We start from the raw sequence: 55,533 nt of genomic DNA on the forward strand, positions 1-55,533 counted from the left end.
GAGCAGGGTAAGGAAGCCCTGAACTTCCAGATCACGTTCAGCATTCTGCTGATGATCTGCGGAGTGCTCGCCTGGATTCTGATCGGCTTCCCACTGATGGCGCTGATCAGCGCGGTGGCGTTGGTGCTGGTGGTGATTGCCGGCATTCGCGCCAACGAGGGCAAGCCTTATCGCTACCCGTTTTGCTGGCGGCTCGTCAGGTAGCGGCAGGCTTCAAGCTTGAGCTTAATAGATACGGGAAGTTGAGAGGCGTCTCGGCGTCAGCTTCCATGCTGACTCGCTTGCAGCTTAGAGGCTCAGCGTCCAGTCGTAGTCCACTACCAGCGGGGCGTGCTGGGAGAAGCGTGGCTGACGGGGCAGGCGGGCGTTGCGCACGAAGCGGCGCATGCCCGAGGTCAGTATCTGGTAATCGAAGCGCCAGCCCAGGTTGAGCATCTGCGCTTGCTCGGTATCCGGCCACCAGCTGTACAGGTCGCCTTCTCGGCTGGCTTCACGCAGCGCATCGACATAGCCCATGTTGCCGAATATCTCGTCGAGCCAGGCACGTTCCGGCGCGAGGAAGCCGGTGGCCTGCTGACAATCGCGCCAGTTCTTCACGTCCAGCTTCTGATGAGCGACATACAACGAGCCACAATAGATGTATTCGCGACGCTTACGACGCTGTTTGTCCAGATAATGGGCGAAGTCGTCCATGAATTTGAATTTCTGGTTCAGGTCTTCGTCACCGCCGCGGCCAGTTGGTAGCAATAGACTTGCAATGCTGACCTTATCGAAGTCGGCCTGTAGATAACGGCCATAGCGGTCAGCGGTTTCGAAGCCGAGTCCCATGATCACGGCCTTCGGCTGCAGTCGGGAATACAGCGCGACGCCGCCCTGTTCTGGAATTTCCGCGTCGACGGTATAGAGAAAGTAACCGTCGAGCTGGTAGGCCGGATCGTCAAGTTCTACTACGGAGGCGCGGGTATCCTGCAGGCAGATGACATCGGCATTCTGCGCTTGCAGCCAGCTGAGAAGTCCCCGCTGTGCCGCCGCTTGAATGCCATTCACGTTGACGCTGATAATCCGCATAAATGGCCCCTAAAAACACGTGCGTGTATGATAACCCAAGCTCTTTGCATTAGCTAAACCAGTGTCTTCCGGGAATATTCTTCATGCAGGCGTACCAGCGCGACTTCATTCGCTTCGCCATCGAACGCGGCGTTCTGCGCTTCGGTGAATTCACTCTGAAATCCGGGCGCACCAGTCCTTATTTCTTCAACGCCGGCTTGTTCAATACCGGATCGGCGCTGGCTCAATTGGGTCGTTTCTACGCGGCTGCGGTCGTCGAAAGCGGCATCGATTTCGACGTCATCTTCGGCCCGGCCTACAAGGGCATCCCGCTGGCGGCAGCGACGGCTATTTCGCTGGCCGAGCATCACCAACGCGACCTGCCCTGGTGCTTCAACCGCAAGGAAGCCAAGGATCACGGCGAAGGCGGCACCCTGGTGGGATCGCCGCTAAACGGCCGGGTGCTGATCGTCGATGATGTGATTACTGCCGGAACGGCCATTCGCGAAGTCATGCAAATCATCCGTGCGCAAGGCGCACAGGCCGCTGGCGTGCTGATCGCGCTCAACCGGCAGGAGCGTGGGCAGGGTGAGTTATCGGCCATTCAGGAAGTGGAGCGCGATTACGATATGCCGGTGGTGAGCATCGTTTCCCTCGCTCAGGTGCTGGACTTCCTGGCTCAGGATGAACAACTCAAGCGGCATTTGCCGGCCGTAGAGGCTTACCGGGATCAGTACGGGATTTGAGTGCGGCTCGTTCGACAATCAGCCAGTTGATCGTCGCGTAGTCCGTTGTTGGACGTGAGGCCTGAGGATGTTCTGTTTTGTGTCAGCAACTGACGAATAACGATCGTTTTGTGTCGCGCTTCAAAAGAAATTTCGCTTAGCGCCGTTGATATGGCACTGCGGGGGTCGCTGCGGTGCTCTTTCTGTACGCCTGGATCCTTGTTGGTGTGCTTATTGCTGTTCAGTCTGGCCGGTTTCTATAAGCTGCGTTGTCCGAATATAGATGGGCGTTTTGAGTGGCTGCGCCGAGCGCGTCAATAAGAAGAGGCGAATGTATGCAGATAGGGTGCAGGTTGTTGTTGCTGTTGGGCTTGCTGGGCGCTGCCGCTGCTCAGGCCGACCTGTATCGCTATGTCGACGACAAGGGAGTGGTGGTGCTCGATCGCCATGGCGTCCCGCCCCAGCATATCGGCAAGGGATATGAGGTCCTCAACGATCAGGGGCGCGTGACTCGGGTGGTGCCACCTGCGCCAACCCCCGAAGAGCGCCAGCGCCTGCTCGAGGCCCAGGCTCGTGCCAGCTCGGATGCTCAACTGCTGCGCCTGTACGCCAGTGTCAGGGATGTCGAGCGAGCACAGGTGCGAAAATTTTCGGAGCTCGACAGCGTCATCGGCATCACGCGCAGCAATCTGCAGTCGCTGCGCACCCAGCAGGCCAACCTGCAAAGTCAGGCGGCAGGGCATGAGCGTGCCGGTCGTGAGGTGCCTAAGCCGCTGCTGAAGCAGATCGACAACCTCAGCAGGGAACAGGCTAGCTTGCGTCGTGATATCGAGCGTTATCAGCGGGCCCGCAAGCACGCGGAAGCCCGCTTCGCTCAGGAGCGCCAACGAGTCGCCGAATTGCTCGGTCAATCCGAATAGCGATGCATAAAAAACCCAGCATTTTCATGAAACGCTGGGTTTTTTGTTGGCGGTCCGGTGTTACTTGCGGTTGGTGATTAGAGTGCCGACACCGATATCGGTGAAGATCTCCAGCAGCACCGCATTGGGTACGCGACCGTCAATAATGTGCGCGCTCTGGACACCATCCTGGACGGCGTCCAGTGCACAGCGGATTTTCGGCAGCATGCCGCCATAAATGGTGCCGTCGGCGATCAGTTCGTCGACCTGCGTAGTGGTCAGTCCAGTGAGGACCTTGCCCTGCTTGTCCATCAGGCCGGCGATATTGGTCAGTAGCATCAACTTCTCGGCTTTGAGCGCTTCGGCCACCTTGCCCGCGACCAGATCGGCATTGATGTTGTACGACTCACCGTCGGGACCGACGCCGATCGGTGCGATGACTGGAATGAAGTCGCCTCGCACCAGCATGTCCAGCACCCCGACATTGACCCCGGTGACTTCGCCAACCTGGCCGATGTCGATGATTTCCGGCTGGCTCATGCCGGGAGTCTGCCGGGTCGCCTTGAGCTTCTTCGCGCTGATCAGGCGTGCATCCTTACCGGTCAGGCCGATGGCGCTGCCGCCATGCTGGTTGATCAGCGTGACGATGCTTTTGTTGACCAGGCCACCAAGCACCATCTCCACCACATCCATGGTCTGGCTGTCGGTGACCCGCATGCCGTCGATGAATTGGCTTTCGATATTCAGACGCTTGAGCAGATCGCCGATCTGCGGGCCGCCGCCGTGGACCACCACCGGGTTGATGCCCACAGCTTTCATCAGCACGATGTCGCGGGCGAAGCCGGTTTTCAGCTCCTCGCTTTCCATCGCGTTGCCGCCGTACTTGATCACCAGCGTCTTGCCGACGAACCGGCGGATGTAGGGCAGCGCTTCGGACAGGACCTGGGCGAATTGGGTGGCAGCTTCACGGCTGAGGGTCATGCAGGGCTCCGCAAATCAGAACGGCAGGGTGAGATCAGGCGCGACAGTATAAAGCTGTGCACGGAAGACTTCCTGTATGCGCTTGAGTTCTTCCTCGGTTTCGGCCTCGAAACGCAGTACCAGCACCGGAGTGGTGTTGGATGCGCGCACCAGACCCCAGCCTTTCGGATAATCGACGCGCACGCCATCGAGCGTGGTGATGTTGGCTTCGCCCCAATGGGCATCGCGGTGCAGCGCTTCGATGATGGTGAACTTGCTTTCCTCGGTGACCTTGATGTTGATCTCGGGCGTGGAAATGTCATTGGGGAAGGCGGCAAAGACCTGCTCGGCAGTGCGCTTGTCTTGGCTGAGAATTTCCAGCAGGCGTACGGCGCTGTAGATGCCGTCGTCGAAGCCGTACCAGCGCTCCTTGAAGAACACATGGCCGCTCATCTCGCCGGCCAGTAGCGCACCGGTTTCCTTCATCTTTTTCTTGATCAGCGAGTGGCCGGTCTTCCACATCACCGGACGACCGCCGTAACCGCTGATCAATGGCGTCAGGCGCCGCGTACATTTGACGTCGAAAATGATGTCAGCGCCGGGATTACGCGAGACCACATCCTTGGCGAACAGCATCAACAGGCGGTCGGGGTACACCACAGTGCCTGCATTGGTCACCACGCCGACGCGGTCGCCGTCGCCATCGAAGGCCAGGCCCAGGTCGGCGTTTTCGGACTTGACCTTGGCGATCAGGTCTTCGAGATTTTCCAGCTTGCCCGGGTCCGGATGGTGGTTGGGGAAGTTGCCGTCGACATCACAGAACAGCGGGATCACCTTGCAGCCCAGTGCTTCGATCAGCTGTGGCGCGATCACGCCGGCGACGCCGTTGCCGCAGTCGACCACTACTCTGAGTGGCTTGGCCAACGCGATGTCGTCGCGGACGCGCTTGAAATAGCTTTCCAGCACGTCGACCTGCTCAACCTGGCCGACGCCTTCTGCGAGATTGCCAGTCTCAATGCGCTGGCGCAGCGCCTGGATCTGCTCATTAGCCAGGGTGTCGCCAGCGATGACGATCTTGAAACCGTTGTAATCCGGCGGGTTGTGACTGCCGGTCAGCATCACTCCGGATTTGCCTGCAAGCACGTTGGCTGCGTAGTAGAGCACCGGAGTCGGCACCATGCCGACGTCGCTGACGCTGCAGCCACTGTCCACCAGGCCCTGAATCAGGTGCTGGACCAGCTCTGGGCCGGACAGGCGGCCATCGCGGCCGACCGATACATTGGGTTCGCCCTGAGCCAGGCTCTCGGAGCCAACCGCGCGACCGACCCAATAGGCGGTTTCGTTGGTCAGGGTGTCGCCGACTACGCCACGGATGTCGTAGGCGCGGAAGATGCTGGTGGGCAGTTGCGGGGCTTTCGGGGCGCTCATTGCGGTTTCTCGCTCCTTGGTGTCGAGGCCAAGCCAGTCCTGGTCCTCGTCGAGAATGTCTATGTCGAGAATATCGGTGTCTTGGAACAACGGATCGACGTGCTCGTTGGATGGGGCTTGCCGGGCCGCCGGCTGTGGTACCGCCGTGGCTTTGGTCGGCGCCGTACCGGCGGTTCGCAGCGGCAGACGGGCCAAACTTTTGGCTAGCGCGTCGAGCACCGGCAGGCTCAAAGTCGGTGTTTTGATGGCCTTGCCAGTCGAGAGTTCCTGGATCACCTGTCCCAAGTGCATGACATCTCCGCGAAGCCGCCGCTGCTGGGTACTCAGTACCAGCTGCAAGCCCAGTAGGAGGCCGCACAGTGCCGTCAGCGCGGCGGCGAGCAACAAGAGAGGAGATGCCGACGCGGTGCTGGACTCGGCGCCGGGCAGGAAGCTGAGCTTCCAGTTGGGATTGGCGGAGGGCAGGGCAATCGCGTCGCTTTCCACGCCGTTACCGCCGCGTTGTGCGAGCAGCTGCGCTGGTGCATTGCTGAATTGCTGGACTAGGCGGAACTGTCCGGCTTCGCCAGGCAGTTTCGGCAGGGTCGACAGGGCGCGTTCCAGAGTGGTTACCAGCAACAAGGTGCCCACCACGGGCTGCTGCGGGTCCGGGCGCAACGCCACGGCGCTGTACAGCAGCCAGCGATTGCCGACCTTGAACGCCTCGGGCATCGGCGGCTGGCCATTCTCGGCGCGTTGCAACAAGTCCAGGGCGGCGAAATTCAGCGGGCCGGGTCGATTGGGATTTTGCCGAGCCTGGCCACGTAGACTGAGGTGCGCATCGACCACCCCGTCGCGGTAGCTCAATTCACGCTCGACGGCGCGCAGCTGGTCGGGCTGTTCGCTGCGCAGGGCGTCGAGCAGCTGGGGATCGCTGGCGGTTGAGCGAACATCGTCGGCCAATTGGCGCAGGGCTTGCTCCACTGCCGAGGCCTGGCTCTGGCCCCAGGCCTGGGCCAGTTCGGATGCGTGCTCTCGCTGATTGGACTGATGGGCGACCCAGAGCAGCGCACCGGCCGCCGCAAGCCCCAGCAAACCCGGCAGCAGACCGGGCATGAGCATCTTCAGTCCAGCGTTACGGCGCGGCTGAGCGGGTACGGTGTCGGCCGGGTTGAGTATGCCGGTGTCCTTGGCTGTGCGCTTGAAGCGTTTCATGGAGCTCCTCTGATCGTCCTGAAAACGGCTGGCTCAATGGCTGCCAGAGTGTCCGAAGCCGCCGGTGCCGCGGTCACTGTCGTCGAATTCGTTCACCAGTTCGAACTGCGCCTGGATGACCGGCACCAGCATCAATTGCGCGATGCGCTCGCCAATCGCGATGCTGAAAGAGGTCTGCCCGCGGTTCCAGCAGGAGACCATCAATTCGCCCTGGTAGTCGGAATCGATCAGCCCGACCAAATTGCCGAGCACGATGCCGTGCTTGTGGCCAAGCCCCGAGCGCGGCAGCACCAGCGCCGCCAGATTCGGATCGGCGATATGAATCGACAAGCCGGTAGGAATCAGCAGGGTCTGACCTGGCTCGAGTGTGGTGTCCACTTGCAGCATGGCACGCAGATCAAGCCCGGCGGAGCCGCTGGTGGCGTATTCGGGGAGGGGAAAGTCCCGGCCGAGGCGGGGGTCGAGAATCTTTGCTTGGAGCTTGTGCATGGTCGGTCAGGCCTTGTGGAAACGGTCGGCGATGAAGGCGATCAGCTGGCGGGCGATAAGCCCTTTGCTGGCCTGGCTGAAACGGGTTTCGTGCTGCTGGCGATCGATGACCGTGACGGCGTTTTCTTCACTGTTGAAGCCGATGCTAGGGTTGGCCACATCGTTGGCGACGATCAGATCGAGATTCTTGTCGCGCAGCTTGCGCGTGGCGTATTCCAGCAGATTCTCCGTTTCGGCGGCGAAGCCGACGCTGAAGGGGCGATCTTCGCGACCGGCCAGCGTGGCGAGGATATCCGGGTTGCGAACCATCTGCAGAAGCAGGCCGTCACCTTTGGTGGGATCCTTCTTCAATTTGTGCGGCGCGACTACTTCTGGACGATAGTCCGCAACGGCTGCGGCGGCGATGAACAGGTCGCAAGGCACCGCCGCTTCGCAGGCGGCGAGCATGTCGCGGGCGCTGACCACGTCGATGCGCTGCACGCGGTCGGGTGTCGGCAGGAAGACTGGGCCGGCGACCAGCGTCACGCGCGCGCCCGCTTCGGCGGCCGCTTCAGCCAGGGCGAAGCCCATCTTGCCGGAGCTGTGATTGGTGATGTAACGCACCGGGTCGATGTTTTCCTGGGTCGGTCCGGCGGTGATCAACAGATGAAGACCGGTCAGCAGGCTGCGCTCGAAACAATCGGCAGCGGCGTGGGCCAGATCATCGGCTTCCATCATCCGGCCCATTCCGACGTCACCACAGGCCTGGCTGCCCGCTGCAGGGCCGAACATGCGAATGCCTCGTTGTTGCAGCAGGGCGTGATTGGCCTGGGTCGCGGGGTCGGCCCACATCGCCTGGTTCATTGCTGGCGCCAGGGCGACCGGCGCATGGGTAGCCAGTACCAATGTGGTCAGCAGGTCGTTGGCGACGCCTTGGGCCAGGCGCGCCATGAGGTCTGCTGTGGCGGGGGCGATCAGCACCAGATCGGCCCAGCGCGCCAGTTCGATATGACCCATGGCGGCTTCGGCCGCCGGATCGAGCAGATCCAGATGAACCGGATGGCCGGAAAGGGCCTGCAGGGTCAATGGCGTGATGAATTCGCGGCCACCGCTGGTCATGACTACGCGGACTTCGGCGCCTTGGTCGCGGAGCCGACGAACCAGCTCGGCACTCTTGTAAGCGGCGATGCCGCCGCCGACGCCCAGGACGATGCGTTTACGATAAAGCCGCTGCATAGGCCTGCCTTGTTACGGGTGAGAACTGGTTCCGGCGGGGAGCCGGTTGCCGTGGCTAAAAGGCCGCTAAGATAGCACAGCGCCCTTACAGCGGTGCGCGCTCGACATGGAGGTGACATGAGCATTCGTGACTGGCCCGCGGCGGAACGCCCGCGGGAGAAACTACTGGAACACGGCGCGGCGGCCCTGTCCGACGCGGAGCTGCTGGCAATCTTTCTGCGTACCGGCGTGGCCGGCAGGAGCGCGGTGGATCTGGCCCGGCATCTGCTCAGCGAGTTCGGCAGCCTTCGCGCGCTGCTGGAAAGCGAGCTGGAGTCATTCAGCGGCCATCTGGGGCTGGGGCCGGCGAAATTTGCCCAGCTGCAGGCCGTGCTGGAAATGTCGCGCCGGCATCTGGCCGAGCGCATGCGGCGCGATTCGGCGCTGGAAAGCCCGCAGGCGGTACGCGATTACCTCAAGGCGCGCCTGCGACATGAGCCGCATGAGCTGTTCGCCTGCCTGTTTCTCGACGCCAAGCATCGCGTGCTGGCATTCGAGGTGCTGTTTCACGGAACCATCGACGGTGCCAGCGTCTACCCGCGGCAGGTGGTCAAGCGCGCGCTGGCGCAGAACGCGGCGGCGGTGATCCTCACTCATAACCATCCCTCCGGCGTCGCCGAGCCGAGTCAGGCCGACCGGCAATTGACCCGCAAACTCAGCGATGCGCTGGCGCTGATCGACGTGCGAGTGCTCGACCATTTCATCGTTGGCGATGGCGAGCCCTTGTCCATGGCCGAATACGGCTGGATGTGAGCCGTCATTCAGGCCAGCAGCGGTACCAGCAGCAGCGGGATGAGCACGCTGAGCACGAAACGCCCATTCCAGCCAACGGCGATGCGCCAGGGCGATAGCTGGGCGTGGCGCGCCAGTAACAATGCAGAGGGCCCGTAAGGCGACAGCAGCATCGCCAGGGAGAAACCGAATAGCAGCGCCACTGCCGGCTGCAACACCGCAAGGCCCTGGCTCGCCAGCTGTGCCAGCAGCGCCGCGCACAGGTTCAGCGAAATGAGCGGGGCGACTCCCAGCAGCGCCAGCGCCATGATCGCCAGGGTGCCCACCGCGCCCACCGCAAACAGAGCGAGCGGGGTATCGCCGAGGTGATCGGCCAGGTGATGCACCGGCAAGATCGCCGCCACCAGCCCGGCGAGCAGTGCAGAGCTGGCGAAAATGAACGTCTCGTTGCGCATGCCGAGCAGGGTATCGTTGACCTCGCGGAACACCTGGCGCGGCGCTGTTCGTTGCCAGAGCAGGATGACGACCACCGAGAGCGGGACCAGCAGCATTGCGGCTTGGGTGGCGGAAAGCCAGGTCAGCGCGGCCAGCACGGCGATCAAGACGATGCCGATCAGGCTACCGATGAACAGGCCGCGCAAGCTGCCGCCAGACTGCGTCGAGGGATTGACCACAGGTTGGTCGGCCAACTGTTGTAGACGGCGGTTTTCGGTCGGCCAGCCGAACAGCAACAGGAGCAGGCCGCCGATGAGCCCGAACGGCAGCAGTGCGCTCCAGCTCAGGCCAGGCAGCTCGCGGGTTAGGATGGCGACGGCGACGCTGGTCGGCGCCAGCAGCGGCACCAACGCGAAGCCGCGCAGCGCGGTGACCATTACTCCGCGCCGGCCCTCGTGGCGCTGGGCGTCGCTGTAGGGACGACGTTCGAGGTGGTTCTCCAGCGAGCCGCAAATCAGATTGAGCATGCCGAAGCTGAGCACCGAGCTGATCGCGAAAGTGCTCATCAGGTAACCGGGATAGAGCCACGCGCGTGGTCCCGCCAGCAACAGGCGATGCAGGTCGCTGAGCTGCCGAAGCCGCTTGACCAGGCAGTGCATCAGACCAAGGGCGCCAATGAAGGCTGCGTAGTAAGCCGCCGATGACAACATGCGCGCAGCCTGTTGCCAGTTCGCCCCGCCCGACAGCAACCAGTAACCGAGTAGAGCCAGGGTGACCATGGCCAGCCGCCGCGGGTAGGGCATCAGCGAACGCCAATGCCAGACGAAGAACACTGCCAGCAAGATGCCGCTGGCGACACTCAGCGGCTGCAGACGGGTGATCAGCGCCAGTAGTTCGAAGAGCAGCGCCAGTGGCAGCAACACGCTCATTAGGCCGGCAGCTCACGACGCAGGGCGCCACGCTTGAAGACTCCTTCGCCGAACGCGATCAACCGATCCTGGTCATCCAGCAGATCGCAGCTGGCCATGAATACCTTGTGCCCGGCCGAGCGGCAGCGGGCAATTGCCCTGACCTGACAGCCCGCAGCGGCGGGCGCGCTGAAATTGATGTTCATGGACAGTGTCAGTGCGACGCGGCGCTCGGCCGGGTCCGGCTCCCAAGTGCCGCACAACCCCATGGCGACATCCATCAGCGTCGCCATGACCCCGCCGTGCATGTTGCTAGCATTGTTCAGGTGGCGCGGCAGCAGATCCAGCGCGAGGACGGCGTGCTCCGGACCGTAAGCCAGCAGTTGGCAGCCGATGTCCTGGAAGAAGCCGGTAACGGAGGCCTGAACCTGCTGCAATTGCGCAGGTGAATATAAAGAAGGGGACATGGCGTTTCGGTCGAGGATGGCTTGCTAAGGAGACTGGCAGTCTTTAGGCTCTGGGTCAATCAAGGCGAAATGTTATTCCGCACTGCGGAATTTTAAAGGTGGATCCGAACAGTCGCAACGCTATCTTCATCGAGGAGGTTCGTATGTTTTCCCGTATCGGCATCATCGGCGCTGGCGCCATGGGGCGCGGCATCGCACAGTTATTCGCCAGCGCTGGTCAGCAGGTCTGGCTGTATGACAGTCGTCCCGAAGCCATTGAGCAGGCGCTGCAATTCAACCGTGAACTGCTCGAGCGCAGCGTAGCCAAGGGCCGCTTGAGTGCCGATCAATTGCCTGCGGTTCTGGAGCGCATGCAGCCGGCCCATCAGCTGACCGAACTGGCCGGCTGCGATTTGCTGATCGAGGCCATCGTCGAGAACCTCGAGGCCAAACAGAGCCTGTTCGTCGAACTGGAGGGCTTGATCGCCGCCGACGCCGTGCTCGCGACCAATACCTCGTCGCTATCGGTGACCCGCATCGCCAGCGCTTGCGCGCGGCCCGAGCGGGTAGCCGGCTACCACTTTTTCAATCCGGTGACCTTGATGAAGCTGGTCGAAGTGGTTCGCGGCGAGCGCACCGACCCTGCGGTTATCGAGCGGCTGGTGCAGCTGGCCGAGCATGCCGGTCACTTTCCAGCAATCACACCCGACACGCCCGGCTTTCTGGTCAATCACGCCGGCCGGGCCTACGGCACCGAGGCACAACGCATCCTCAGCGAGGGCATTGCCACGCCGGAGCAGATCGACCGCATCCTGCGCGACGGTCCCGGTTTCCGCATGGGGCCGTTCGAACTGTTCGATTTGACCGGACTGGACATTTCCCATGCGGTGATGGAGTCGGTGCACGACCAGTTCTATTACGACCCGCGCTATACGCCGTCCTATCTCGCTGCGCAGCGGGTGGCCGCCGGGCTGCTCGGGCGCAAGACCGGGCAGGGGTTCTACCGCTACGAGAATGGTCAGCAGATTCGCTCGCCGGAGCCTCGCTTCGAGCCGGTGACCCTCGATCGACCGTTCTGGCTCGACAGTATCGAGCCCGAACTGCGTAGCCATATTGGCGCGGTCCTGCAACAGGCCGGCGCGGTGCTCGAAGACGGCGTCGATCCGTCGAGCCAGGCGATCTGCCTGATCACGCCGTTGGGCGAGGACGCCAGTAACTATATCGAGCGGCTGGCGCTACCGGCCGTGCGTACCGTTGCCCTTGACCCGTTTAGCGACCTCGATAAGCGCCGCGTGCTGATGCGCCAGCCCGCGCTGGATCCGGCGCTGGAAGCGCAGGCGCGCCAGGCGCTCGGTGCGGACGGCGTGCCGGTGGAGGTGATCAACGACTCACCGGGCTTCGTCAGCCAGCGCATCATTGCCAGCATCGTCAACCTCGGCTGCGAAATTGCCCAGAAGGGCATCGCATCACCGGATACGCTCGATCGCGCCGTGACGGTTGCGCTCGGCTATCCGAAGGGGCCGCTGGAATTCGCCGATCACTACAACCCCGCACGAATCCTCACGATTCTAGAAGGCATGCAGGCCTGCTACGGCCACGAGCCTCGCTATCGTCCGAGCCCATGGCTGCGGCGGCGAGTACAGCTTGGGCTGCCGCTGACCGCGCCGGATGCGCCGCGCTGAACGCATCCGGAGCGTTCGATCGGCCCGCGAGAGAGCTGTTTAAGGTTGGCAGCGTGCTGCCGTTAACCCGGTAGACCCGGATGCCGGGCGGCGTGACGTACAGTCCATGCCGCTTGATAAAGGCCAGTTGCTACCAAGGAGTTATGTTCATTGGTGGCCAAGAGGGGTACAACTCGCTCGTTACCGGATGAAAACAAGAGGCCATCGATGCGCCCTGCCTTCCGCCTACACCCCAATGTCTGCCTGTTGCACGCGGTCTCGCTGCTGGCGCTTTTGTCCTTCCTTGAGTGGATGAAACTGCCGTTCTACCTCACCGCCCTCTCGATATTGCTGCTCAGCCTATGGCCCTGGTTAGGTCCGTGGCGCGTCCAAACGGATCCGCCTAGTCCGGGCGACGCCAATGCTCAGAGCTCTGCTGCGCTGAGCAAAAGCCTTTCGCGACACACTTGCCACAATGCCCTGTCGGCGGCTCAAGTGTCATTCAGTGCCGAGCAACTGGCGGCACGCCTGCAATCGCAGCTGGCGGCGATCAGCGAGATAGCCAATGGCGCCGAGGCGATGACCGCGACCGAGCAGGACAGCGCCAGCCGCGCGGGCCATGCACTTGAGGCCGCCGAAGCGGTGCGGCGCAGCAGCGTCGGCGGTCGAGCCGAACTGCAGCATGCAATCGAACGCATGCAGCGGCTCAGCGCACAGACTGAAGCCAGTCGCGAATTGCTCGACGGGCTCTCTGCGCGCACTGAAGAGATACGTCAGATCACAGATGTGATCCAGTCCATCGCCAGCCAGACCAACCTGCTTGCGCTCAACGCGGCGATCGAGGCCGCGCGTGCCGGGGAGGCCGGCCGCGGCTTCGCGGTGGTCGCCGATGAGGTGCGCAACCTCGCCGGGCGCACCAGCAGCGCCACCGAAGCGGTCGGACGGATGGTGAGTGATATCCGCGAGCAGAGCGGGGCAGTGGTCAGCCATATCCAGAAACAGGCCAGCGAACTCGACGAAGCTGCCGAGCAGATTGCAGGCACCGGCGCCCAGCTCACCGGTATTGCCGATCTGGCTGGCAATGTCGAAACCCAGGTGGCGGAAATTGCCTCCGGTACCGCCAACAATCACGAGCGACTCGCGCAGCTTTTCGTAGCACTGGACCAACTGCGTGGTGACGTGCTGGAGAGTGAGACTCAAACCCGTCAGCTGGAGCAGTCTGCAGAGAAGCTCGTCGGCCAGGCGGAAACCGTCAGCGAGCAGCTCGCCGAAGTGCAGCTTGACGACTATCACCAGGGCATCTTCGATCTGGCACGAGAGGGCGCGGCGGCTATCGGTGCGCGCTTCGAGGCGGATCTGCAAGCCGGTCGGCTGACGGTCGATGATCTTTTCGATCGCAATTACCAAGCGCAGCCGGGGACCAATCCGATCCGCTATAGCACTCGCTTCGATCGTTATGCCGACGAAGTCCTGCCGGCCATTCAGGAGCCGTTGCTTGAGCGTAACGATGCTCTGATCTATGCCATCGCCACTACGCCGGACGGCTACGTGCCGACCCACAACCGCGCCTTCAGCCAGCCTCCGGTCGGCGATCCGGAGGTCGACAAGGTCAAGAGTCGCAGCAAGCGGCTGTTCAATGACCGCACCGGCGGGCGCTGTGGCAGCCACCAGCGCAAGGTGCTATTGCAAACCTATAGCCGCGACACCGGCGAGTTGATGCATGACCTTTCGGTGCCGATCATGGTGGGCGGCCGTCATTGGGGTGGTCTGCGGTTGGGCTATCGCCCCGAGCCTTAGCGGGCAATGGCGCGTTGGCACAAGCGCCTTGACCTTTGGCACTCGTCCACCACGGGTTGGCGCCCCGCATATCGACAAGCTGGCTAAGCTTGCCGGACAGCATCTGGAGCTCGCCCTATGAAAACCCTGACCGACCACTTGGCGCAGTACGCTGCCTATCACCGCGACCCGCGCAACCTGCTCAGCCATTTCATTGGCATTCCGATGATCGTGCTGGCCGTCGCGGTGTTGCTGTCGCGTCCCGGCGTGGAGGTTTCTGGACTTTGGCTGAGCCCGGTTGCGTTGGTCGCATTGGCCTCGGTGCTGTTCTATCTGCGGTTGGACTTGCGCTTCGGCGCACTCATGGGGGTGGTGTTGCTGCTCTGCGTCTGGGTCGGTGCCCAGCTGGCGCAGCAGACGACCGCCATCTGGCTGAGCGCGGGGGTTGGATTGTTCGTGGTGGGCTGGATCATCCAATTCGTCGGGCATTACTACGAAGGACGCAAGCCCGCATTCGTCGACGATCTCACCGGGCTGATCATCGGGCCGCTATTCGTCGCGGCCGAACTGGGGTTCATGCTCGGCTTGCGCGAGCCGTTGCGTCAGGCCATCGAGGCGCGAGTCGGGCCGGTACGGCTGCGTCAGCGCCCGATCGATGCCTGACCTGGCGCACCGTCAGGGAACGAGCGCCATCCACTGATCGCTGAGACTGCGGGCATGGCGGTCCACCATGATCGGCGCGAACGGCCGGCCAGACGCGGTATTGAAGCTGTTGTTGCCGCTGTTCATGTCTTCGAGCGCCACCTTGAGGAAATCCCAGCGGGTCTTCAGCTTGGCGATGGCTGGATTCGATTGGCTGTCCAGGGCGGCGAGTTGCTCATCGATGGAGGGCACCAGGTGCCGCTCGTCCTGCCCAAGGTAGGTGTCCGGTTGTTCGCGAGCCGTTTCGAAGGAGCCCACGTAGGCGCGGCTCAGGTACTGGACGGTCAGGTATTCCACCTTGGCTGGCAGTTCGGCGCGGAAGTCAGCGCCTTGCTGGCTGCGTACCTCGCTGAGGAAGTCGCGTAGCGCCTTGCTCATCTGCAGCGGCCAACCCCAGGGCATGTCGTCTTCTTCGTAACCGAAGCCAGCCCCTTCGCGCAGTGTGGCCTGCAATGTCTGATGCAGCTCGCGCAGCTTGTTACTGGCGGCGGGGAAGCTGTTCAGCGTGTCGGTTAGTGCCTTGAGGTCGCCTTCCATCCTCGCCAGATGGGCTTTCTGAAAACCTTCGCCGCGGTAGAGCAGAAGACTGCTGGCCGCACGGTTGGCATGGATCTGCATGCTTTCCAGAGCGGTGAAGGATTGAGCCTGGGCGGAATTGAGCAGCGCTGGGAACCAGCTCGCCAGCACAATCACCATCAATATCCATTTACGATGATGCATGTCGCGCTCCTTTTTATTTTTATAGAAGCAGTGCCGTATCCGGCATCGGTGCGGCAGCCTAGCTGCCGATGGCACCTTGGTACCATGGCGAGAAGCGAAAGCAAGCGAGGCGGCGGTTTCGCTGGGTAGATTGGCGGAAATACCTTGCAACCTAGATATGTCGCAAAGGTCGCTCAGAGCATCCGTTCCAGCCCGATCCACTGACTGAACCAGGCGTTGAAACGCCGCCAGGCGCCACCGGGCTCATCCAGGAGTACCTTGCGCCGGCCCTCGTCTTCAGCGAACCAGACCAACTGCTTTTCACCGTCGAGCTCGACCAGTCGGACCTCGTAACTTACCGCCGGCGAGGTGCCTTCAAGTGTCAGCCGCTGGACTTCCCCGGCCAGTTCGGTGCTCTCGATCAGGATGCCGACTTCGGTGTTCCAGAGAACCGAACGCGGATCGAAGTTAAACGAGCCGAGAAACACTTCCTGCCGGTCGAATACTGCGCCCTTGCTGTGCAGGCTCGATTCCGACTCACCGCTCAGGTTGTAGGACGCCTCTTGGTCAGGCTGCCGGCGCAGCTCGAACAAACGCACGCCGGCTTCGAGCAGCTCGCGACGATAGGGTGCGTAACCGCCATGCACGATAGGGACATCGGTCGCTTCCAGCGAGTTGGTGAGAATGCGGATGGCCACGCCGTTTTCGGCGTGGTGCGTGAGGTAGTCCACTCCGTCCTGGGTGGGGACGAAGTAGGCGGAAATCAGCGTCATCTCGCGGGTGACGGCGTCCATGCTTGGCTGCAGCTGGGTGGTCAGCAGCAGGTGCTCGTCGGGAATGCCGTCGGCGGTGATCTTGTCCGGGTGGTCCCACATGGCTTCGCCGGGCGCCCAGATCAGCCCCTGCAGCCACTGCGCCAGAGGCGGCCCGTCCAGTTCTGCCATCAGCCTCTGGTAGCGCTGCGGAGTGCGCTGGCGCTCCGCTTGCAGGTACTCCACGATCTGCTGGCGCGCTTCGTCCAGCGCCGCGACGCTAGGTGGACTGCGCAGGAAATGCTGGATGGGGGCGCTGAGACCATGGTTCCAGTACTGATCGAAGCTGGTCGCCAGCTGCCGGGCCACCGGCCCGGCGCCAAGCAGATCGATGTCAGTGAAGTTCAAGCCTTTTTCGGCATCGAAATATTCGTCGCCAAGATTACGCCCGCCGACGATGGCCAGGCTGTTATCGGCCAACATCAGCTTGTTATGCATGCGCCGATGCTGCAGTGAAAGATGCAGTAGTCGACCGACAGTGCGGGTAACGATGTTGCTGCGCCCGACATGCAGGGGATTGAAAACGCGGATGAGAATGTTCGGGTGGGCTGCCAGGGTTGCGATTTGATAGTCGCTGCCGTCGCTGGTCGTGTCATCGAGCAGCAACCGGACCCTGACGCCGCGATCGGCAGCCTTGAGCACTTCGTCGATCAATGCACGGGTACTGAGGCCGTCGTGGACGATGTAGTACTGCACGTCCAGGCTCGTCTGGGCTGCACGGATCATTCTGACTCGAGCGGCGAAGGCTTCGGCGCTCGAAGACAGCAGGCGAAAGCCCGAATGCCCGGACGGTTGGTCGACGGCCAACGCTTCAATTCGCCGTGCCAGTTCCGAATCCTGGCTTGGCAGGGAGTGGCTCGTGGGTGCGGTAACCAGCTGCCCGGCGCAGCCTGCCAGCAACAGCATCGCCACGAACACCAGATGTTTGCGCAAGGAGCACCTTTTCGTTGTTAGGGTTCCATGACGATTGGACGTCAGCGCAACGGTGAAATTCAGAACTGGTCCTTGAGCCTGTACCAGAGCATGCCCAATGCCAGCAGCGGAGAGCGCAGCCGCTGGCCGCCAGGGAAAGTCGGGTGCGGTACGCGTGCGAACAGATCGAAGCGGCCTTGAACCTGGCCGCTGATGGCTTCGGCAAGCAGTCGCCCGGCAAGGTGGGTGGCGTTCAGCCCGTGGCCGGCGTAGGCCTGGGCGTAGTACACGTTAGGCTGATCGGGCAGTCGGCCGATCTGAGGTAGCCGATTGGCGCCGATGCCGATCATCCCGCCCCACTGGAAATCGATGCCGATGCCGCGCAGCTGTGGAAACACCTCGAGCATCTTCGGCTGCATATAGGCGGCGATGTCTTGCGGGTCGCGCCCGGAATAATGGCAGGCGCCGCCGAACAGCAAGCGCCGATCTGCCGAGAGGCGAAAATAATCCAGCGCTACCCGCTGATCGCAGACCGCCATATTCTGCGGTAACAGTTCATGGGCCAGCGCCTCGGGCAGCGGCTCGGTGGCGATGATATAGCTGCCGGCTGGCAGTACTTTGCCGGCGAGTTCCGGATTCAATCCTCGCAGGTAAGCGTTGCAGGCGAGCACCAGTTGTCTGGCGCGGACGCTGCCGTGCGCGGTATGCACGCGCACCTCGTGACCGTAATCGATTCGCGTGACTGCCGACTGTTCGAACAGGCGTACGCCCAGCGACTGCGCGGCGGCGGCTTCCCCGAGCGCCAGATTGAGCGGATGCAGGTGTCCCGAGCCCATATCCACCAAGCCGCCAACGTAGCGATCGGAGCCAATCACCTCACGCATGGCATCCTTCGCCACGCGGCGCAGCGGATGCGGATAGCCCAGGCGCATGAGGTCGGCGTAATCGGCGTCGAAGCCCTCGACATGTCGCGGCTTGGTCGCGAGATCGCAATAGCCCCAGGTCAGATCACAGTCGATGGCATGGCGCTCGATACGCTGGCGGACGATATCGACCGCCTCGAAGCCCATGCGTTTAAGCGCATCGACGCCTTCAGTACCGATGATTGACTGGAACTGCTCGACGTCATGACCAACGCCACGAATCAACTGGCCGCCATTGCGCCCGCTGGCGCCCCAGCCGATTCGGTGCGCCTCCAGCAGCACCACCGACAGGCCGCGCTCGGCCAGTTCGATAGCTGTGTTGAGCCCACTGAAACCACCGCCGACGATGCAGACGTCCGCAACCTGCTCACCTTCCAGGCGTGACAGGGCGAGCCGCTGGTTGACGCTGGCTGCGTAATAAGAGGCTGCGTGATCTTCGCTGTGAATGGCCGCTTGGCGGGTGTGCATGAACGAACCTTGAGTTGATGGCTTGTTTCAAGGGTAGACCGGCGGGTGGTTGCGGGGCAAAAAAGCAGCTTAGAAGCTGGAAAGCATGAAGCTGCTATTCCGGCACCGGCAGCTCCAGCGACTCCTTCACCTCTTCCATGACGATATAGCTCTTGGATTCGCGCACGTGCGGCAGCTTGAGGAGGATGTCGCCGAGCAATTTACGGTACGAGGCCATCTCCGAAATGCGCGCCTTGATCAGGTAGTCGAAGTCGCCTGATACCAGATGGCATTCCAAGACGTGCGGCAGCTTCAGCACGGCGCGGCGGAACTCTTCAAAGATATCGCCGGATTTGTAGGCCAGGCTGATCTCGACGAACACCAGCAGCCCGCCCTTGAGGTGCTGCGGATTCAGTCGCGCGGTGTAGCCCATGATGATGCCCTCGCGCTCCAGCCGGCGGACCCGCTCGGTGCAAGGCGTGGTGGACAGGCCGATGCGTTCGCCCAGCTCGGTAAAGGGCATGCGGCCTTCTGCCTGGAGCAGGCGGAGGATCTGGCGGTCGATCTTGTCCAGCTCGCGACGGGTCTGATGCTTGGTTCGCATAGGTTTATCGCCTCCAAGAAAAGCGTTTTAGACGTGAATAAAACGCAAAGATAGCCGTTTATATGGGGAAAACCACTAGTCGACGCTTTCTATACTCCGCATCAACAGTGACTCGAAAAAGCCCGGCAGCAAACGGGTGGGAGGCAGCGATGCGTGTTCTGGTGATGGGTGGTGGAGTGATCGGCACGACCAGTGCCTATTATCTGGCTCGCGCCGGCTTCGAAGTGGTGGTCGTTGACCGTCAGCCGGCCGTGGCGATGGAAACCAGCTTTGCCAACGCCGGGCAGGTGTCGCCCGGTTACGCCTCGCCCTGGGCTGCGCCCGGCGTGCCGCTCAAGGCCATCAAATGGCTGCTGCAACGGCACGCACCGCTGGCGATCAAGCTCACCGGCGACATCCAGCAATACCTGTGGATGGCTCAGATGCTGCGCAACTGCACGGCGGCGCGCTATGCGGTGAACAAGGAGCGCATGGTGCGGCTGTCCGAGTACAGTCGGGATTGCCTCGACGAGCTGCGGGCCGAAACCGGCATCGACTACGAAGGTCGGCAATGCGGCACGACTCAGCTGTTCCGCACCCAGGCGCAGCTGGACAATGCCGCCAAGGATATCGCCGTGCTGGAAGCATCCGGCGTGCCCTACGAACTGCTCGATCGCACCGGCATCGCCCGTGCCGAGCCGGCGCTGGCCAAGGTGGCCGACAAACTCAGCGGCGCGCTGCGCCTGCCCAACGACCAGACCGGCGATTGTCAGCTGTTCACCACCAAGCTGGCCGAGATGGCTCGTGAGTTGGGTGTGGAGTTCCGCTTCAATCAGGACATTCAGCGCCTGGAATATTCCGGCGACCGCCTCGACGGCGTGTGGATCGACGGCAAGCTGGAAACCGCCGATCGCTATGTGCTGGCGCTGGGCAGCTACAGCTCGCAAATGCTCAAGTCGCTGGGCATCCGCGCTCCGGTCTATCCACTCAAGGGCTACTCGCTCACCGTGCCGATCAGCGACCCGACCATGGCGCCGGTATCCACGGTGCTAGATGAAACCTACAAGGTCGCTATCACCCGTTTCGATCAGCGCATCCGCGTGGGTGGGATGGCCGAGATTGCCGGTCACGACCTGTCGCTCAATCCGCGTCGGCGCGAAACCCTGGAAATGGTCGTCGGTGATCTGTTTCCGCTGGGTGGCGATCCGGGCAATGCGGAACTCTGGACCGGGCTGCGTCCGGCGACGCCGGACGGCACTCCGATCATCGGCGCCACGGCCTATCGCAACCTGTTCCTCAATACCGGCCATGGCACCTTGGGCTGGACCATGGCCTGCGGGTCCGGTCGCCTGCTTGCCGATCTGCTGGCCTCCAGGCGCACCCAGATCAGCACCAATGGGCTGGATATTTCCCGTTACGGCAAGACCAAGGAGTCGCGTAAGCATGCCCATACAGCGCCTGCACACTAATGCCCGCATGAGCCAGATCGTTATTCACGGCAACACCGTCTATTTGGCCGGTCAGGTGGGTGAGGACATGAGCGCCGGCGTCGAACAGCAGACGCGCGAGACGCTGGACAACATCGAGCGCCTGCTGCGTCAGGCCGGTACGGACAAGCAGCACATTCTGTCGGTGGCCATCTACCTCAAGGACATCGACGCCGACTTTGCCGGCATGAATGCGGTCTGGGACCAGTGGTTGCCCGACGGCGTCGCGCCGGCACGCGCCACTGTCGAAGCCAAACTGTGCGAGCCGGAAATCCTCGTCGAGCTGTCGGTCGTGGCGGCGCTGCCGGAGTAAATTTCGCCTGTCGCCGTCAGTCCCTTCATTCCATTTGATGTGTTGAAAATACTGAACGCCCTCGCCATCATAGCGGCATTGTTTTTCGCGCTTGATTGAGGGCTCCCGTATTGGACGTCGGCGTTCGACTGCAAACCATCCGCAAACTCAAGGGCCTGTCCCAGCGCGAGCTCGCCAAACGTGCAGGCGTTACCAACAGCACGATTTCCATGATCGAAAAGAACAGCGTCAGCCCGTCCATCAGCTCGCTGAAAAAGGTGCTGAGCGGCATTCCCATGTCGCTGGTCGAGTTCTTCTCGCCCGATTTCGAGCAGGACAGTGACACCCAGGTGGTCTATAAAGCGGGCGAGCTGATCGATATTTCCGACGGCGCGGTGAGCATGAAGCTCGTCGGCAAGGCGCATCCGGGACGGGCCATCGCGTTTCTCGCGGAAACCTATCCGCCCGGCTCCGATACCGGCACGGACATGCTGGCGCACCAGGGCGAAGAGGCCGGTATGCTGGTCGAGGGGCGTCTGGAACTGACGGTGAGCGGGCAGACCTATCTGCTCGAAACCGGCGACAGCTACTACTTCGAAAGCAGCAAACCGCATCGTTTCCGTAATCCGTTCGATACGCCTGCCAAGCTGATCAGCGCGACCACGCCCGCGAATTTCTGAACCTGCCCGGCAGCATTGGCGCAGGTGAGCTGGCGGTGCGACACGGCGTCGCTGGGCAGGCCTGCGCGATATGGGTTGTTTCGGCAAGCATGGCTTGCCGCTATACTAGCCGCCGCCCGCGTAACCGTGGCCGCGGGCGTGTCTAGCCACATGAGGGTGTAAGGTGAACCTGATTAAGAAGATCCTGGTAGCACAGACTGCCGTAGTGGCCCTGTGGGCAATGAGCGCTCAGGCTGCGACCAACGACGACATCGCCGAGCGACTCAAGCCGGTAGGCGAAGTATGTATTCAAGGTGAAGAGTGTGCAGCGGCCGGTCCGGCAACTGCTGCCGCTGGCGGCGCCGCTCGCAGTGGCGCAGACGTCTATGGCAAGTTCTGCACCGCCTGCCACGGCTCCGGTCTGCTCAACTCACCGAAGACCGGCGACTCTGCCGCCTGGACGGCCCGTGCCGACGCAGCGGGCGGCCTGGATGGCTTGCTCAAGCATGCCATCAGCGGTATCAACGCCATGCCGCCTAAAGGCACCTGTGCCGATTGTTCGGACGACGAGCTGAAAGCCGCCATCCAGCACATGTCCGGCCTCTAAGCTTCTGCTGGACAGACATCGCCGCCTTCGGGCGGCTTTGTCGTTTCTGGCGGGGAGAAAAGCTGCGGAGCATCGGGTCGAATCTACGAAACCCGTTCCGAAGGCCGCGTGATACCGGCCCTCGGCATGACGATGAGGTGCCCATGCCCAGTTCCGCCCCACAACCCGAGCAGCTGCATTTTTCCAGTGACGGCCGCACGCCGAACAGCCCGCATCCGGTGCTGGTGTACCGGCAATTACCGCTGGCCGATAACGACTACGCCAGCGCCTTCGAGAACCTGTTCAACAGCCATCTGTGGCCGGCGCAATGGCGCGCGAGCGTCTTTGACTATCATCACTTTCACTCCACCGCCCATGAAGTGCTCGGCGTTTCGCGTGGCTCGGCGCGGCTGATGCTTGGCGGCGAGCATGGGCAGGAAGTCGAGGTGCGTGCGGGTGACGCGTTGGTGCTGCCGGCCGGTACCGGCCACTGTCGGCTGAGCGCCAGCGAGGACTTCGAGGTGGTCGGCGGCTACCCGGTGGAGCAGCAGTACGACCTGCTGCGCCCGGACGAGCGCAGCCATGATGAGGCGCGTGCGCGCGCCGAGCGGGTCGGCGTACCGATCAGTGACCCGATCGCCGGGACCCAGGGCGCGCTGGTGACGCTGTGGCGCAGAGAGTAACGCGGAGGGTCGTTACTCGACGAACACCACCTGACCATCCGCCAGCGCGGCGACGCGGGCCAGCGATTCGACGCGGAAGCCCGCTTCTTCCAGTTCCTGACGACCGACCTGGAAGGATTTCTCGATGACGATGCCGAGCCCGGCAATGCTCGCGCCGGCCTGCTGAATGATCGACACCAGGCCCTTGGCCGCTTTGCCGTTGGCCAGGAAGTCGTCGATGATCAGCACGCGGTCGGCAGCCGACAGATGGTTGGTAGAGATCGCGATGGTGCTTTCCACCTGCTTGGTGAACGAATACACGGAAGCGGTCAGCAGATGGTCAGTCATGGTCAGCGACTGATGCTTGCGAGCGAAGATCACCGGTACCCCGAGTTCCAGGCCGGCCATGATCGCGGGTGCAATGCCGGAGGCCTCGATGGTGACGATCTTGGTGATGCCTTCGTCGCGGAACAGCCGGGCGAATTCCTGGCCGATCTGCTGCATCAGCACGGGGTCGATCTGATGGTTCAGGAAGGCATCGACCTTGAGTACTCGGTCGGACAGTACGATGCCTTCATCGCGGATCTTCTGTTTCAGCTGTTCCACAAACGCGCTACCTCATGCGTGGGCGGCCCGGTACTTCTGACGATTCGCCGTCCCGAAAGGCGACTGGGCGCTACGCCACGATGGCGAGCGCCCAGCCCGTTTCGATCCTGCATCCATTTCGCCAGCGTTCCCGCTGCCTGGAAAGCCGCGCATTCTCGCTCAATTTCATGCCTGGGTCCAAGCGGAGCTTTCAGTCCGGCGTTTCGATCGACAAGCGGCGAAAGCGTGCGGCCTCGCCATGGTGCTGCAGCACCATGAAGCCCTCGGTGGCCTGGGCGAAGCGTGGAAAGGCGGCGAACTTGCTCCGCGCGATGCCGGCGCGCAGGTCGGCATCGTCAAGCCGATAGCCGAGCACGCAACGGCCGCGCAACCAGTGTTCGACATAACCCTCGCAAACGCTCACTGCCGCACTGATGAACTCTCCCGGCTCGATAGTCGTTTCCAGCTTGGCCGCCAGCAACCCGTACAGCGCGCCGTTACGCGTGGTGGGCTCGCGGCCGTCGGGGTGGCCGGCATCATCGAGCAACTGCATCTCCGGGCCGCTGTGCCAACTCTGTTCGGCATCATCCTCGACTCGGTAGAGCACGCCCGAATTGCCGGCGATCGGGAGGGCGAATTCGAAACGCAAGACGAAATCGCGATAGCGCCGGCGCGACACCAGGTCGACTCGCGGCGCGCCGGCGATGGCCTGAAGTTCATCGTCGTGGCGTCGCCAACTGCCGGTGGGAAAGTTGTCGGTATGCCAGCCCCGCCAATCATCGGCATCGAGTTGGATTTCCATGAGCGTTAGCCAAACAGCTGCTGTTTGCGGCGCAGCCAGCGATAGCCGTAGCCACGTAGCTGTATCCGCAACGGGTGGCCTTCGGGCTGCTCGTAATCACTGTCGGCCAGCACGTCGACCATGTCCTGCAGATCCCGCTCGGCGATTTCCACCTCCACATCTTTGTCTGCCAGATTCACCAGCATCAGTACCGTTGACTGGTTGTCATGGCGTATGGCGAAGACGGAGGGACACCCCGTCTCGACTGGTCGATGCTGGCCGCCGCCGATCTCGCGCAGGCCGATGCGGGTGCGGATCATGTTGCCGGTCTTGGCCATCAAGGAGTCGTCGCGCAGGGTCTGGGCGTACACGTTTATCTGCGAATAGGCGAACTCGCCGTCGTCGATCACCGGCGCGGCCAGCTGCTTCGCGTCGGCGCAGGAGAAACCGGCGTTGGGCTCGTTGGACCATTGCATCGGTGTGCGCACCGCCAGGCGCTCGGGCCGCGACAGGTCCTCTCCCATGCCGATTTCCTCACCGTAACGGATGATCGGCGTACCGGGCAGCGCGAACATAAGCGCATGAGCCATGGCGAGACGCCGCTCGTCACCATCGAGCATCGGCGCCAGACGACGGCGGATGCCGCGGTTGTAGGCGCGCATATCGGGGTCGGGTGCGAAGGCCTGCATGACTTCCTCGCGCTCCTCTTCGGTCAGCCGCTCCAGATCCAGCTCGTCGTGGTTGCGCAGCCAGATGGCGTACTGCGCGCGCTCGGGCGGTTCCGGCTGGTGCTCCAGTGCCCGATGCAGGGGTTCTGCCTCGCTGCGGGCGAGCGAGAGGAAAAAGTGGTTGTTGGCCCAGAAATTCAATAGCAGGGTCAGTCGATCGCCTTCGCCAAAATAATCCCGGTACTGCTCCGGCTCGACGTCGACCTCGCCCAGCAGCACGGCTTCCGGTCGGCGCAGGGTAACGAAATCGCGCATGTGCTCGAGCAGCCAGTAGCCGTCTCCGTCGCCTTCGCCGGCCTGTTCGATCAAGTGTGAGGCGGCGTCGACGCGAAAGCCCGAGACGCCCAGGCGCAGCCAGAAGGCGATGATCCGCTCGATTTCCTTGATGACTTTCGGGTTGGCCAGATTCAAATCCGGCTCGTGGCTGTAGAACAGATGGCGGTAGTACTGTCCGGCTTCCTCGTCCCAGGTCCAGACGCTGTCTTCCACAGTGGGGAAAATCGGCTCGATGCTGTCGTCCGGCTCATCCGCCCAGATGTAATAGTCCCGGTAAGGCGATTGCCGATCGCGCCGCGCCTCCTGAAACCAGCGATGCTCGGTGGAGGTGTGTTGCACCACCAGTTCGATCATCACGTGCAGGCCCAGCTCCTCGGCTTTCTCCAGCAGATACACCACGTCGGCGAGGTCGCCGAAGCGCGGGTCGACCTGCAGGTGATCGCTGACATCGTAGCCGGCGTCCTGGAAAGGCGATTGGTAGAAAGGCATCAGCCAAATCGCCGTCGCGCCCAGGCCGCGCACGTAATCGAGGCGGTCGGTCACCCCGCGCAAGTCGCCGCAGCCGTCGCCGTTGATGTCGAGAAACAAGGACGGGTCGATCTGATAAATCACCGCATTTCGGTACCAGAGTGGGCGCATCAGTGTTCCTCCGGGCTGAGAATCAACGCCTGGCCTGCCGCCAGTTCGCCGCTGTAGAGTTCGCCTTCGCCCTGGGCGTCGCTGGCGATCTCGATCTGCCAGTGGCCGCTGAGAGGAAAGGCATGGGGTTCATCGGCGAAGTTCAGGCAGATCACCCGCAGGTCATCGTCCAGTTGCCGCCTGTAGGCCAGCACGTTCGGGTGCGAGGGCAGTTCGTGCCAGTCGCCGTGCAGCAGCGCCGGGCTGCCTTTGCGCGCGGCGATCAGGCGGCGGTACAGCTCGAGGGTCGAGCCGGGCGCACGCTGCTGGCGCTCGACCGCCAACTCGTCGCTTTCCGGCGGAAAGGGTAGCCAGGGCTCGGCGCCGTCCCAGCCGTGCGGGGCCGCCGCCAGCCAGGGAATCGGTGCGCGGCCACCGTCGCGGCCACCCGGATCGACCTGCTCGTCCGGCGCGATCACCGCGTCCTCCAAGCCCAGCTCTTCGCCCTGGAAGATGAACGGCGTGCCGCGCAGGGTCAGCAGTAGTACCGCGGCGGCATGGGCGCTACGCAGCGAGCCCTGGTAGCGGCTGCGCTGGCGCTGATTGTCGTGATTGGACAGCACCCAGGTCGGCCAGGCGTTGGCCGGTTTCAGCAGCGCCTCGACATCGCGGATGCAGGTGCGGAACATCACCGGCTCCCAGGGCGCGTCCAGCGGCTGGAAATTGAACGACATGTGCAGTTCATCGCCGGCGCCGTAGTACTGCAGGACCCGTTCGGTGGAGCGGATGTTGACCTCGCCGACCAGCACGCGCTCGCCGGGATAGCTGTCGACCAGCCGGCGCAAACCGCGCAATACCTCGTGGCTGTAAGGCTGGTCGTTGAATTCCACCAGCGGCTGGCCGGCCAGGCAGCGCGGATCGTCGGCGAAGCTCGGCTCCTTGCCGGTGCAGTGGATGACGTCGACGCGAAAACCGTCGATGCCGCGATCGAGCCAGAAGCGCAGCACGCCATGCATCGCCTCGACCACCTCGGGGTTGCGCCAGTTCAAGTCCGGCTGCTCGGGCAGGAACAGGTGCAGGTAGTACTGCTGGCTGTGCTCGTCCCAGGTCCAGGCGCTGCCGGCGTTGAGTGCGGCGCGCCAGTTGTTCGGCTCGTCGCGCCAGATGTACCAGTCGCGTTTCGGGTTGTCCCGCGAGCTGCGAGATTCAATGAACCAGGGGTGCTGATCGGAGGTGTGATTGGGGACGAAATCGAGCAGCACGCGGATCCCGCGGGCATGCGCCTCTGCGATGAGCCGGTCGATATCATCCAGCGAGCCGAACAGCGGGTCGATGTCGCAGTAATCGCTGATGTCGTAGCCGGCATCGCGCATCGGCGAACGGAAGATCGGCGACAGCCACAGGGCGCCGACGCCGAGGTACTGCAGGTGATTGAGGTGGCGCAGCACTCCATTGAGGTCGCCGATGCCGTCTTCGTTGCTGTCGGCGAAAGACCGCGGATAGATCTGATAGACGGTGGCGCCTTTCCACCAGGGTGGCTGGGTTGACTCGCTCATGCTCGTTCCCTTTTCTGGTGTTCGTTTCCGGTGTCCGGCAGGCCGGCTTGGCGGACCTGTCTGGTTACGACTGATGTGGGCCGCTCGGGTTCGCCGTTCGGCGATCTTCTTCGGATGCAGTGAACGACCACCGTGATCGTCCGACTAATCTTGCACAAGCCTCAACGACCGTCTGGGAGACCGCCATGTTGCGTATTGCCATCAATGGTTATGGCCGTATTGGCCGAGCCGTGTTGCGAGCCCTGTTCGAACGTAATCTGGAAAGCCAGATTCGTATCGAGGCGATCAATGACCTCAGTGACCGGGCTGCGATGGCGCATCTGACGCGCTTCGACACCACCTTCGGGCGCTTTCATGGTCAGGTCGACCTGCACGAGGACATGCTGCAGATCCGTGGGCAATCGATTCGACTGCTGCAGGAGCGCGACCCCGCGCAGTTGCCCTGGAAGCAGCTCGGCGTCGATGTGGTGCTGGAGTGCTCGGGCAAGTTCAAGAAGCGCGCGTTGGTCGACCAGCATCTGCAGGCCGGAGCCAACCGGGTGTTCGCCTCGCACCCGCTCGATGGCGCCGACCTGACCGTGGTCTATGGCGTCAACCACGAGCTGCTAGGCACCCAGCGGGTGATTTCCAATGCGTCCTGCACCACCAATTGCCTGGCGCCGTTGGCCAAGGTGCTGCATGAGGCGATGGGGATTCGTCAGGGCCTGCTCAATACCGTGCACGCCTATACCAACGACCAGAACCTGCTGGACAAGGCACACAAGGACCTTTACCGCGCTCGTGCCGCGGCGGAGTCGATGATTCCCTCGACCACCGGCGCCGCCAAAGCCATCGGGCTGGTGTTGCCGGAACTGGCCGGGCGGCTGGACGGCCTGTCGGTGCGGGTGCCGACGCCGAACGTCTCGCTGGTGGACCTCACCTTCGTTGCCGAACGTGCGCCTGCGGGCGTCGAGGCGGTCAATCAGATCTTGCGCGACGGCGCGCAGACGATGCCGCTCGGGGTGATGGAGTGCAACGATTTGCCGTTGGTCTCGCGTGACTTCTTCGGCTACCCGGCATCCTGCGTGGCCGATCTCAGCCACACGCGCGTGCAGGGCGATCTGGTCAAGGTGCTGGCCTGGTACGACAACGAGTGGGCCTTCTCCAACCGCATGCTCGACGTGCTGCTGGCCTGGGGCAACGGCACGGTCTGAATATGGATAGCCCAGCTGGTGACAGCGTCTGGCGGCTATCGCTGGCCGATTTCCGCGATGCGACGGCGGCGGATCGGCCTACACCAGGCTGTGGCGCCGCTGCTGCGGTGGTTTCGGATATTGGCCTGGCCCTAGTGCTCAAGGGACTGAGAATCAGCGAGTCGCGCGGCAGCGAGCCCGCGCGGCGTCGGTTGTTACAAACGGCTGAAGGCCTGATCGGCCGGCCCGGCGCGTTTGCCGATGCGGATATACGCGCCTTCCAAAATTATCTGCACGCCAGCCGCGACGATACGGCCGATCTCCAAACGGCCTCACGCCAAGCCTGCGCCGTGCCCTTGGCGACCGCGCACAGTTGCCTGGAGGCGCTGGAGCTGGCCAACGAGGCCTGGCCGCTGGTTGCGGCCGTGGTGCGCAGTGACGTGCAGGCCGGCGCGCTGCTCATCCATGCGGGGCTCAGCGCCGCGTTGATCAATGTCGATGCCGACATGGCAAGCCTCGATGACGCCTCGGCGCGCGAACAGGCCGGACGCTCGCGCGAACGCTTGCAGAATGACGCCGACAAGGTCTTGCAACAATTACTCGACCAGGCTGGGGCCGACGCCAGCGATCCACCCGAATATTCCTGAGTCGGGGTTCACCAACCTTCAAGCACAAGTCAGCTTGCTGGCAGATGCGGCTCTGCGCGCGAGAAGCCTCATGTCAGCGAGCTGGCATGTACTCGAGTCTTATATTGGGAAAAAATGTCTCGTTTTAGCTTGAATGTTGGTCGATCTGCTTCTAGTCTGGCTTCGAGGCGAGCCGTCCCCAATAACAAACGAGACCCTGAGTCTCCCCGTGCAATCGTTCGTGCAAGTGCTTTATCTGGCGGATATACGTCGTGATAGAGCGCTTCGCGAGGCCCACCGGAGAACACCATGAGCCATCGCATCGTCCTGCCGCGCCTGATGGAAGTCGGCGCCGGCGCTAGTCAGCAGATCGTATCCGTGCTGCATAACCTCGGCTGCAAACGCCCGCTGATCGTCACCGACCGGATGATGGTCGAGCTGGGCTACGTGGCGCGGATCAGCGAGACCCTAGCCAAGGCCGACATTCCCAGTGACTGCTTCGCCGATACGCTGCCGGAGCCGACCGCGGCGTCGATTCATGCCGGCGTCGAAATGGTGCGCCAAGGCAACTATGACTCGATCATCGCGCTCGGCGGCGGCAGTCCGATCGATTCGGCCAAGGCCATCGGCATCCTCGGCAAGTTCGGCGGCGAGATGCGCGACTACCGCTTCCCGCGCGATGTCAGCGAAGCCGGCCTGCCGCTGATCGCCATCCCCACCACCGCCGGCACCGGTTCGGAAGCCACGCGCTTCACGATCATTACTGATGAAACCAGCGACGAGAAAATGCTCTGCGCCGGCCTCGGTTTCATGCCCGTCGCCGCGCTGATCGACTACGAGCTGACCCTGTCGCTGCCGCCGCGGGTGACCGCCGACACCGGTATCGATGCGCTGACCCACGCCATCGAGGCCTACGTCAGCCGCAAGGCCAGCCTCTATAGCGATGCCCAGGCGCTCGAAGCCATGCGCCTGCTGGCGCCCAACTTGCGCGCGGCCTACCACGAGCCGGGCAATCGCAACGCCCGCGAGGCGATGATGCTCGGTGCGACCCTGGCTGGCATCGCCTTCTCTAATGCCTCTGTGGCGCTGGTGCATGGCATGAGTCGCCCGATTGGTGCGTTTTTCCATGTGCCGCACGGTCTGTCCAACGCCATGCTATTGCCGGCAATCACCGCGTTTTCCATTCCCTCCGCACCCGAGCGTTATGCCGACTGCGCCCGGGCCATGGGCGTGGCGGGTGAGGACGACAGCGTCGAAGTGGCCAACGAAAAGCTGCTGACCGAACTGCGCGCGATCAACAAAGAGCTGCAGGTGCCAAGCCCTGAGCAGTTCGGCATTACCCGAGAGCGCTTCTTCGAGCTGCGCGAAACCATGGCGAATCAGGCCCTGGCCTCGGGTTCGCCGGGCAACAACCCGCGCGTGCCCACCGAAGCAGAAATCATCGACCTCTACGAAACCGTCTGGAACCAGGAGTGAGCCCCATGCAGACCCTCGGCAACCTGATCAACAACGAGGCCGTCGCTGGCCGCTCCGAACGCCACGCGACCGTCTACAACCCGGCTACGGGCGAGCCGCGCCTGTATGTTTCGCTGTCTTCGGCGGACGAAACCCGCGAGGCCATCGCCGCCGCACAGGCCGCTTTCGAAGGCTGGTCGAAAACCCCACCGCTGGTACGCGCGCGGGTGATGTTCCGCTTCAAGGCGCTGCTTGAAGCGCGTCGCGATGATGTGGCGCGGCTGATTTCGCTGGAGCACGGCAAGGTCTTCTCCGATGCCCAGGGCGAAGTCACTCGCGGGCTGGAAGTGGTGGAGTTCGCCTGCGGCATTCCGCATCTGCTCAAGGGCGAGTTCTCCTCCAATGTCGGTCGCGACATCGATTCCAATTCGCTGATGCAACCGCTGGGTGTGTGCGTCGGCATCACGCCGTTCAACTTCCCGGCCATGGTGCCGCTGTGGATGCTGCCGGTTGCCATCGCCTGCGGTAATACCTTCGTCCTCAAGCCGTCGGAGAAGGACCCGAGCGCGACCATGCTGCTTGGCGAACTGCTCGCCGAGGCCGGGTTGCCGGCAGGCGTGCTGAACATCGTCAACGGCGACAAGGAGGCGGTGGACGTGCTGCTGACCGACGAGCGCGTGCAGTCGGTGAGCTTCGTCGGCTCGACACCGATCGCCGAGTACATCTACACGACCGCTTCGGCGCACGGCAAACGCTGCCAGGCCCTGGGTGGGGCGAAAAACCACATGGTGATCATGCCCGACGCCGATCCGCAGCAGGTGGTCAGCTCGCTGATGGGCGCCGCCTACGGCTCGGCCGGCGAGCGCTGCATGGCGATTTCCGTGGCGGTCTGCGTCGGCGACGAGGTGGCGGACAACCTGGTCGAGATGCTCAAGGGTGAAATCGCGCAGCTGCGCACCGGCCCAGGCACGGGCGTCGAACCCGAGCCGCAGATGGGCCCGTTGGTCACCCGCGAGCACCAGCAAAAGGTCAGCGGCTATATCGACCTCGGCGTGGAAGAGGGTGCGACGCTGGTCTGCGATGGGCGTGGCATCAAGGTCGAGGGCTACGAGAATGGCTTCTATGTCGGCCCGACGCTGTTCGATCGCGTGACGCCGCAGATGCGCGTCTACCAAGAGGAAATCTTCGGCCCGGTGCTGGCGGTGGTGCGAGTCAGCTCCTTCGACGAGGCGCTGAAGCTGGTCAACGACCATGAATACGGCAACGGCACCTCGATCTTCACCCGCGACGGCGATACCGCGCGGCAGTTCGAAGAGCGTGTGCAGGTCGGCATGGTCGGCGTCAACGTACCGATCCCGGTGCCCATGGCGTTCCACTGCTTTGGCGGTTGGAAGCGTTCGGTCTTCGGCCCGCTGAACATGCACGGTCCGGACGGCGTGCGCTTCTTCACCCGGATGAAGACGGTGACTCGGCGCTGGCCGACGGGTATCCGCGCTGGCGCCGATTTTTCGATGCCGACGATGAAATAAGGTGGGGGAATCGCCGTAAGGAGGGCGGCCGTAGGGTGGGCTTCAGCCCACCGATTGGCAGTGGCAAAGCGTAACTGCTGACGAAGCGCGCTCGTTCTGATTCGCTTGCCGATTCGAATGTTGCGCGCAGCTGGTGGGCTGAAGCCCACCCTACGGGTGCGGCGTCTAAGCGAACCCGATAGTGATGGCAGTTCCCTCTGTAGGGTGGTCGGGCGGCGTTCCGCTTCAGCCCACCGGCGTGTAACCCATCGTTCGGCCCAAACGGACCGGCTCAATGGGGTCAACGGTTGCGCTGGTGGCGCCGGTCGATACACTCGCGTCGCGCCATGGCGCGCTTTATTCCTTCAACGACAGGGCAGGTGATGCGCAGTACCCCCCGTGAAAAAGGCTCTTCCATCACCCGCGTGCTGGAAATCATCGAAGCGGTGGCTAGCGCTGCGGAACCACTGACGCCCAGCGCCTTGGCGGAGAAGCTCGATATTCCCAAAGCCAGCGCCCATCGGCTGGTGCAAACGCTGGAGAAAGAGGGCTTCCTGCAATTCGGCCTGCGCGGCGGCTTGCTGCCGGGCGACCGTCTGCACGCCACTGCGGTGAACATCCTTGGCAGCGGTCGGCACAAGGCGTTGCGCCAGGCGATCCTGCGCCAGCTGTCGGAAGAAATCGGCGAGACCTGCGGACTGTCCGTGCCCGATGGCCTGGACATGCTCTATTTCGACCGTGTGCAGACCAACTGGCCGTTGCAGATCAACCTGCCCATCGGCAGCCATACGCCGCTCTGGTGCACCGCCAGCGGCAAGCTTTACTTGGCGTCGCTGCCCAACGAGCAACTGGAGCGAATCCTGCCGCGTCTGCCGATCCGCCAACTGGCACGCAATACCATCACCGACCTCAGCGCCCTGCGCGACGATCTTGCGCGGATTCGCGAAGAGGATCTGGCCACTGATTCGGAGGAGTTCATCGACGGCATGGTCGCCTGCGCCGTGCCGGTGCGGGACGCACGCGGCGAGCTGAAGGCCTGCCTGTTTACCCATGCCCCGGTGATCCGCTGCGCGATGGAGCCGCTGCTGAATTTCGTGCCACGCCTGCGCGCGGCGGCGAACGAGCTGGAAAGCATCGTCAGTGGTTGATGGGCGGATCAATGGAACGCTGCGCGGCTTCCACTGGCTGTTTCGATATACGAGTTGCGCCTTCGCAACCCGGATTACACCTTCGGCTAATCCCAGGCTACGGTTTCAGCGGTTTCTAGCGCCGTAGGGTGGGCTTCAGCCCACCAGTAGCAGACGATAGTGGTTGTTGGCGTAGCTTTAGGTGGTTGGTGGGCTGAAGCCCACCCTACAGCATGCCGCCTTTATCGCTTCAACATCGCCCGCATCGCCGCCAGCGCGTCGTTGCCGCGCGCCGCTTTGACTTCCACCGGCGCGTCTTCCTGGCCTTCCCATTCCAGATCTTCCTGAGGCAATTCGTCGAGGAAGCGGCTGGGCATGCATTCGATGATTTCGCCGTACTGCTTGCGCTTGGCGGCGAAGGTCATGGCCAGGTTCTGCCGTGCGCGGGTGATGCCGACGTAGGCCAGGCGGCGTTCTTCCTCGATGGTGTCGGCCTCGATGCTGGAGCGGTGCGGGAGGATTTCCTCTTCCATGCCGAGGATAAATACGTAGGGGAATTCCAGCCCCTTGGACGCATGCAACGTCATCATCTGCACGCCCTCGGCGCCTTCTTCCTCTTCCTGCTGGCGTTCGAGCATGTCGCGCAGCACCAGCTTGGCGATGGCTTCCTCGATGGTCATCTCGCCTTCTTCGTCGCGCTCGAGGGTGTTCTTCAGCGCATCGATAAGGAACCAGACGTTGCCCATGCGGAAGTCCGCGGCCTTGTCGCTGGAGGTCTGGCTGCGGACCCAGGTCTCGTAGTCGATGTCCATGACCATGCTGCGCAGCGCGGCGATGGGGTCGTTCTGCGCGCACTGCTGGCGCAGGTTGTCCATGTAGCGCTTGAAGCGTGAGAGGCGGTCGGTGAAGCGGCTGTCCAGCAGCTCGCCCAGGCCGATTTCGTCGCAGGCGGCGTACATGGAAATCTTGCGCGCGGTGGCGTAGTTGCCGAGCTTTTCCAAGGTGGTGGAGCCGATCTCCCGGCGCGGTACGTTGATCACGCGGAGAAAGGCGTTGTCGTCGTCGGGGTTGACTAGCAGGCGGAAGTAGCTCATCAGGTCCTTCACTTCCTGGCGGCCGAAGAAGCTGGTGCCGCCGGACAGGCGATAGGGAATCTGGTGATGCTGCAGCTTCAGCTCGATCAGCTTGGCCTGGTAGTTGCCGCGATAGAGGATGGCGAAGTCGCTGTAGGGCCGCTCGGTCTTGAGGTGCAGCGTGAGGATTTCCATCGCCACGCGCTCGGCTTCGGCTTCCTCGTTGCGGCAGCGAATCACACGGATCGGGTCGCCATGGCCCATTTCCGACCACAGCTGCTTCTCGAAGGCGTGAGGGTTGTTGGCAATCAGCACGTTTGCGCACTTCAGAATGCGGCTGGTGGAGCGGTAGTTCTGCTCGAGCATCACCACTTTCAGCGAGGGGAAGTCATCCTTGAGCTGCATCAGGTTTTCCGGGCGGGCGCCGCGCCAGGCGTAAATCGATTGGTCGTCATCGCCCACCACGGTGAAATGCGCGCGTTCCTGCACCAGCATTTTCACCAGCAGATACTGGCTGGCGTTGGTGTCCTGATATTCGTCCACCAGCATGTAGCGAACCTTGTTGCGCCACTTCTCCAACACTTCGGGGTGATCCTGGAAAAGCTTCACCGGCTGCATGATCAGGTCGTCGAAATCCACCGCGTTGTACGCCTTGAGCGTGCGCTGGTAGTGGGTGTAGACGATGGCGGCGGTCTGCTCCTTGGGATTGCGCGCGCTGCCCAGTGCCTCCTCGGGCGTGATCAGGTCGTTCTTCCAGCTGCCGATGTAATTCTTGATCTCGTCGACGCCGTCGTCGCCCGAGTATTCCTTCTGCATGATGTCGGTCAGCAGCGCCTTGATGTCGCCCTCGTCGAAGATCGAGAAGCCCGGCTTGTAGCCGAGTTTGGCGTATTCCTTGCGGATGATGTTCAGGCCCAGGTTGTGGAAGGTCGACACGGTGAGCCCGCGCCCTTCGCCGCCGCGTAGCAGGCTGCTGACGCGCTCCTTCATTTCGCGCGCGGCCTTGTTGGTGAAGGTCACGGCGACGATGTATTGCGCGCGGATGCCGCACTGCTGGATCAGGTAGGCGATCTTGCGGGTGATGACGCTGGTCTTGCCGGAGCCGGCGCCGGCGAGCACCAGCATGGGGCCGCCGACGTAGTTCACGGCTTCCTGCTGCCGGGGATTGAGTCGGGACATGGTCGTTCGGGTGTCTGAGGGCGGGGCGGGAGTTTAACAGGCCGGAGCTGCCACTACGCACGGTGGAGCGATGAAGCGCGATCCACCGTGCGAAGCAGCTTGCGGCTACCGCACCATATGCAAGAAGTGCATGTGCTTCTCGTACTGATCGAGGATGTCGCCGATCACGCCTTCGCGGCTCCAGCCCATGACGTCGTAGTCCTGGCCGCCTTCCTTGAGGTGGACTTCGGCGCGGAAATACTTACGTTCGCCGGGCTCGTCGTCCTCGTTGCTGGGCACAAAGCTCGGCATCGCATAGGCGCGGGGGCGTATTTCGTAGATGAAGTCAGGCTCGCCTTCATGGGTGATTTCGATGCGGACGCGGCGGTCTTCGCCTTGTTCGACGGTTGCGCCGTAGCCTTGTTTGCGAATCTCCTCGGCAACTGCTTCACAGGCGGGACGAGCCACGTCGGCGATGAAACGCACCACGTCGGGGCGTCGTGGAAACTTCGTCAGATTGCTCAGGCGTCGCTGCCAGTCGCTGTAAGCGCGCGGCGTGGTCGGTGAGGTGGTGATCGCCTGGTAGCGCAACCCCTGCTTGGTGGCATCCAGGCGCAAGGCCTTGAGCAGGCCCCACATCGAGCACAGCAGCGCGAGGGTGAAGGGTAGGGCGCTGGCGATGGTGGCGGTCTGCAGTGCGGTCAGGCCGTCGGCCAACAGCAGGGCGATGGCCACCGCGCCCATGGAGCCGGCCCAGAAGACCCGCTGCCAGACCGGCGTGCCTTCCTGGCCGCCGGACGCGAGCATGTCCACGACCAGCGCACCGGAGTCCGCCGAGGTGACGAAGAACACCACCACCATGACGATCGCCACCAGCGAAAGCACGGAGGCGAACGGGAAGTGCTCCAGGAAGGCGAACAGGGCCAGTGAGCTGTCGCGGTCGATGGCTTCGCCCAGACTGGTCACGTGTTCCCAGAGAATCATGTGAATGGCGGTATCGCCGAACACGGTCATCCACAACAGGGTGAAAGCGGTCGGCACCAGCAGCACGCCGGCGACGAACTCTCGAATCGTCCGGCCACGGGAAATGCGCGCGATGAACAGCCCGACGAAGGGCGACCAGGCCAGCCACCAGCCCCAGTAGAACAGCGTCCAGCCACCGATCCAGTCGTTCGGCTCGTAGGCGTAAAGATTGAAGGTGGCGGTGACGATCTGCGAGAAGTAATTGCCGGTGTTCTGCACGAAGGTCTGCAGGATGAACACCGTCGGGCCTGCTATCAGAACCAGCAGCATCAATAGCGCGGCAAGAGTCAGGTTCAATTCCGAAAGCCGCCGCACGCCCTTGTCCAGGCCGGTAACGACCGAAATGGTCGCCAGCAACGTAGTGGCGACAATCAGGCCGATCTGCACCGGTACGGAAATGGGCAGGCCATACAGATGGTTGAGGCCGGTATTGATCTGCGTGACGCCCAGCCCCAACGAGGTGGCGACGCCCAGCACGGTGCCGATGATGGCGAAGATATCCACGGCATGGCCGATGGGGCCGTAGATGCGCTCGCCAATGAGCGGGTAGAGCGCCGAGCGCAGGGTCAGCGGCAGATCATGGCGATAGGCGAAGTAGGCCAGAATCATCGCCACGATGGCATAGACCGCCCAGGCATGCAGACCCCAATGGAAGAAGGTGATCTTCATCGCCTCGCGCGCGGCGGCAACCGTGCCGCCTTCACCAACGGGCGGCGAGAGGAAGTGCATCACCGGCTCGGCGACGCCGAAGAACATCAGGCCGATGCCCATGCCAGCGGAAAACAGCATGGCGAACCAAGTCAGGCTGCTGTAATCAGGTTCACTATGATCGGGGCCGAGCTTGATATCGCCGTAACGGCTCAAGGCGACGATCACCACCATCAGCAGGATGATGGCCACCGCCAGGATGTATAGCCAACTGAGGTTGGCGATGATCCAGGCCTGGACGTCGCCAAACAGCGTTTGCGCATGTTCGGAAAAGGCAACGCTGTAGATCACCAGCGCGAGAATCAGTACGGCAGAGCCGAAAAAGACGGGAGGGTTGATGGTGGAAGAGGAAGACTTTTTGGCCTCCATGCTGCGCTCCTTGATACCGAAAGGGAGTGGGCCGCCTGTGGCGAAAGGGGGTGCACTCTAACATAGCGACCGTCGTCCGACCGGGCGAAGGGCCGTCGCCACGAGGGCTTACAGGATGTGACCGCACAATTCGGCGTATTGCGGCACGCTTCTGCCAAACCGTGATTCGCCTGTCGGAACCGCACGGTGAACCCCATCCAGCGGCCGCATCGCGCCTCAGGATGCCTGGCTACCCGGCCGGTATTGCAGCGCTTCGGCCAGGTGCCGGCGGCCGATGAACGCATCCTGTTGCAGGTCCGCCAAGGTCCGCGCGACTTTGAGAATCCGGTGCGCCGCCCGCAGTGAAAGCCCGAGTCGCTCACAGGCGCGCTCCAGCCATTGCTGGTCGTCGGCCTGCAGTTGGCAATGAGTGCGCAATCCGGTGAGATCGAGAAAGGCGTTCGCGCAGCCCTGACGGGCCAGTTGAATGCGCCGTGCCTGAGCGACCTGCTCAGCGACCACGTCGGTATTGTCGCTGGTTGCGGGTGGCGCGTTCAGCGCGGTGGCTTCGCGTGCCACGGTGAGGTGTAGGTCGATGCGATCAAGCAGTGGCCCTGAGAGCTTGCCTCGGTAGCGCTGGATCTGATCCGGCGAGCAGCGACAGCGGCCACTCGGATCGCCCAGGTAGCCGCAGGGGCAGGGATTCATCGCCGCGACCAGCTGAAAACGGGCCGGGAAACGCACCTTGTCGCGCGCCCGTGCGATCACGATACAGCCTGATTCCAGGGGCTCTCTGAGCACTTCCAATACCTTGCGATCGAACTCCGGCAGCTCGTCGAGGAACAGCACGCCCTGGTGCGCCAGCGTAATCTCGCCGGGTCTCGGCCGGCTGCCGCCACCGACTAGCGCCGGCCCGGATGCACTGTGATGGGGCTGGCGAAACGGTCGTTGCGGCCAATGCTCCAGCGGTGACTGGCTGGCGACCGAATGAATCGCCGCGACTTCCAGCGCTTCCTGTTCTTCAAGTGGTGGAAGCAAACCGGGAAGACGGCTGGCCAGCAGCGTCTTGCCGGTGCCCGGGGGGCCTGAAAAAAGCAGATTGTGCGCGCCAGCCGCCGCGACCAATAAACCGCGTTTGGCGGCGGCCTGGCCCTGCACATCGGCCAGATCGGGGTAGGGCAGCACCTGACGCAGCAGGCCCTGGGCCTCGAAGGGAGCGATAGGCGTGACGCCGTTGAAGTGCGCCGCGACTTCCAGCAAATGATCAGCGGCGTAAACCACCAGCCCTGAAGCCAGACTGGCTTCCTCAGCATTGGCTCGCGGCACCAGCAGCGCGCGCCCGGCCTGACGTGCCGCCAGGGCCGCAGGCAACACGCCCTGCACCGGGCGCAACGCGCCGGATAGCGCCAGCTCGCCCAGACATTCCAGGGTATCGAGGCGGTCTGTGGGAATCTGTCCACTGGCGGCGAGAATGCCCAAGGCGATGGCCAGATCGAAGCGGCCACCGTCTTTCGGCAGGTCGGCAGGGGCGAGATTGAGTGTGATGCGGCGGGCCGGGAAATCGAAGTCGGAGGTCAGGATCGCACTGCGCACGCGATCCTTGCTCTCCTTGACGGCGGTCTCGGGCAACCCGACCAGTGCCAGCGAAGGCAGGCCATTGGCCAAGTGGGCTTCGACCGTGACGGCGGGCGCCTCGACGCCCACCTGGGCGCGGCTATGAACTATGGCGAGGGACATTCGATCACTCCTTTGATCGTGTCGCCACCGAGTTTAGTCGGCGGCGGGTGGCTGCAGTCTTTCTTCCAGCTCGGCGACCTTGGCCTCGAGTGCTTCGAGCCGCGCTCGGGTGCGCGCGAGCACCACCATCTGGTTGTCGAATTCGTCGCGGCTGACAACGTCCAGTTTGCTCAGCGCGCCCTGGAGGATGCTTTTGAACTGGGCTTCGATTTCGGGGCGGGGTAGCGGCGTCTCGCCGTTGAACAGGCGTGAAGCCTGAGAGCCGATGGCGTCGAGAAAAGCTTTGGGTGGGAGCATGGACATCACCTGTTTCTGAGCGGCGGGCAGTGTAGCACGGCCTGTTTGAGGCCGATTTTCGTCGCAGTGCACGTTTATGGGCAGGCGGTCGCATCGCCTTGCCCGGTATTGGTGCGCGGGTTTCGTGGGTCTGTCAGCGATGCGACCCGCGCGGCTGCGGTGGGGCGCGCTATCACGCACTTCTCACAGACCTGGCATTGATTCTGCTTGGCTCGTCATGAAGACGCACCGGTGCGTTGCGGTGCGCAGACGATTCAGGACGTTTCGTCGGATCGGCTGATGGTGTTGGAGGTCGCTCGGCTATGTCGACGCGTTACAAGAGCCAGACACAGAGCTTAGACTTGTCCTGGGTTCGTACTTCTGGGGCAAGTCCACCTAAACGGGAGAAGTTTTCATGAAATTAGTTACTGCCATCATCAAGCCGTTCAAGCTGGACGACGTACGCGAGTCGCTGTCTGAAATCGGCGTCCAGGGCATCACGGTCACCGAGGTCAAGGGTTTCGGGCGCCAGAAAGGCCACACCGAACTCTATCGCGGCGCTGAATACGTGGTCGATTTTCTGCCGAAGGTGAAAATCGACGTGGCGATTGCCGACGACCAGCTGGATCGCGTGATCGAGGCTATCACCAAGGCCGCCAACACCGGCAAGATCGGCGACGGCAAGATTTTCGTCGTCAATCTGGAGCAGGCCATCCGCATCCGCACAGGCGAAACCGATACCGACGCGATCTGATCGGCGTCGTCGCGTAGTGAACGATTGACCGGGCAGCGCCCGGGCTCAGGCGAAATCAGGCAAGCCAGCCGAGTCTGATTTCACACGCTACGCACGATCCGACGCTTTGCGATTGCCTGCTTCGGCAGGCCTACGAACCCCCACGCCCCAGGAGTAAAACCATGACTCTGCGAAGATTCGCAGGGCTAGGAGCCCTTTTGTCTCTGATAAGCCCAGGCATCGCCTTGGCGCAGGACGCGACGCTCGATTCAGGCGACACGGCCTGGATGCTCACCGCCACCGCGCTGGTGCTGTTCATGACCATCCCTGGCCTGGCCTTGTTCTACGGCGGCATGGTCCGCTCCAAGAACATTCTGTCCGTCATGCTGCAGTGCTTCGCCATCGCTGGCCTGATGAGCATCCTCTGGATGGTCTACGGCTACAGCCTGGCGTTCGACACCACCGGCATGGAAGCAGGCGTCACCAATTTCAGCTCCTTTATCGGTGGTCTCGACCGTGCTTTTCTCAGCGGCCTGACCCCAGACAGCCTCACCGGCACGGTTCCGGAAAGCGTGTTCATCACCTTCCAGATGACCTTCGCCATCATCACTCCGGCGCTGATCGTCGGGGCTTTCGCCGAACGCATGAAGTTTTCCGCGATGCTGGTGTTCATGGGCGTCTGGTTCACCCTGGTCTATGCGCCGATCGCACATATGGTCTGGGGCGGTGACGGCGGACTGATGTGGGACTGGGGCGTACTCGATTTCGCCGGTGGCACCGTGGTGCACATCAACGCCGGTATCGCTGGTCTCGTGGCTTGCCTCGTGCTCGGCAAGCGCAAGGGCTTCCCGACCACGCCGATGGCGCCGCACAACCTGGGGCTGACACTGGTGGGCGCCGCAATGCTCTGGATCGGCTGGTTCGGCTTCAATGCCGGGTCCTCGCTGGGCGCCAACGGCACCGCAGGCATGGCCATGCTCGTGACGCAGATCGCCACTGCTGCTGCGGCTTTGGGCTGGATGTTTGCCGAGTGGCTGACCCATGGCAAACCCAGTGCCCTGGGCATCGCCTCCGGCGTGGTCGCCGGCCTGGTTGCCATCACGCCGGCTGCCGGCACGGTCGGGCCGATGGGCGCGCTGATCATCGGCCTGGCGTCGGGCGTCATCTGCTTCTTCTGCGCCACCAGCCTGAAACGCAAGCTCGGTTACGACGACTCGCTGGACGCCTTTGGCGTGCACGGCATCGGCGGCATCGTCGGAGCGTTGCTCACCGGCGCATTCGCAGCGCCTGCACTGGGCGGCTTCGGTGAGGTGGACAACATCGCGCTGCAGCTGTGGATCCAGCTCAAGGGCGTGCTGTTCACCGTCGTCTACACGGCAATCGTCACCTTTGTGATTCTCAAGGTGATCGATTGGGTGATGGGCCTGCGGGTCAGCGATGACGAAGAAACTATCGGACTCGACCTCAGCCTGCACAACGAGCGCGGCTACAACCTGTAAATCCCGATCAAGCGTACGAAACCCCCGGAGCCAACCCCGGGTTTGGGGCCGGCTTGCCGCTAGAAAGGCCAGCCGGAGACCGAATGGCGCGAAACGCGCGACACATAGAGGTGACACATGGACAGCACAGCTCTGATACCCGTCCAGTACGGACTCGATACCTTCTACTTCGTCATCTGCGGTGCGCTGGTGATGTGGATGGCGGCCGGTTTCGCCATGCTCGAATCCGGTCTGGTGCGGGCCAAGAACACGGCGGAAATTCTCACCAAGAATATCGTGCTGTATTCGGTGGCTTCGATCATGTATCTGCTGATCGGCTACTACATCATGTATTCGAGCCCCGAAGGCGGCATCCTGCCGAGCCTGGGTTTCCTGATCGGTGACGAGAACGCCGTGGATGTAGTCGCCGCGGGTGGTGAGGATGCGCCTTACTACTCGGCGAGGGCCGACTTCTTCTTCCAGATCGTATTTGCCGCAACCTGTATGTCGGTGGTGTCCGGCGCGGTGGCCGAGCGCATGAAGCTCTGGGCCTTCATTGCCTTCGCCGTAGTGATGACCGGGTTCATCTACCCGATTCAAGGCTTCTGGAAGTGGGGCGGCGGTTTCCTCGACGCGGCAGGCTTCCTCGATTTCGCGGGCTCCGGTCTGGTGCACATGGCGGGTGCTTCGGCTGCGCTGGCTGGCGTGCTGCTGCTGGGCCCGCGAAAGGGCAAGTACGGCCCGAACGGCCAAATCAATGCGATTCCCGGCGCCAATCTGCCGCTGGCGACCCTGGGTGCCTTCATCCTGTGGATGGGCTGGTTCGGCTTCAACGGCGGCTCGCAGCTGCGCATGAGCACCATCGAGGACGCCAACGCCGTCGCTCAGGTGTTCACCAATACCAACATGGCGGCTGCCGGCGGCTTGGTCGCGGCGCTGATCACCGCACGGTTGCTGTTCGGCAAATCCGATCTGACCATGATTCTCAACGGCGCGCTGGCCGGGCTGGTGGCGATCACCGCCGAGCCGCTGACGCCGAGCGCCCTGCAAGCCGTGCTTATTGGCGGTGTCGGTGGCGTGCTGGTGGTGTTCAGCATCCTCGGCCTGGATAAGCTGCGTATCGATGACCCGGTCGGTGCCATTTCGGTGCACGGTGTGGTCGGCATGTGGGGGCTGCTGGCGGTGCCGCTGACCAACGCCGATGCGTCCTTTGGCGCACAGCTGCTGGGGCTGGCTTCGATCTTCGCCTGGGTATTCGTCGCCAGCCTGATCGTCTGGGGCATCCTCAAGGCCGTGATGGGGCTGCGAGTGAGCGAGGAGGAGGAATACGAGGGCGTCGATGTGGTCGAGTGCGGTCTCGAAGCCTATCCGGAGTTCACCAACAAGCGGTGATCGCAACGTGACGATAAAGGGCGCTCGCGAGCGCCCTTTGTTTTTTCTGCCGCCGCGCTAGAATGCGCCCGTTCAGGTGTCGAGGGGCTTTCCAGCATGTGGCAACAGAGCGTGATCACACTGCGTCCTAGACCGCGTGGCTTCCATCTGATTACCGATGAGCTGCTTGCACAACTACCGGAACTGCAACAATGCCGGGTCGGTCTGTTACACCTGTGGCTGCGCCATACCTCGGCCTCGCTGACCATCAACGAGAACGCCGATGGCGCGGTGCGGCGCGACTTCGAGACGTTTTTCAACCGCCTGGTACCACAAGGCCAGGGTGGTTACGAACATGATTACGAAGGGCCGGACGATCTGCCGGCGCATTTCAAGGCGAGCCTGCTCGGTTGTCAGGTGAGCTTGCCGGTTGGCGACGGGCAGCTGGTATTAGGGACTTGGCAAGGTATCTATCTGGGGGAACACCGCGATCGAGGGGGTGCCAGACAGGTCGTCGCAACGCTGCACGGGATGGCAAGTTGAATTTTTTTTGGCGGTGGCGAACAAAGCACATCGCTGGGCTATAACTTCCGCTTTGGCAAGGTACGAGGTTGAACATGAGCGACGAAGAATTAGAACAAGACGATCTGGACGTTAACGACGAGGAGGAAGGCGAGGAGCTGGCCGCCGCCGATGACGGCGACGACAACGCTGACGACGAGGGGGCCGACAGTGAGCGCGCCACCCCGACGACCAAGAAGGCCAAGGCCAAGACGGTGGTCGTCGAGGAAATGCCAAGCCTGGAAGCCAAGCAGCGCGAACGTGACGAGCTGGCACGTGCGATGGAAGAGTTCCTCGCCCGTGGCGGGCGCGTACAGGAAGTCGAACCGAACGTAGTCGCCGATCCGCCGAAAAAGCCTGACAGCAAGTACGGCAGCCGGCCTATCTGAATCACAGCGAAAAGCGCTGGAGGCGGAAGGCTGGTCGAGCTCGCAGGAGCCATGCCATCGCCTTGAGCTGTATCAGCGCTTGAGCACGAGCGAAGCCCAACACCGCCCGGTGTTGGGCTTCGTCGTATTTGCGATTCGTTGAAGCGTTATCGCCAACCGGCCAGCAAAGCCGGGAGCTCTGCGAGGCTGCGGATCTCCGCGTCTGGCTGACCGTCGTGCTGCCAAGGCGTTCCGGCTGGATTGAACCAGATGGCGCGAACGCCGGCCCGCTGCGCGCCAGCGATATCGTCATCAGGGTGATCACCGATATGCACCGCGTGCTCGGCGCTCACCCCCGCGCGGCCCAGTGCTTCCTGGAAAGGCCGCGGGTCCGGCTTGCCGATGCCCAATTCTTCGGCGCATAGGGTGAATTGAAAGTAGTCGGCGAGGCCCAGGCGACGGACATCGGCGTTGCCATTGGTCAGCACACCGAGTGTGTATTGGTTGGCCAAGCACTCCAGCGTTGGGTGCACGTCGGGAAAGAGATCGATCTCATGGCGAGCTTCGAGAAAAACTTCGAATGCCTGGTCGGCAATGCCTTGCGCTTCGCCACTCGGATAGCCGGCGTCGTGCAGCGCATGGAAGAGGATGCGCCGGCGCAGTTCGCTGATGCGGTGCTTCAGGCCTGGCTCGGACTCGACCAGCATGCGGCGGATCGCGGCCAGCGACTCGACAGGAAAGTCGCCCAGGCGCGGCGCGTATTGGCCGAGCCAATCTCGCAAGCGGATTTCGGCGCTCTGAATGACCGGGCCGACATCCCACAGCGTGTCATCGAGGTCGAAGGTGATCAGCTGAATGCTCATGGGTCACTGTCCTGCTTACGTTTGGCTCGCGGGTGCGCCTGGTCATAGACCTTGGCCAAATGCTGAAAATCCAGGTGGGTATAGATCTGCGTGGTGCCGATGTCGGCATGGCCGAGCATTTCCTGTACGGAGCGCAAATCTTGCGACGATTCGAGTACATGGCTGGCAAAACTGTGCCTCAGCATGTGCGGGTGCAGGTGCTGGCCGAGCTCGCGCACACCGGCCTGGCGTACCCGCAGTTGCACCGCGCGCGCACCGAGGCGGCGTCCCTGCTGGCTGACGAATACCGCGCCATCGGCCGGATTGCTCAACGCCCGCAGCGGCAGCCAAGCCTGCAGCGCTTCGCGGGCCTTGCGTCCGATAGGGAGCACGCGATCTTTGTTGCCTTTGCCATGGACGTGAACCAGGCCGGCCGGGACGTCGAGCTGATCGAGATTCAGGCCGATTAGCTCTGCCAGGCGCAGTCCGGATGAATAGAACAATTCGAGCATGGCATGATCGCGGTGGCCGATGAAATCATCCTCGATGCCACCGTCGAGCAGCTGCATCGCCCGGTCGGTGTCGAGCAGTCGTGGCAGGCGTTGCTCGCCCTTGGGCGCGGAGATGCCGGCGGCCGGGTCGTGAGCGCAGCGTCCTTCCTGATTGAGGTAGCGATACAGGCCGCGCAGCGATGAGAGCAGACGTGCCAGGCTACGGCTGGATTGACCCTGGCGGTGCTGTTCGGCAATCAATTGGCGAACGTGGGCGCTTTTCAGCTCGGACCACTGCCCAAGCTGCTGCTTTTGGCAGTAGCCCATCACCTTGATCAGGTCGCGCCGGTAGGCATCCAGCGTATGCGGCGACACGTGCCGCTCGCTGCGCAGATGTTGGAAATAAGCGTCGAGATCGGTTTGCATCAGAGCTCACTTCGATATGAGACAGCCATTAGCTTGAAGCTGAAAGCTAGACGCGAATCGCTCGTGGGCCGCGCATTGCCTTCAGCTTTCAGCTTTCAGCTTTCAGCTTTCAGCGTACCGATCGCAGCGGCGCAGAGTAATGCGGCAGCACTCGAGTCAGCACCTCGGCGATATAGCTGAGGAACAGCGTGCCCAGCGAGCTCTTGTAGTGCTGCGGGTCCTTGCTGCCGATCGCCAGGATGCCTTGCTGCTGGTTGAGCGCGACCACCGCCGCCGAGCCGATCTCTTTGCTTTCCTCTTCGCCGAACAGAAACACCAGCTCATGCGGGCGCAGCACGCCGCAAATGGTCTTGCCGCCGCCGAGCAGGCCGCCGATGGCTTGCTGTGCCTCGGCGCTGGTGACGCTGCGACCGACCGGCAAGGGCGCTTCACTGAACAGGATCAGACTGACATAGGGCACTTGGAACTCGTGCCGTAGGCTTTCGTCCACCGCACCGATTACTTCTTCCAAGGAGTTAGCATCCAGCAGGTCGAGGACCAGTCGGCGGGTTTTGTCGAACAATCTGTCGTTGTCGCGGGCCACGTCCATCAGCTGCGACAGACGGTGACGCATCTCGATGTTGCGTTCGCGCAGCAGCTTTACCTGCCGCTCGACCAGCGACACCGCGCCACCCGGCAGGTGTGGAATGCGCAGCTCGGGGATCAATTCATCATGGTCGACGAAAAATTCTGGATGAGCACTCAGATAAGCCGCGACGGCTTCGGCGTCCGGCAGTTGCGGCTTATCCTGGTTTTGCTCGGTCATAGGCGAACCTGTCCTTCGAAAACGCGAACGGCGGGGCCGGTCATCATAACGGGCTGACCTGGGCCTGCCCATTCGATGGACAGACGGCCACCTGGCAGATCGATCTGCACCGGCGAATCCATCCAGCCCTGGCCAATCGCGGCGACCGCAGCGGCGCAAGCGCCGGTGCCGCAGGCCTGGGTTTCACCCGCGCCGCGTTCCCATACGCGCAGTTTGGCGTGCTGGCGATCGATGACTTGCACAAAGCCGGCGTTGACGCGTTGTGGAAAGCGCGGGTGATGCTCGATTTTTGGCCCGAGCTCATGCACCGGCGCGCTGTCGATGTCGTCCACACGCAGCACCGAATGCGGGTTGCCCATGGACACAGCGGCAATCTCCAGCTGCTGTCCGTCGACGTCCAGCGGATAGCTCATGGCTTCACCGTCGGCCTGGAAGGGGATCTCGGCCGGAACCAGCCGTGGCGGGCCCATATCGACGCTGATCTGCCCGTCGGGACGGATATCCAGTTCGATGGTGCCGCCCTTGGTCTCGACGCGAATCCGGCGCTTCATGGTCAGCCGCTTGTCCAGCACGAAGCGGGCAAAGCAGCGGGCGCCGTTGCCGCACTGCTCCACTTCGGAACCGTCTGAATTGAAGATGCGATAGCGGAAATCCACGTCGGGATTGTGCGGCGGCTCGACCAGCAGCAGCTGATCGAAACCGATGCCAGTATGCCGATCACCCCATTGCTTGGCGTGCTTGGGCTGGATATGCGCGTGCTGGCTGATCAGGTCGATGACCATGAAGTCGTTGCCCAGGCCGTGCATCTTGGTAAAACGCAAAAGCATCGTCGTGGCCTCAGGCAGGCAGCAGGCTTTCGCCGGCGTAGAGTTCCTGCACGCTTTCGCGGCGGCGCACTTCGTAGGCTTGGTCGCCGTCCACCAGCACCTCGGCGGCGCGGCCACGGGTGTTGTAGTTGGAACTCATGACGAAACCGTAGGCGCCGGCCGAACGAACAGCCAACAGATCACCCTCGGCCAAGGTCAGTGGACGTTCCTTGGCGAGGAAATCGCCGGTTTCGCAGATCGGGCCGACGATGTCGTAGTGGCGGGGCTGACCTTCGCGCGGCTGCACCGGCACCACGTCCATCCAGGCCTGATACAACGCGGGGCGGATCAGGTCGTTCATCGCCGCGTCGACGATGGCGAAATCCTTGTGTTCGGTGTGCTTGAGGTATTCCACACGGGTCAGCAGCAGGCCGGCGTTGGCGACGATGGAACGGCCCGGCTCGAACACCAGTGCCAGGTCGCGACCCTCGATACGCTGGCGCACAGCCTTAATGTAATCACCAGCCAGCGGCGGTTGCTCGTCACGGTAGCGAACACCGAGGCCGCCACCCAGATCCAGGTGGCGAATACGGATGCCGGCTACCGCGAGGCGATCGATCAGCGCCAGCAGGCGGTCGAGCGCGTCGAGGAAGGGCGGCAGGCTGGTGAGCTGGGAGCCGATGTGGCAATCGACACCGACGACGTCGAGGTTGCTGAGCTCGTGAGCCCGCGCATAGACCGTCTCGGCATCGGCGATGGCAATGCCGAATTTGTTTTCCTTGAGACCGGTGGAAATGTACGGGTGGGTGCCGGCATCCACATCGGGGTTGACCCGCAGTGATACCGGTGCCATCACACCGAGTTCGGCTGCGACCTGTTGCAGGCGTTCGAGTTCTTCGGTGGATTCGACGTTGAAGCAGTGCACGCCGACTTCCAGCGCGCGGCGCATGTCGTCACGGGTCTTGCCGACGCCGGAGAAGACGATGCGCTCCGGCTGCCCGCCAGCGGCCAGCACGCGCTCCAGTTCACCGCGCGAAACGATGTCGAAGCCGGCGCCGAGCCGGGCCAATACGTTCAGCACGCCAAGGTTCGAGTTCGCCTTGACCGCGAAGCAGACCAGATGCGGCATGCCGCTCAGTGCATCGGCATAGGCGTGGTACTGAGCCTCGATATGGGCGCGCGAGTAAACGTAGGTGGGGGTGCCGAAGCGTTGCGCGAGAGCGGGCAGCGCCACGCCCTCCGCGAAGAGTTGACCGTCGCGGTACGAGAAGGCCTCCATGGAAATGCCTCCTTACAGTTCGAATCGGTCTTTGGAGCGTTCTTTGACGGCAGCCTCGTCGTCCGGCAGATACAGCGGGCCTTTCTGGCCGCAGCCGCCAAGCGCGGAAGCGAGAACCGCGAGGGCAATGAATGGAAGCAACAGACGCTTCATGGGGGTGCAATCCTAGAAAAATCGATGGGCCGGAGTATACCCAGCACCCACCGGATTGCCTATGTGGGCCGCGCTCGGCGGTAAGCGTCGCTATAGGGTCTGTTGTCGTTTCGTCGCGAGCTGCGTTGCCGCGCAACCCTACAGGCCCGGCGCGGCCGCACACGAAACATCAACAGACCCCAGCCGCTCGCTAGACGCGGTGGTCGCCTGCTAAGCTCGCCGGCATCGTTGGTGGCCGCTATGCCGCCGTATAACCCGCACCGAGGAAAACGATCCATGAGTTTGAGCGAAGCCCGCTTTCACGATCTCGTCGACGCCGCGCAGGAAGAAATCGAGGATGTTTTCGATCACAGCGGCATGGATGTCGATCTGGAAAATTCCGGTGGCGTTCTCACCGTGCGTTTCGAGAACGGCACGCAACTCATCTTCAGCCGCCAACCGCCGTTGCGTCAGCTATGGGTGGCTGCGCGCTCGGGCGGTTTTCACTTCGACTATGACGAGGCCGCCTCGCTGTGGATTTGCGACGCCAACGACGAGCGCCTCGGTGAACTGTTGACGCGGGTCACTCAGGAGCAGGGTGGCGAGGCACTCGAATTCGAAGAGCTTTGAGGCACTACGCTGAACGAATCGGGTCGCTGCGATGAGCCTCGATCTGGGCTCTTGCTTATTTAATCGGCTGTGATAGGGTCGACTTCCGGTTAAAAAAACCCCGCCTTCGGGCGGGGTTTTGCTTTTCTACCCCTTTTACTTTTTACAGGAGTTTACCCGGCACCATGTCCAGCGCACCGCCTATCATCATCACCCAAACCGATCTGCAGCGGCTCGAGCGGCTGCTCAACAGCCTGTCTGACTACGGTCCGGCCGCTGAAGCGCTCGATGAGGAGTTGTCGCGCGCGCAGGTGGTCGAGCGTAGCGAATTGCCCGCTGGCGTAGTGTCGATGAATTCTCGTGTTCATTGCCGCGAAGAGGGCAGTGGCAAGGACTACCACCTGACGTTGGTTTTCCCGCAGGACGCCGGCAAGGAAGGTACCGTTTCGGTATTGGCACCAGTAGGCACCGCCTTGTTGGGCTTGAGCGTCGGGCAGCATATCGATTGGCCGACGCCCGGCGGCAAGCTCCTCAAGCTTACTCTGCTGGCTGTCGAGTACCAGCCGGAAGCCGCCGGTGACGTGAATCTGTAATGGCGCTTCGTGCCATGCGCCGTTCAGACCGAGATCAGTGCTTGATTGATTGCCGCCTCAAGCTGCGCCTTGTAGCGCAGGTGCTGCACGGTCTGGGTTCGCCCTTCGCCGTGCAGGCCAGATAGATCCAGATCAGTGATGTAGCAAGGATAACGCTCGGCGGCGCTACGCTGCCCGAGGATATAGCGAGCCACCGCGGCGAACAGTTCGGCACCGTATTCCAGGCTGGAAAACTCCTGATGATTGCAATACAGCGTGACCTGCGAGCGGCCCCGCTCGTTGGGCTCGATGATTGCCTGGATGTCGTGGAGCGGATCGCTGGCTTCCTCGCGCGGCGCGGCCCTGCGTTCGATGGCCAATGGAGTGTCCGGCGAGGGCTGCTGTAGCCGGTAGATCAGGATATCCATGGCCGCTAGATGGCTCTCCTCGAAGGGTAGCTGCGTCGTGCGGCGGTAGCTTATCGATTTCAGGAAGCGCAGCAGCGGAGTCAGCAGGCTCTGTTCGTCACGGTACGCGACCTGTTGGCGCCACAAAGCGTTGAACTCGTCCAATACCGTCAGCTCCGCCATCGCGCCCTGGACGCGATAGAACACCTGCAGGCACTGCGCTCTGGCCTGGGCCAGGATAAGCGACAGATCCTGGCCCTCCAGTGCCTGCCGATCCACCCGCACAGGGCGGTCCCGATAGTGTGCCTCGCCGAGGTGTTCGATCAGGGCGCGTAGATCGTTCAGTTTGGTATGGCGGACATTCCCGGCGGTCAGGTCGAGCATGTGAAAATGCTGACGGATCTGTAGCAGGTAGCGATTGTCGCTCGCTTCGTCGAGGGCGGTCTGGGCGTCGCGGAACAGCGCCTCCATCCGCCGCGCGATGGCCAGCCCGGAATGGCTGCCAAAGCAGTGCACCTGCAAACCGGGGCGGGCACCGTTCGCGGGCAGGGCGTCGAGATAGTCGCGCAAGCAATCGGGTAGAGCCGAAGCGCCCTCGTAGCGATTGGCGATCAGCTCGTTCCAACTGTTCAGGCTGAGTTGGTCGATGCTTAGGACCAGATTCTCGCGCCCCCCGCCATAGCCGAGCGGATCGTTGCGCTCGTCGGAAGAATGTTCGCTGCGGAACGGGTCGAGTTCGATATTCACCAGCAGCAGGACCTGGGTCGGCACGGCGGTCGTCAGCAGCGCCTGCTCGGCCACCGTGGGCAGCGGCATGGGAAACGCCTGGCGCAGGTCGGTTAGCAGCGAGAACAGCTCCGCCTCGATCAACCCGCTGTCGCCCGGGTGCAGCGCGACGTGGGTCGCGGTGTCGACGATGCCGTTGCGATGACACCAGCCGAGCAGCGGTACCAAATCTCGCGAACGCTTCAGGGGCGAGAAATTCTCTACTTCCCGAACGCTCAGACAGCCTTCATAGAGCGCCCAGGAGATATCGCCGGCCGCGTCATAGCCTTGCACCAGGGTCAGGCTGTGCTCGGCCATGTCCGGCGAGATACCCATGTTGATCGCCTCGATCTTTCCCGCCTTGCGTTCGATGGCGGCGTGCAGCCGCCGGCCCAGCACGGCGAAATCACGCCCGTTGATGCTGCTGGTGATCTGCAGGCGCTTGGCGAATTCACTGAGGAAGCGATAGCCGTAGGTCAGTTCGTTGAACAGAGCGCGTCGCTCCTGGTCGACCTGCCGGGTCTTCCACTGGCTGCGGCGATCGAGCTGGGCGAACTGACGCTCGTCCCAACCCCAGTCATGCGTGAGGCGCTCGAGCAGGCGGCGCTTCCAGCTCCGGGTACGGTTGATCGGCGGACGGCTCAATGGTTGATTGATCTTCAGATACAAACAGCGCCGCAACAGGGCCAGGCGCTCCATGTCGCCGCGGTCTGCGAGATAAGCTTCGACCCGGCGGTAGGCGACGATATAGGGGTCCAGATCGTCCAACTCCAGGCGGTTGGCATAGACCGCGTGTTTGAAGTCCAGGCTCAGGCAGCGCACCTGTGGATAGTCGCTGGCGTAGGCCTCCACCAGCAGCAACTTGAACAGCGACTTGTAGGGCGACTCGATGGCCTTGTACAGCTGCCACAAGCCGGCGCCCAGATACTCGCCCGGCGGAATGCTGGCGAGACTGCCAAGGTCCAGCACCTCGTCGCTGCGTACGAAACGTTTTTCCAGAAGGGTGCGTACGTACTCGGCGTACCGATGTTCTTCGTAAGCCGGCACCAGCCACCAGAGCGGCGTGCGACCGCCGAGCCAGATCGCGGTGCGGTAGAACTCGTCCAGCAGCAGATAGTGCTGGGTAGTGCCGCAATCATCGGAGGTCAGCTTCGCTTCGCGCGCGCCCTGGGTGAAGCGCACCGGGTCGACCAGAAAGAAATGCGCCTCGCTGCCCTGGGTCGCCGCCCAGCCCCGTAGCTGATCGCATTTTCGCTGTAGCTCGTCGCGCTGGTGTTCCGAAAGATTCGGGTCGTGACAGACCCAGACATCCAGATCGCTCTGTTCGTCCTGCGCGACCGTGCCCAGGCTGCCCATGAGAAACAGACCCAGGATCGGCTGCGGCGGCTGGCCGCGCAACGGCTTATAGGAAAACGAGCGGCTCAGGCGCTGCGCTTCTGCCAGCGTCTCGGCATCCGGCTCGAACCCGGCCAGCCCAGCCGGCGTGAGCGCCGATACGTAGCCCGGCAAGATGGGATGGTTGACGTGAAACAGCAGCGGCAACAGCTTGATGACCGCCTGCTGGCGCGGCGACATGCCCAGGCGGGTGCGCTCCAGGCGACCGGCATTCAACGTCAGAAAACGCGTGCGCAGCGCACTGAGTACCTTGCGGTCGATGCCCTCTTCGAGAACGGGGCGGATTTCCTGGTGGCGGGTCATTCAAGCAATTCGTGCGGAGGTCGAAGATTGTTGGACCTGATTATCGAGGCGCTAGGCGCGGGAAGGTAACACGGGCTTGGCCGGAGCAAGAACTACAGCGACCGTTACTCGAAGGTAGGGCGACCGCTTGCCGCGAACCTTAAGGCGTGGCGTTTGCGCCACGCCAAAAAAAGGTCATCGTTACGCAGGGGCGGTTTGCGAAAGGATGGTCAGCAGCCTTTGCGCATGCTCGGCCGCATCGCGGCCGAGGCTGGTCAGGTAGCCACCGTCAGGTTGGGTCGTCAGGCCTTTGGCGTGCAGGCGTTCGGCGGCGGTGACGGCCGCATTTCCGGCGTCGTGGTGCACTTTCAGGCCTTCGAGCGTGTTGTCGAGATTGAACAGGCGAAGGATTTCCAGCTCGGCTATCACATCGGACGTGAAGGACATGTTTGCTCCTTGAATGGTGAACATCGGCCTCGTTCTGCGAAGTGTAGATGCTGTGCGCAAGCTTGCCGCGCTCGGCTGTTAATCCGGTAGATCGGGTAGATTGCGCAGCTGCGTTTCGTACCTGATGGCGTCGAACGGGCGGTCTTGCTCGAGCATTTGCCGAATCTCGTCGGCAAGCACCAGTGCCATCATCTTCAGTATCTCGTCGCGTTCGTAGCCGACCAGGATCAGCTTGTTCAGCGTGGCCTGAGTGGCAGGTGGATCGCCGGCTTCCAGCTGATTTTCGATCGCCTGGATCAGCGTTTCCTCGGCGAATGTTTCGTCGTCGTCGGCAGTGGTATCGGTCATGGAGCAACTCTCGTTAGGGAACATCTTGATAGCGTGTTTCGGCGTGTCCCGGCAAGCTGCGCGTCTGCAGCAGATGCCGCCTGAACGCTTCGCCTGGGTCGGTCTCTATTCCTACTATGGACTTTCGAGGAACGCGACCAAGTCATGATCATTTTCCACTGTCTTGAAAACGGCGCGCTGGTGCGGCGTGCTGCCCAGCATCTGCAGGCGCTCCCTGACAATGTGCTATGGATCGACCTGCTTTCCCCTGACCAGCAGGAGGAACGCTTCGTCGAGTCGGCGCTGGGCCTGGATATTCCAACCCGCGAAGAGCTGGCGGAAATTGAGGATTCTTCGCGTTTTTACGATGAGGAAGGCGCCATCTTCATGACGACTACAGTGGTAATGGGGATTGCCGACCGCCGTCCGGAGAACGCCGAAGTCACCTTCGTCCTAACCCAGCGCTGCCTGGTAACCGTGCGTTATGCCGAACTCAGTGCGTTTCGCCAGTTCGAAACCAAAAGTGCACGGCAGCCATCGGTGTATGGCACCAGTCACCAAATTTTTCTTGGCTTGGCCGATGCCATCGTCGACCGTATCGCCGACGTGCTGGAAAACGTTCAGGTTGCGCTCCAGGCCTTGTCGCGTTGCGTCTTCGATAAACGCAAGGAGCAGCGCACGGACCTGCAGCAGATCATTCAGCAGCTTGGTCAGCACCGCTCGCTGCTGTCGCAGCTGGGCGAGAGCCTGTTCAGCTCGACTCGCCTGATCGCTTTCTACCGCCTGCACGCCGGCGAGACCAAGCAGGGAGCCAAAGGCGTTTTGAAGGCGCTGGAGCGGGACGTGCGCTCGCTGGGTGAGCATCAGGCGCGACTATTGGGCGACATCGCCTTTCTGCTCGACGCCACGCTCGGCCTGATCAATATCGAGCAGAGCAGCATCATCAAGGTGTTCTCCATCGCCGCCGTGCTATTCCTGCCACCGACGCTGGTCGGCACGGTCTACGGCATGAACTTCGAACACATGCCTGAGCTCGGCTGGCTGCTTGGCTACCCGATGGCCCTGGCGATGATGGTGGTATCGGCGATTATTCCCTACGCATGGTTCAAGTTCCGCGATTGGCTCTGATCAGCCGAAGAAATACAGCACTACGCAAAACCCACCGAAAAGTGTCCAGACCGAGGCAAAGATCAGCGGCGTGCGCAAGGAAAACAGCAGCGTTCGCTTGTAGCGATAACCCCCGGTGGGGCTGTTGCCTTCGCCGAACAATGCCGACTCCTGGTTCGGTAGCAGGCCCGCGCGGCCCTCTACCTGTAGCAGCTCGGCCTGTTTCTGGTGCCAGCGCTCTATGATATCGAAGCTGGATTTGATCCCAGGCATCGCATGGAAAGACGTCAGAAGGCCCAGTCCCGCCAGGACTGCGGGCACGACCAGGCGGAACAGACTGCCCCATTCAGGGTTGGTATTGGCCATTGACGAGGCAAAGGCGATCATCAAAAACGACTGCGCTGACAGGTAGGAGCTGGTTCGCTCGGCCAGCAGCGTTGACTCGAAATGGATTTCAGAGCGGTAGAATTGCAGGCGCTCCTTAGGCGTATCGAAGACTTCTTCGCCTTGCGTATCTTGGTTTAACAGCAGCGTTCGGAGGTCGGTCATAAGCGTACCGGTTGGCGACAGGAGTGAACCTGTCGGGTGAGAGGTTACCGGTAGGCCAATACGGCGCGCGCAGGTTCCGTCAGTCGATGTTTGCGAGTGTCAACAGGGCATCACCGCTCAGGCGATAGGTTGTCCATTCTTCCTGCGGTCGAGCGCCCAGTGACTCGTAAAAGCGGATCGCCGGTTCGTTCCAGTCCAGCACAGCCCATTCGAAACGGCCGCAACCCTTGCCCACAGCGAGCTTCGCCAGATGCCGCAGCAGCGCCTTGCCAGCGCCGGTACCGCGTGCTGCGGGACTGACATAAAGG

54 protein-coding genes and 1 pseudogene (2 of these 55 only partly in view) are annotated in these 55,533 nt (G+C 62.6%); 25 read left to right on the forward strand and 30 right to left on the reverse strand.

Annotation, left to right across the window (positions count from 1 at the left end; translation table 11 throughout):
* Positions 1-204: the 3' portion of a DUF4870 domain-containing protein gene (locus tag V6943_RS06300; RefSeq protein WP_340552911.1), read on the forward strand. Its footprint begins 165 nt before the window's first position; only the last 204 of its 369 coding nucleotides appear in the window; the start codon falls outside the window, past its left edge; the stop codon is at positions 202-204.
* 84 nt (positions 205-288) lie between these two features.
* Here V6943_RS06300 and V6943_RS06305 read toward each other — a convergent pair whose 3' ends face one another.
* Positions 289-1,068 carry an exodeoxyribonuclease III gene (locus V6943_RS06305; protein WP_045160384.1) on the reverse strand — a complete coding sequence of 260 codons (780 nt, stop codon included), beginning with the start codon at positions 1,066-1,068 and terminating at the stop codon, positions 289-291.
* 83 nt (positions 1,069-1,151) lie between these two features.
* On the opposite strand from V6943_RS06305, the gene pyrE reads away from it, so the two are divergent.
* On the forward strand, positions 1,152-1,793 hold the full coding sequence (gene pyrE / locus V6943_RS06310) for an orotate phosphoribosyltransferase (RefSeq protein ID WP_131651446.1): 642 nt from the start codon (positions 1,152-1,154) through the stop codon (positions 1,791-1,793).
* Between the two features lie 314 nt (positions 1,794-2,107).
* On the forward strand, positions 2,108-2,692 hold the full coding sequence (locus V6943_RS06315) for a DUF4124 domain-containing protein (protein WP_340552912.1): 585 nt from the start codon (positions 2,108-2,110) through the stop codon (positions 2,690-2,692).
* Between the two features lie 60 nt (positions 2,693-2,752).
* On the opposite strand, the gene argB is transcribed toward V6943_RS06315, so the two are convergent.
* The 4 genes from argB to coaBC all read right to left on the reverse strand — a co-directional run bounded on the left by argB (position 2,753) and on the right by coaBC (position 7,957).
* Positions 2,753-3,652, reverse strand: coding sequence for an acetylglutamate kinase (gene argB / locus V6943_RS06320; RefSeq protein WP_181104703.1), 900 nt, complete (start codon positions 3,650-3,652; stop codon positions 2,753-2,755).
* A 15-nt stretch (positions 3,653-3,667) separates the two neighbouring features.
* Positions 3,668-5,059, reverse strand: a complete 1,392-nt coding sequence (gene algC, locus V6943_RS06325) for a phosphomannomutase/phosphoglucomutase (RefSeq protein WP_218568033.1) — start codon at positions 5,057-5,059, stop codon at positions 3,668-3,670.
* A 1,227-nt stretch (positions 5,060-6,286) separates the two neighbouring features.
* Entirely contained in the window at positions 6,287-6,742 is a 456-nt protein-coding gene (gene dut, locus V6943_RS06330; protein WP_340552913.1) for a dUTP diphosphatase, read from the reverse strand.
* 6 nt (positions 6,743-6,748) lie between these two features.
* The gene (coaBC, locus tag V6943_RS06335; protein WP_340552914.1) at positions 6,749-7,957 is read right to left on the reverse strand and encodes a bifunctional phosphopantothenoylcysteine decarboxylase/phosphopantothenate--cysteine ligase CoaBC; all 1,209 of its coding nucleotides are present in this window, start codon (positions 7,955-7,957) and stop codon (positions 6,749-6,751) included.
* A gap of 117 nt (positions 7,958-8,074) precedes the next feature.
* Between coaBC and radC the strand changes: the two genes are divergently transcribed.
* Positions 8,075-8,749, forward strand: a complete 675-nt coding sequence (radC, locus tag V6943_RS06340) for a RadC family protein (protein WP_340552915.1) — start codon at positions 8,075-8,077, stop codon at positions 8,747-8,749.
* A gap of 8 nt (positions 8,750-8,757) precedes the next feature.
* Here radC and V6943_RS06345 read toward each other — a convergent pair whose 3' ends face one another.
* Both V6943_RS06345 and V6943_RS06350 read right to left on the reverse strand, forming a co-directional pair.
* Complete coding sequence (locus V6943_RS06345; RefSeq protein WP_340552916.1) at positions 8,758-10,092, reverse strand: hypothetical protein; 1,335 nt, start codon at positions 10,090-10,092, stop codon at positions 8,758-8,760.
* On the reverse strand, positions 10,092-10,538 hold the full coding sequence (locus tag V6943_RS06350) for a PaaI family thioesterase (RefSeq protein ID WP_340552917.1): 447 nt from the start codon (positions 10,536-10,538) through the stop codon (positions 10,092-10,094). Before V6943_RS06350 ends, V6943_RS06345 begins: the two co-directional genes overlap by 1 nt.
* Positions 10,539-10,681: 143 nt before the next feature.
* Between V6943_RS06350 and V6943_RS06355 the strand changes: the two genes are divergently transcribed.
* The 3 genes from V6943_RS06355 (at position 10,682) to V6943_RS06365 (ending at position 14,617) form a co-directional block, all read left to right on the forward strand.
* Entirely contained in the window at positions 10,682-12,199 is a 1,518-nt protein-coding gene (locus V6943_RS06355) for a 3-hydroxyacyl-CoA dehydrogenase (RefSeq protein ID WP_340552918.1), read from the forward strand.
* Between the two features lie 558 nt (positions 12,200-12,757).
* The gene (locus V6943_RS06360; protein ID WP_445324125.1) at positions 12,758-13,975 is read left to right on the forward strand and encodes a methyl-accepting chemotaxis protein; all 1,218 of its coding nucleotides are present in this window, start codon (positions 12,758-12,760) and stop codon (positions 13,973-13,975) included.
* A gap of 117 nt (positions 13,976-14,092) precedes the next feature.
* Positions 14,093-14,617 carry an Mpo1 family 2-hydroxy fatty acid dioxygenase gene (locus V6943_RS06365; RefSeq protein ID WP_131651457.1) on the forward strand — a complete coding sequence of 175 codons (525 nt, stop codon included), beginning with the start codon at positions 14,093-14,095 and terminating at the stop codon, positions 14,615-14,617.
* A 12-nt stretch (positions 14,618-14,629) separates the two neighbouring features.
* Here V6943_RS06365 and V6943_RS06370 read toward each other — a convergent pair whose 3' ends face one another.
* The 4 genes from V6943_RS06370 to V6943_RS06385 all read right to left on the reverse strand — a co-directional run bounded on the left by V6943_RS06370 (position 14,630) and on the right by V6943_RS06385 (position 19,053).
* Positions 14,630-15,376, reverse strand: a complete 747-nt coding sequence (locus tag V6943_RS06370; protein WP_131651458.1) for a hypothetical protein — start codon at positions 15,374-15,376, stop codon at positions 14,630-14,632.
* A 173-nt stretch (positions 15,377-15,549) separates the two neighbouring features.
* On the reverse strand, positions 15,550-17,100 hold the full coding sequence (locus V6943_RS06375; protein ID WP_340552919.1) for a phospholipase D family protein: 1,551 nt from the start codon (positions 17,098-17,100) through the stop codon (positions 15,550-15,552).
* Between the two features lie 59 nt (positions 17,101-17,159).
* Positions 17,160-18,470, reverse strand: coding sequence for an NAD(P)/FAD-dependent oxidoreductase (locus V6943_RS06380; protein WP_340552920.1), 1,311 nt, complete (start codon positions 18,468-18,470; stop codon positions 17,160-17,162).
* Between the two features lie 94 nt (positions 18,471-18,564).
* Positions 18,565-19,053, reverse strand: a complete 489-nt coding sequence (locus V6943_RS06385) for an Lrp/AsnC ligand binding domain-containing protein (protein WP_045431082.1) — start codon at positions 19,051-19,053, stop codon at positions 18,565-18,567.
* Positions 19,054-19,202: 149 nt separating this feature from the next.
* Here V6943_RS06385 and dadA point away from each other — a divergent pair, with 149 nt between their 5' ends.
* The 5 genes from dadA to V6943_RS06410 all read left to right on the forward strand — a co-directional run bounded on the left by dadA (position 19,203) and on the right by V6943_RS06410 (position 22,739).
* Positions 19,203-20,501 carry a D-amino acid dehydrogenase gene (gene dadA / locus V6943_RS06390; protein WP_340552921.1) on the forward strand — a complete coding sequence of 433 codons (1,299 nt, stop codon included), beginning with the start codon at positions 19,203-19,205 and terminating at the stop codon, positions 20,499-20,501.
* Positions 20,476-20,832: a RidA family protein gene (locus tag V6943_RS06395; RefSeq protein WP_340552922.1), complete on the forward strand. Its 357-nt coding sequence runs from the start codon at positions 20,476-20,478 to the stop codon at positions 20,830-20,832. Before dadA ends, V6943_RS06395 begins: the two co-directional genes overlap by 26 nt.
* Positions 20,833-20,942: 110 nt before the next feature.
* On the forward strand, positions 20,943-21,491 hold the full coding sequence (locus V6943_RS06400) for a cupin domain-containing protein (protein ID WP_340552923.1): 549 nt from the start codon (positions 20,943-20,945) through the stop codon (positions 21,489-21,491).
* A gap of 163 nt (positions 21,492-21,654) precedes the next feature.
* Positions 21,655-22,077 carry a c-type cytochrome gene (locus V6943_RS06405; protein WP_131651463.1) on the forward strand — a complete coding sequence of 141 codons (423 nt, stop codon included), beginning with the start codon at positions 21,655-21,657 and terminating at the stop codon, positions 22,075-22,077.
* A gap of 143 nt (positions 22,078-22,220) precedes the next feature.
* Positions 22,221-22,739: a cupin domain-containing protein gene (locus V6943_RS06410; RefSeq protein WP_340552924.1), complete on the forward strand. Its 519-nt coding sequence runs from the start codon at positions 22,221-22,223 to the stop codon at positions 22,737-22,739.
* 12 nt (positions 22,740-22,751) lie between these two features.
* Here the strand turns inward: V6943_RS06410 and xpt are convergent, their stop codons facing one another.
* From xpt to V6943_RS06430, 4 genes are all read right to left on the reverse strand, one after another.
* Positions 22,752-23,324, reverse strand: a complete 573-nt coding sequence (gene xpt, locus V6943_RS06415) for a xanthine phosphoribosyltransferase (RefSeq protein ID WP_131651465.1) — start codon at positions 23,322-23,324, stop codon at positions 22,752-22,754.
* 190 nt (positions 23,325-23,514) lie between these two features.
* Positions 23,515-24,105 (reverse strand): 3-keto-disaccharide hydrolase, encoded by a 591-nt coding sequence (locus V6943_RS06420; RefSeq protein ID WP_340552925.1) that lies wholly within the window; start codon positions 24,103-24,105, stop codon positions 23,515-23,517.
* Between the two features lie 5 nt (positions 24,106-24,110).
* Entirely contained in the window at positions 24,111-25,727 is a 1,617-nt protein-coding gene (locus V6943_RS06425; RefSeq protein WP_340552926.1) for an alpha-amylase family protein, read from the reverse strand.
* A complete protein-coding gene (locus V6943_RS06430; protein WP_340552927.1) occupies positions 25,727-27,262 on the reverse strand; it encodes an alpha-amylase family glycosyl hydrolase in 1,536 nt (511 codons plus the stop codon). The genes V6943_RS06425 and V6943_RS06430 overlap by 1 nt, the downstream gene beginning before the upstream one ends.
* Before the next feature lie 185 nt (positions 27,263-27,447).
* Here V6943_RS06430 and gap point away from each other — a divergent pair, with 185 nt between their 5' ends.
* From gap to V6943_RS06455, 5 genes are all read left to right on the forward strand, one after another.
* The gene (gene gap, locus V6943_RS06435; protein WP_131651468.1) at positions 27,448-28,455 is read left to right on the forward strand and encodes a type I glyceraldehyde-3-phosphate dehydrogenase; all 1,008 of its coding nucleotides are present in this window, start codon (positions 27,448-27,450) and stop codon (positions 28,453-28,455) included.
* 2 nt (positions 28,456-28,457) lie between these two features.
* A complete protein-coding gene (locus tag V6943_RS06440) occupies positions 28,458-29,081 on the forward strand; it encodes a cyclodeaminase/cyclohydrolase family protein (RefSeq protein WP_197445236.1) in 624 nt (207 codons plus the stop codon).
* 288 nt (positions 29,082-29,369) lie between these two features.
* Positions 29,370-30,536, forward strand: coding sequence for an iron-containing alcohol dehydrogenase (locus tag V6943_RS06445; RefSeq protein ID WP_131651470.1), 1,167 nt, complete (start codon positions 29,370-29,372; stop codon positions 30,534-30,536).
* A 5-nt stretch (positions 30,537-30,541) separates the two neighbouring features.
* Positions 30,542-32,044 (forward strand): CoA-acylating methylmalonate-semialdehyde dehydrogenase, encoded by a 1,503-nt coding sequence (locus V6943_RS06450; protein ID WP_340552928.1) that lies wholly within the window; start codon positions 30,542-30,544, stop codon positions 32,042-32,044.
* A 362-nt stretch (positions 32,045-32,406) separates the two neighbouring features.
* On the forward strand, positions 32,407-33,171 hold the full coding sequence (locus V6943_RS06455) for an IclR family transcriptional regulator (RefSeq protein WP_131651472.1): 765 nt from the start codon (positions 32,407-32,409) through the stop codon (positions 33,169-33,171).
* Positions 33,172-33,392: 221 nt separating this feature from the next.
* Here V6943_RS06455 and rep read toward each other — a convergent pair whose 3' ends face one another.
* From rep to V6943_RS06475, 4 genes and pseudogenes are all read right to left on the reverse strand, one after another.
* The gene (gene rep, locus V6943_RS06460; RefSeq protein WP_131651473.1) at positions 33,393-35,402 is read right to left on the reverse strand and encodes a DNA helicase Rep; all 2,010 of its coding nucleotides are present in this window, start codon (positions 35,400-35,402) and stop codon (positions 33,393-33,395) included.
* A 105-nt stretch (positions 35,403-35,507) separates the two neighbouring features.
* Positions 35,508-37,481, reverse strand: a complete 1,974-nt coding sequence (locus V6943_RS06465) for a BCCT family transporter (protein WP_131651474.1) — start codon at positions 37,479-37,481, stop codon at positions 35,508-35,510.
* A gap of 216 nt (positions 37,482-37,697) precedes the next feature.
* Positions 37,698-39,206: pseudogene (locus V6943_RS06470) on the reverse strand (YifB family Mg chelatase-like AAA ATPase); the annotation flags it as partial.
* 24 nt (positions 39,207-39,230) lie between these two features.
* The gene (locus V6943_RS06475) at positions 39,231-39,494 is read right to left on the reverse strand and encodes an accessory factor UbiK family protein (protein WP_340552929.1); all 264 of its coding nucleotides are present in this window, start codon (positions 39,492-39,494) and stop codon (positions 39,231-39,233) included.
* Between the two features lie 394 nt (positions 39,495-39,888).
* On the opposite strand from V6943_RS06475, the gene glnK reads away from it, so the two are divergent.
* From glnK to sutA, 5 genes are all read left to right on the forward strand, one after another.
* Complete coding sequence (gene glnK / locus V6943_RS06480) at positions 39,889-40,227, forward strand: P-II family nitrogen regulator (RefSeq protein WP_003096476.1); 339 nt, start codon at positions 39,889-39,891, stop codon at positions 40,225-40,227.
* A 161-nt stretch (positions 40,228-40,388) separates the two neighbouring features.
* Positions 40,389-41,705 (forward strand): ammonium transporter, encoded by a 1,317-nt coding sequence (locus V6943_RS06485; RefSeq protein WP_340552930.1) that lies wholly within the window; start codon positions 40,389-40,391, stop codon positions 41,703-41,705.
* A 117-nt stretch (positions 41,706-41,822) separates the two neighbouring features.
* Positions 41,823-43,076 carry an ammonium transporter gene (locus V6943_RS06490; protein ID WP_181104659.1) on the forward strand — a complete coding sequence of 418 codons (1,254 nt, stop codon included), beginning with the start codon at positions 41,823-41,825 and terminating at the stop codon, positions 43,074-43,076.
* A 96-nt stretch (positions 43,077-43,172) separates the two neighbouring features.
* Positions 43,173-43,598 carry a secondary thiamine-phosphate synthase enzyme YjbQ gene (locus V6943_RS06495; RefSeq protein ID WP_340552931.1) on the forward strand — a complete coding sequence of 142 codons (426 nt, stop codon included), beginning with the start codon at positions 43,173-43,175 and terminating at the stop codon, positions 43,596-43,598.
* A gap of 74 nt (positions 43,599-43,672) precedes the next feature.
* On the forward strand, positions 43,673-44,005 hold the full coding sequence (gene sutA, locus V6943_RS06500) for a transcriptional regulator SutA (RefSeq protein WP_340552932.1): 333 nt from the start codon (positions 43,673-43,675) through the stop codon (positions 44,003-44,005).
* A gap of 146 nt (positions 44,006-44,151) precedes the next feature.
* Here the strand turns inward: sutA and V6943_RS06505 are convergent, their stop codons facing one another.
* The 6 genes from V6943_RS06505 to lptM form a co-directional block, all read right to left on the reverse strand.
* A complete protein-coding gene (locus V6943_RS06505; protein ID WP_340552933.1) occupies positions 44,152-44,847 on the reverse strand; it encodes an HAD family hydrolase in 696 nt (231 codons plus the stop codon).
* The gene (gene xerC, locus V6943_RS06510) at positions 44,844-45,743 is read right to left on the reverse strand and encodes a tyrosine recombinase XerC (protein WP_181104652.1); all 900 of its coding nucleotides are present in this window, start codon (positions 45,741-45,743) and stop codon (positions 44,844-44,846) included. The genes V6943_RS06505 and xerC overlap by 4 nt, the downstream gene beginning before the upstream one ends.
* 109 nt (positions 45,744-45,852) lie before the next feature.
* Positions 45,853-46,548, reverse strand: coding sequence for a DUF484 family protein (locus V6943_RS06515; RefSeq protein ID WP_131651742.1), 696 nt, complete (start codon positions 46,546-46,548; stop codon positions 45,853-45,855).
* Positions 46,545-47,375, reverse strand: coding sequence for a diaminopimelate epimerase (gene dapF / locus V6943_RS06520; protein WP_340552934.1), 831 nt, complete (start codon positions 47,373-47,375; stop codon positions 46,545-46,547). Before dapF ends, V6943_RS06515 begins: the two co-directional genes overlap by 4 nt.
* Before the next feature lie 10 nt (positions 47,376-47,385).
* Complete coding sequence (lysA, locus tag V6943_RS06525) at positions 47,386-48,633, reverse strand: diaminopimelate decarboxylase (RefSeq protein WP_340552935.1); 1,248 nt, start codon at positions 48,631-48,633, stop codon at positions 47,386-47,388.
* Positions 48,634-48,645: 12 nt separating this feature from the next.
* A complete protein-coding gene (gene lptM, locus V6943_RS06530; RefSeq protein ID WP_131651745.1) occupies positions 48,646-48,786 on the reverse strand; it encodes an LPS translocon maturation chaperone LptM in 141 nt (46 codons plus the stop codon).
* A 276-nt stretch (positions 48,787-49,062) separates the two neighbouring features.
* Between lptM and cyaY the strand changes: the two genes are divergently transcribed.
* A complete protein-coding gene (gene cyaY, locus V6943_RS06535; protein WP_131651746.1) occupies positions 49,063-49,395 on the forward strand; it encodes an iron donor protein CyaY in 333 nt (110 codons plus the stop codon).
* Between the two features lie 164 nt (positions 49,396-49,559).
* Positions 49,560-49,967 carry a nucleoside diphosphate kinase regulator gene (gene rnk / locus V6943_RS06540; RefSeq protein ID WP_131651747.1) on the forward strand — a complete coding sequence of 136 codons (408 nt, stop codon included), beginning with the start codon at positions 49,560-49,562 and terminating at the stop codon, positions 49,965-49,967.
* Positions 49,968-49,990: 23 nt separating this feature from the next.
* Here rnk and V6943_RS06545 read toward each other — a convergent pair whose 3' ends face one another.
* The 3 genes from V6943_RS06545 to V6943_RS06555 form a co-directional block, all read right to left on the reverse strand.
* Positions 49,991-52,816: a class I adenylate cyclase gene (locus V6943_RS06545; protein WP_340552936.1), complete on the reverse strand. Its 2,826-nt coding sequence runs from the start codon at positions 52,814-52,816 to the stop codon at positions 49,991-49,993.
* A 180-nt stretch (positions 52,817-52,996) separates the two neighbouring features.
* Positions 52,997-53,242, reverse strand: a complete 246-nt coding sequence (locus tag V6943_RS06550; protein WP_340552937.1) for a TIGR02647 family protein — start codon at positions 53,240-53,242, stop codon at positions 52,997-52,999.
* Between the two features lie 78 nt (positions 53,243-53,320).
* Positions 53,321-53,614, reverse strand: a complete 294-nt coding sequence (locus V6943_RS06555) for a hypothetical protein (RefSeq protein WP_445324113.1) — start codon at positions 53,612-53,614, stop codon at positions 53,321-53,323.
* Between the two features lie 120 nt (positions 53,615-53,734).
* Between V6943_RS06555 and V6943_RS06560 the strand changes: the two genes are divergently transcribed.
* On the forward strand, positions 53,735-54,697 hold the full coding sequence (locus V6943_RS06560) for a magnesium transporter CorA family protein (RefSeq protein ID WP_181104641.1): 963 nt from the start codon (positions 53,735-53,737) through the stop codon (positions 54,695-54,697).
* Here the strand turns inward: V6943_RS06560 and V6943_RS06565 are convergent, their stop codons facing one another.
* Together V6943_RS06565 and V6943_RS06570 are read right to left on the reverse strand one after the other, a co-directional pair.
* The gene (locus tag V6943_RS06565) at positions 54,698-55,225 is read right to left on the reverse strand and encodes a hypothetical protein (RefSeq protein WP_181104639.1); all 528 of its coding nucleotides are present in this window, start codon (positions 55,223-55,225) and stop codon (positions 54,698-54,700) included.
* 79 nt (positions 55,226-55,304) lie between these two features.
* Positions 55,305-55,533, reverse strand: the final stretch of a protein-coding gene (locus tag V6943_RS06570) for a GNAT family N-acetyltransferase (protein ID WP_340552938.1). The gene runs 254 nt beyond the window's last position; the window shows 229 of its 483 coding nt (coding positions 255-483); the start codon falls outside the window, past its right edge — the gene reads right to left on this strand; its stop codon occupies positions 55,305-55,307.

The sequence above is a fragment of the Pseudomonas sp. CBC3 genome (genome assembly GCF_037967085.1).
In the GTDB taxonomy this organism is placed as follows: domain Bacteria; phylum Pseudomonadota; class Gammaproteobacteria; order Pseudomonadales; family Pseudomonadaceae; genus Stutzerimonas.

What these genes read in the sequence shown, in the direction of transcription:
- V6943_RS06305 (WP_045160384.1), bottom strand. Translation starts at nt 1,068, where the DNA reads ATGCGGATTATCAGCGTCAACGTGAATGGCATTCAAGCGGCGGCACAG.
- pyrE (WP_131651446.1), top strand. Translation starts at nt 1,152, where the DNA reads ATGCAGGCGTACCAGCGCGACTTCATTCGCTTCGCCATCGAACGCGGC.
- V6943_RS06315 (WP_340552912.1), top strand. Translation starts at nt 2,108, where the DNA reads ATGCAGATAGGGTGCAGGTTGTTGTTGCTGTTGGGCTTGCTGGGCGCT.
- argB (WP_181104703.1), bottom strand. Translation starts at nt 3,652, where the DNA reads ATGACCCTCAGCCGTGAAGCTGCCACCCAATTCGCCCAGGTCCTGTCC.
- algC (WP_218568033.1), bottom strand. Translation starts at nt 5,059, where the DNA reads ATGAGCGCCCCGAAAGCCCCGCAACTGCCCACCAGCATCTTCCGCGCC.
- dut (WP_340552913.1), bottom strand. Translation starts at nt 6,742, where the DNA reads ATGCACAAGCTCCAAGCAAAGATTCTCGACCCCCGCCTCGGCCGGGAC.
- coaBC (WP_340552914.1), bottom strand. Translation starts at nt 7,957, where the DNA reads ATGCAGCGGCTTTATCGTAAACGCATCGTCCTGGGCGTCGGCGGCGGC.
- radC (WP_340552915.1), top strand. Translation starts at nt 8,075, where the DNA reads ATGAGCATTCGTGACTGGCCCGCGGCGGAACGCCCGCGGGAGAAACTA.
- V6943_RS06345 (WP_340552916.1), bottom strand. Translation starts at nt 10,092, where the DNA reads ATGAGCGTGTTGCTGCCACTGGCGCTGCTCTTCGAACTACTGGCGCTG.
- V6943_RS06350 (WP_340552917.1), bottom strand. Translation starts at nt 10,538, where the DNA reads ATGTCCCCTTCTTTATATTCACCTGCGCAATTGCAGCAGGTTCAGGCC.
- V6943_RS06355 (WP_340552918.1), top strand. Translation starts at nt 10,682, where the DNA reads ATGTTTTCCCGTATCGGCATCATCGGCGCTGGCGCCATGGGGCGCGGC.
- V6943_RS06360 (WP_445324125.1), top strand. Translation starts at nt 12,758, where the DNA reads ATGACCGCGACCGAGCAGGACAGCGCCAGCCGCGCGGGCCATGCACTT.
- V6943_RS06365 (WP_131651457.1), top strand. Translation starts at nt 14,093, where the DNA reads ATGAAAACCCTGACCGACCACTTGGCGCAGTACGCTGCCTATCACCGC.
- V6943_RS06370 (WP_131651458.1), bottom strand. Translation starts at nt 15,376, where the DNA reads ATGCATCATCGTAAATGGATATTGATGGTGATTGTGCTGGCGAGCTGG.
- V6943_RS06380 (WP_340552920.1), bottom strand. Translation starts at nt 18,470, where the DNA reads ATGCACACCCGCCAAGCGGCCATTCACAGCGAAGATCACGCAGCCTCT.
- V6943_RS06385 (WP_045431082.1), bottom strand. Translation starts at nt 19,053, where the DNA reads ATGCGAACCAAGCATCAGACCCGTCGCGAGCTGGACAAGATCGACCGC.
- dadA (WP_340552921.1), top strand. Translation starts at nt 19,203, where the DNA reads ATGCGTGTTCTGGTGATGGGTGGTGGAGTGATCGGCACGACCAGTGCC.
- V6943_RS06395 (WP_340552922.1), top strand. Translation starts at nt 20,476, where the DNA reads ATGCCCATACAGCGCCTGCACACTAATGCCCGCATGAGCCAGATCGTT.
- V6943_RS06410 (WP_340552924.1), top strand. Translation starts at nt 22,221, where the DNA reads ATGCCCAGTTCCGCCCCACAACCCGAGCAGCTGCATTTTTCCAGTGAC.
- V6943_RS06420 (WP_340552925.1), bottom strand. Translation starts at nt 24,105, where the DNA reads ATGGAAATCCAACTCGATGCCGATGATTGGCGGGGCTGGCATACCGAC.
- V6943_RS06425 (WP_340552926.1), bottom strand. Translation starts at nt 25,727, where the DNA reads ATGCGCCCACTCTGGTACCGAAATGCGGTGATTTATCAGATCGACCCG.
- V6943_RS06430 (WP_340552927.1), bottom strand. Translation starts at nt 27,262, where the DNA reads ATGAGCGAGTCAACCCAGCCACCCTGGTGGAAAGGCGCCACCGTCTAT.
- gap (WP_131651468.1), top strand. Translation starts at nt 27,448, where the DNA reads ATGTTGCGTATTGCCATCAATGGTTATGGCCGTATTGGCCGAGCCGTG.
- V6943_RS06440 (WP_197445236.1), top strand. Translation starts at nt 28,458, where the DNA reads ATGGATAGCCCAGCTGGTGACAGCGTCTGGCGGCTATCGCTGGCCGAT.
- V6943_RS06445 (WP_131651470.1), top strand. Translation starts at nt 29,370, where the DNA reads ATGAGCCATCGCATCGTCCTGCCGCGCCTGATGGAAGTCGGCGCCGGC.
- V6943_RS06450 (WP_340552928.1), top strand. Translation starts at nt 30,542, where the DNA reads ATGCAGACCCTCGGCAACCTGATCAACAACGAGGCCGTCGCTGGCCGC.
- V6943_RS06455 (WP_131651472.1), top strand. Translation starts at nt 32,407, where the DNA reads ATGCGCAGTACCCCCCGTGAAAAAGGCTCTTCCATCACCCGCGTGCTG.
- rep (WP_131651473.1), bottom strand. Translation starts at nt 35,402, where the DNA reads ATGTCCCGACTCAATCCCCGGCAGCAGGAAGCCGTGAACTACGTCGGC.
- V6943_RS06465 (WP_131651474.1), bottom strand. Translation starts at nt 37,481, where the DNA reads ATGGAGGCCAAAAAGTCTTCCTCTTCCACCATCAACCCTCCCGTCTTT.
- V6943_RS06475 (WP_340552929.1), bottom strand. Translation starts at nt 39,494, where the DNA reads ATGCTCCCACCCAAAGCTTTTCTCGACGCCATCGGCTCTCAGGCTTCA.
- glnK (WP_003096476.1), top strand. Translation starts at nt 39,889, where the DNA reads ATGAAATTAGTTACTGCCATCATCAAGCCGTTCAAGCTGGACGACGTA.
- V6943_RS06485 (WP_340552930.1), top strand. Translation starts at nt 40,389, where the DNA reads ATGACTCTGCGAAGATTCGCAGGGCTAGGAGCCCTTTTGTCTCTGATA.
- V6943_RS06490 (WP_181104659.1), top strand. Translation starts at nt 41,823, where the DNA reads ATGGACAGCACAGCTCTGATACCCGTCCAGTACGGACTCGATACCTTC.
- V6943_RS06495 (WP_340552931.1), top strand. Translation starts at nt 43,173, where the DNA reads ATGTGGCAACAGAGCGTGATCACACTGCGTCCTAGACCGCGTGGCTTC.
- sutA (WP_340552932.1), top strand. Translation starts at nt 43,673, where the DNA reads ATGAGCGACGAAGAATTAGAACAAGACGATCTGGACGTTAACGACGAG.
- V6943_RS06505 (WP_340552933.1), bottom strand. Translation starts at nt 44,847, where the DNA reads ATGAGCATTCAGCTGATCACCTTCGACCTCGATGACACGCTGTGGGAT.
- xerC (WP_181104652.1), bottom strand. Translation starts at nt 45,743, where the DNA reads ATGCAAACCGATCTCGACGCTTATTTCCAACATCTGCGCAGCGAGCGG.
- V6943_RS06515 (WP_131651742.1), bottom strand. Translation starts at nt 46,548, where the DNA reads ATGACCGAGCAAAACCAGGATAAGCCGCAACTGCCGGACGCCGAAGCC.
- dapF (WP_340552934.1), bottom strand. Translation starts at nt 47,375, where the DNA reads ATGCTTTTGCGTTTTACCAAGATGCACGGCCTGGGCAACGACTTCATG.
- lysA (WP_340552935.1), bottom strand. Translation starts at nt 48,633, where the DNA reads ATGGAGGCCTTCTCGTACCGCGACGGTCAACTCTTCGCGGAGGGCGTG.
- lptM (WP_131651745.1), bottom strand. Translation starts at nt 48,786, where the DNA reads ATGAAGCGTCTGTTGCTTCCATTCATTGCCCTCGCGGTTCTCGCTTCC.
- cyaY (WP_131651746.1), top strand. Translation starts at nt 49,063, where the DNA reads ATGAGTTTGAGCGAAGCCCGCTTTCACGATCTCGTCGACGCCGCGCAG.
- rnk (WP_131651747.1), top strand. Translation starts at nt 49,560, where the DNA reads ATGTCCAGCGCACCGCCTATCATCATCACCCAAACCGATCTGCAGCGG.
- V6943_RS06545 (WP_340552936.1), bottom strand. Translation starts at nt 52,816, where the DNA reads ATGACCCGCCACCAGGAAATCCGCCCCGTTCTCGAAGAGGGCATCGAC.
- V6943_RS06550 (WP_340552937.1), bottom strand. Translation starts at nt 53,242, where the DNA reads ATGTCCTTCACGTCCGATGTGATAGCCGAGCTGGAAATCCTTCGCCTG.
- V6943_RS06555 (WP_445324113.1), bottom strand. Translation starts at nt 53,614, where the DNA reads ATGTTCCCTAACGAGAGTTGCTCCATGACCGATACCACTGCCGACGAC.
- V6943_RS06560 (WP_181104641.1), top strand. Translation starts at nt 53,735, where the DNA reads ATGATCATTTTCCACTGTCTTGAAAACGGCGCGCTGGTGCGGCGTGCT.
- V6943_RS06565 (WP_181104639.1), bottom strand. Translation starts at nt 55,225, where the DNA reads ATGACCGACCTCCGAACGCTGCTGTTAAACCAAGATACGCAAGGCGAA.